We start from the raw sequence: 57,671 nt of genomic DNA on the forward strand, positions 1-57,671 counted from the left end.
GAAAGAGAAATAAAGAATCTACTAAGGATGAGTGGGGAAATAAGTGAGAAGATAACCACTTTCTTAAATGGGATAAAAAATAAGAATGGTTTTAATTACGTTGAAGGGATTTAAGGCAGGAATCATTGTCTTGGCTATAGGATTTAGCGTTCAGGCAAATGCAGATGAAACAAAGGGATATTATATTAAGGCTGCTATTGATCAGTCATTCAAGCCGCTCATGCAACAATATGATGTATTGGGAATGGCAGTCGGGGTGATTTATCAGGGAAAAAATCATGAATACTATTATGGCCTGCAATCTCATATCGACCATAAAGCTGTAAATCGGTAAACAATTTTTGAATTAGGTTCTGTAAGTAAAATCTTTACGGGCATTGCAGGGGGCTATGCCAAGAGTCAGGGCAAGCTTTCTTTTAATGATCATCCAGCTAAATATTGGCCTGATTTAAAGAATTCAGAAATCAACAAAGTCAGTTTGCTGGAATTAGCGACTTATACGAGTGGAAACTTACCTTTGCAATTTCCGGATCAGGTTAAGACTGATCAGCAAGTTTTAGAGTATTTTCAAGATTGGCAGATTAAACATCCGCCTGGCCAATATCGGCAATATTCAAATCCCAGTATTGGCTTGTTTGGTGAGTTAAGTGCAAGATCAATGAATGTTCCTTTTAGCGTATTGCTTGAACAGATGATTTTTCCAAAACTCAATTTAAAGAATACCTATATCAATGTTCCGAAAGCACATAGGGTTCATTATGCTTTTGGTTATGATCAGAACAATCATCCGGTGCGGGTAAACCCGGGAGCTTTAGATGCCCAGGCTTATGGTGTGAAATCTACACTTCCCGATATGCTGAAATTATTAGATGCCAATCTGAATCTGAAAAAGAATAAGCCTGATATTAAACAAGCGCTTCTGGAAACTCATCATGGATATTTTAAGCTTGGAAAAATGACCCAAGCACTCGGTTGGGAGACTTTTTCATATCCGACGACGCTCGATATTTTGCTGGAAAGTAATTCTGAAAAAGTCGTGATGCAAGCAAATCCAATAGTCAAAAATACTATTCAGGAAAAATCACAAGTCTTTCATAAAACCGGTTCAACCAATGGCTTTGGCACCTATGTGCTGTTTGTTCCGGAAGAAAATTTTGGACTGGTGATGATGATGAATAAAAAAATTCCCAATGCAGAGCGAATCAAGGCAGCCTATCAAGTCTTTCAGTCCATAAAAAACAGTTAAGTTTATTAAGCCTGAATAGAAGGAAATGTCTCATGATTTTTGAGCTAGGATGTTTCCTTCTTTTGAAAAGAGGTTGAGTCTTAAACTCTAACTGAAGTAAAAGCCTCCTAATTTCGGAGATTTTTATTTTGTATCGGTAAGAGTGGTAGATTTTATTGGTTGAGAAAAATTCATTCTATAAATTTTAAAATGAAATTTAATAATATTAAAGTTCAAAATAGGGTAAGCTTATTTAATTAAGATTGAATCAGATTAGATAGGTTTCAGGGCATTCATGTTAGAACTTCGTCATTTAAAAACCTTAGTCGCGTTACGAGAACATGGCTCACTGGTTGCAGCAGCAGGAGATCTTTGTCTCACGCCTTCAGCTTTGTCCCATCAGCTTCGTGAATTGGATCAATGGTTCGGAGTCGAAATCGTCAATCGCCGTAGTCGCCCGGTCAGTTTTTCCAATGTCGGGCAGCGCTTGCTGAAGCTGGCAGATGATATTTTGCCTCAAGTCCATGTTGCACAGAGTGATATCATTCGCATTGTGCATGGGCAGACAGGACGGATCATTTTTTCTTCCGAATGCCATAGCTGTTTCGACTGGTTGATGCCTTTACTGAATCAATATCGTATTCAATATCCAGATGTAGATTTGGATTTCGCTTCTGGCTTTGAGGCCAATCCGCATGAACTGTTACAAACAGGGGAATTCGATCTGCTTATTACCGCCGATCCGATTGAACTGAAGGGTATAGAGTATTTCCCGATTTTTGAGTATGAGTCGCGTTTGGTGCTATCGAATACTCATCCTTTAGTGCGTTCCCAAAGTATTAGCGTCCAGGAATTGGCGGAAGAAACACTGATTACTTATCCAGTGGACAAGCACCGTCTGGACATCATGTCACACCTGTTTATTCCAGCGAATATTTTACCTAAACAAATTCGGACCACCGACTTGACTCAAATGCTGATTCAACTGGTTGCCAGTGGTCGGGGAATTGCAGCCTTGCCAGATTGGGTAGTGAATGAATATGAGCAAAAAGGCTGGGTGACTTCACGCCGTTTGAATTGTATAGCCCCGAATGGACTGCGCCGGACTTTATATGCAGGTTATCGAACTGAAGAAAAGCAGAAAGATTATTTCGAGGGATTTTTAAAGCAGCTTGATCGATTCTCAAAAAAGAGAATCACATATTATGATTAAGTGGTGATAAAGGTTTCCTCTCGACTCTTTAAAACTATTCTTTTTGATGACGCTTTCAGTCAATTAGATCAATAAATATACAATTCTAAAACAGGCTTATCTTAATTTTGGGTGAAAGATGGGAAGAGTAGGACTCAACTAGTAGATGAGATATTGAAGAGTTCTTAGGTAGTTTAAAACCTATTCTGAAAGAAGAGGTGAGATCATGAATATTGCAAAGAATACCATCTGTCTTTGGTACGATCATGATGCTGAAGAAGCTGCACGATTTTATGCAGAAACTTTTCCAAATTCATCTATAGGTGCTATCGTTCTTGCACCTGGAGATTATCCCTCTGGTAAAGCAGGTGATGTCATCACAGTAGACTTTACCGTACTGGGTATTCCATGTATTGGTTTAAACGGAGGACCTGTATTTCAGCATAATGAATCTTTCTCATTTCAAGTCGCCACAGAGGATCAGGAAGAAACTGACCGCTATTGGAATGCGATCGTCAATAATGGCGGTCAGGAAAGCGAATGCGGATGGTGTAAGGATAAATGGGGGGTATCTTGGCAAATCATCCCTAAAGCTTTGCTTGAAGCATCATACAGTTCAGACCGTGGTGTTGCTAAAAGAGCTTTTGATGCCATGATGACCATGAAGAAAATTGATGTCGCTGCAATTGAAGCTGCCATCCGAGGCTAAGGCATGGTCTTGATATCAGTGATTAATGCCATGTATTTAGTTTAAGCGTTTGGCCTTATTACTTATATAAAGTGAGAGGTCATTGTTAATAATCAGAAGTTCATCCTTTAAGGTATAGCCAGTGAGTTGCTTATGGCGGCCGCTGGCTAAAATCTATTTAAGCCTTCACAATAAATAATTTTTCTTTTTTAAAATAAGTAGATGAAACTCGAAGATATCTCTGAAGGTGAAGATTCATATTTGAAATATTTGGCTTAATGTAAGATGATAAAATAGTAAGTGACTAAAATTTAAAATCTTATTTCATCTGCTAGAAGAACGAGAAAGACATGCCTCATTCCCATCATCATGAAAAACACTATATACAACGTTCTGGCTGGTTGCGTGCCGCAGTGCTTGGTGCCAATGATGGAATTATTTCCGTGACCAGTCTGGTTGTCGGGATGGCAGCCAGTGGTGCTTCGTCACAAACACTTTTGATTGCTTGTGTTGCTGGCCTGATTTCTGGTGCAGCCTCGATGGCAGCTGGGGAATATATCTCGGTCAAATCGCAACAGGATATTGAAAAAAATGATCTCGCCATGGAAGAGCGGGAATTAAATCTGCATCCCGTACATGAATTAAGAGAACTAAAAAATATTTATATCAAGCGAGGTTTAGAAGCTGATCTGGCCGAAGAAGTGGCAAAACAGCTTACTGCACATAATGCCTTGGATGCGCATGCGCGTGATGAAATTGGAATTCTGGAACAGACAGCTGCCCGGCCCTTTACGGCGGCATTTTCTTCAGCATCAGCATTTACGGTAGGTTCTTTATTTCCATTGGTATCCATTTTGGTTTTGCCTTCACATTTGCTAGATCAGGGCGTTATGCTGGTGGGAGTGCTTAGTCTGGGAATGATGGGAGCATTAGCCAGTTATGCAGGCGGTGGCAGTATGTGGAAAGGCGCACTGCGTGTCATGATTTGGGGCATCGTTGCCATGCTATTCAGTTTCTGGATTGGCTCTCTATTTAATGTTACTACCATGTAATTATTTAAAAAATATGGAATAAATTTATATTGTTCTCTATATGTCCAAAATTCAAGTGAAGTACATAATCTTGAATTAAAATTTTCCTCATTGAATTGTATTAGACACATCTAGATTTTTAAGTAACTAACTCATTTAAAAAAATTAAATTTTAACTACAAGTTTTTCTTTAATTAAAAATACCTAATTTGATTATATGCTTCCTTGCACTAAAGCTGTGCCAAAAGGCGCAGTGAAGTGGCAATTTTAAAATCTGGATATGAATATTCTCAGGAAAATAAGAAAGAGCTTGGTTCTCAGTCACTATAATTTAGAAAAAATATAAAAGTACCTCTAGATAATTAATATAAATACAAATACTTATTCGTATAACTATTTTATTGGCACGCTTTGTGCTTATTAGAATTTGAGTCAAAGACGACTCTAAAGAAATTTGTAAGACGGCCAATGACGTCCGTTCTGAGCGCATCTGGTGTGCAGCGATTCGCATAGCAGATAAGCCTATACGTTCAGTTCTGGAAGGAGATGGTGATGTCTTCAAATTTATATGAAAAGAAAGCAACAAAAATAAGTCTTTTGAATTTCAGCAGCGCAGCAATGAGAGCCTTCCATATGAGTTGGCTCGCGTTTTTTGTCTGCTTCTTTGCCTGGTTCGCCTGTGCACCGCTGATGCCTGTAATCGCAGGTGAATTCAGCTTAACCAAAGATCAAATCGCCAATATCAATATTGCAGCAGTCGCAATCACTATTCTGGTTCGACTGATTGTCGGTCCGCTATGTGACAAATATGGTCCACGCAAAACCTATACAGCCTTACTCGTACTCGGCAGTATCCCGGTCTTTGGTGTGGCCTCTGCGAATAGCTATGAATCCTTTCTGTTTTTCCGCTTACTGATTGGCGCCATTGGTGCCAGTTTCGTCATTACCCAATATCACACCAGCATCATGTTTGCGCCGAATGTGGTCGGTACAGCCAATGCAGCAAGTGCAGGTTGGGGAAATGCCGGTGGTGGTGCAACTCAAGCCTTGATGCCTTTACTTCTAGCTGCGTTGGTGATGTTCGGTGTTGAACAGGCGATGGGCTGGAGAATTGCACTGATCGTTCCAGGCCTAATGATGGTGATCGTCGGTGCATTGTACTGGAAATTCACTCAGGACTGTCCACAAGGCAACTTTAAAGAACTGCGTGCAGCAGGAATTCAGGTTGGTAGCGAGAAAAAAGGTGGCATGGCAATTCTGATGCATGCTGCACGTAACTACCGTGTCTGGATTCTATTTGGCGCTTATGCGGCCTGTTTCGGTATCGAAATCTTCATTCATAACATCGTAGCCATGTACTACGTAGAAAACTTCAGCTTTGGTTTAAAAGAAGCAGGTATGACGGCCGGGATCTTCGGTCTGCTAGCCCTGTTTGCCCGTGCACTGGGTGGCATCGTTTCAGACAAAGTTGCCATCAAAAAAAGCCTGGACGGACGTACCAAAGTGCTGTTTGCCATGATCTTGATGGAAGGCTTATTCCTGATTTTATTCTCGCAAATGAACAGTGCCATGCTGGCCATTATCACAATGACTGTCTTTGCATTATTTACCCATATGGCATGTGGTGCAACATATGCGCTGGTGCCATTTATTGACCGTGATGCTTTAGGCGGTGTGGCCGGCATTATCGGTGCAGGCGGTAACGTGGGTGCGGTCGCAGCAGGATTCTTACTCAAAGGCATGCTGGATATTCAAACCTGTCTGATGGCACTTGGCGGCCTGGTCGTGATTGCAGCAAGTTTTGTTCTGATGATTCGCTTCTCGGTTGAGCATAAGGCCAAAGAGCAAAAGCTATATGAAGAAGCTGTTCTTGAACGAAACAACCTGGCTTAAAACACAAGATACAAGATTTAGAAAATTTCGGAGAAGGAATATGAAACTGGTAATGATTGGCCATGGCATGGTAGGACACAAATTTATTGAATCTGTGCTTGAGCATGCGGGTGATGACGTTGAAATCACGATTCTGGCAGAAGAGCCGCGTCTGGCTTATGACCGCGTCCATTTGACTGAATATTTCAGCGGCAAATCTGCAAAAGATTTAACTTTATGTCGATCTGACTTTGCGGATGCGTATGGTATTGATCTGCGTTTAGGCACTAAAGCGGTTTCTATCAATCAGGTAACACGTACAGTAACCACCCAGCATGGTGAGGAACTGACCTATGACAAGCTGATTCTGGCAACGGGTTCTTATGCATTCGTTCCACCAATTCCGGGTAATGATCGTGAAAATTGCTTTGTTTACCGTACTATTGAAGATCTGGATGCCATTCGTGCAGCGAGCTTGAATGCCAAAAACGGTGTCGTGATTGGTGGTGGTTTGCTGGGGCTGGAAGCGGCAAAAGCGCTGCGTGACCTGAATCTGGAAACGCATGTGGTCGAATTCGCACCACGCTTAATGGCAGTACAGATTGATGATCTTGGCGGTAAAGTATTACGCAGCAAAATCGAAGATCTGGGCGTTAAAGTCCATACCCAAAAAGCAACTTCGTCTATTGAAGACGGCGTAAATGCTAAACATGTGATGAAGTTTGGTGATGGTGCCGAGCTGGAAACTGACATCATTCTGTTCTCTGCAGGGATCCGTCCACGTGATGAACTGGCACGTCAAAGTGGGCTGGCGATTGGTGAGCGCGGTGGTATCGTGATCAATGATTACTGCCAGACATCAAATCCGGACATTTACGCAATTGGTGAATGTGCGCTGTGGAATAACAAGATTTTTGGTCTGGTTGCGCCCGGCTATGACATGGCACGTATTGCTGCGAAACATGTACTTCAAGAAGAATGTGCCTCATTTACTGGCGCAGACATGAGCACCAAGTTGAAACTGATGGGTGTGGATGTTGCATCAGTTGGCGATGCACATGCCATGACACCAGGTTCACTGAGCTACTTCTATGCAGATGAAGCAGCGCAGATCTACAAAAAAATCGTAGTTAATGCTGAAAAAACCAAACTGCTCGGTGCAGTGCTGGTCGGTTGTGCCAAAGAATATAACGACCTGCTGCAAATGATGCTAAATGGTCTGGAAATCCCGGAAAATCCGGAAAGCCTGATCATGCCGGGCTTTGATCAAGCGACTGCAAAAGCAGGCGGTAGCGGTGTAGACCTGCTCCCAGACAGCGCAACGATCTGTTCATGTAATAACGTATCTAAAGCGGATATCTGTTCAGCGATTGCCGATGGTTCAACTTCACTAGGCGCTCTGAAAAAATGCACCAAAGCTGCTACAGCTTGTGGTGGCTGTGCACCGCTGGTGACGCAAGTTCTGAAATCTGAGTTACAACGTCAAGGCGTAACAGTAAATAACCATCTCTGCGAACACTTTGCTTATTCACGCCAGGAACTGTATCACCTGGTTCGTGTGAATGAAATCAAGACCTTTGATGACCTGATCCAGCAACATGGTCATGGTCTGGGCTGTGATATCTGTAAGCCAACAGTGGCAAACATCCTGGCATCTTGCTGGAACGACTTTGTCCTGAAACCAAGCCATGCCGGCCTGCAAGACAGTAACGACTACTACCTCGGTAACATTCAAAAAGATGGTACTTACTCTGTCGTTCCTCGTATGGCAGGTGGTGAAGTCACTCCAGATGGTCTGATCGTAATTGGTCAAATTGCTAAAGAATATGGTCTGTACACCAAATTGACTGGCGGCCAGCGTGTCGATATGTTTGGTGCGCAACTGCATCAATTACCAGAAATCTGGGAAAAACTGATCAATGCCGGTTTTGAATCAGGTCATGCCTACGGTAAATCGCTGCGTACCGTGAAATCTTGTGTCGGCAGCACCTGGTGCCGTTATGGTGTAGATGATTCTGTGGGCTTGGCGATCTATCTGGAAAACCGCTATAAGGGCTTACGTTCTCCACACAAACTGAAAATGGCGGTGTCTGGCTGTACCCGTGAATGTGCCGAAGCACAAAGCAAAGACGTTGGTGTGATTGCTACTGAAAAAGGCTGGAACCTGTATGTCTGCGGTAACGGCGGTATGAAACCACGCCACGCGGAACTGCTGGCATCAGATCTGGATACACAAACTTTAGTCCGCTATATCGACCGTTTCTTCATGTTCTATATCCAGACGGCTGATCGTCTGCAACGTACTTCAGTATGGCGCGACAACCTCGAAGGCGGCTTAGATTATCTGAAAGATGTCATCGTCAATGACTCACTGGGTCTGGCAACAGAACTCGAGCGTCGTATGGAGCATGTGGTGGGCACTTATCAGGATGAATGGCGTACTGCAGTTGAAGATCCAGAAGTCCGTAAACGTTTCAAAACCTTTATTAATGCCAAGGCTGAACAGCAAAACGATCCGCACGTTCAATTTACTGAAGTGCGCGGTCAGATCCGTCCAAAAACTGAAGCTGAACGCAATGCCAGCCGTATTCCGGTAGTTGAAGCCTGATTCAAAGAATAAAGGAGCAAGAATATGACAATGTTTAAAGATATGAATGAACTGAATTGGGTTGAAGTGTGTGCACTGGATGACATCACGCCTAATACTGGCGTTGCAGCTTTGGTGGAAGATCAGCAAATTGCGATCTTTCGTGTAGGTTCAGAAAAACGTGTTTATGCACTCAGTAACCAGGATCCATTTAGTAAAGCGTTTGTGATGTCACGCGGCATCATTGGTGATCTGCAAGGTGAACGTGTAGTCGCTTCACCAATTTACAAGCAGCATTTTAGTTTGGCGACTGGCCGCTGCCTGGAAGATAAAGATCAAAAACTGCTGGTTTTTCCAAACAAAATTGAAAATGGCAAGGTGTTCATTAGCCCCGTGCCACAAAAAACCTATATCACCAACAACGGTGTTTCACCGGAAAAAATGAAACTGGTACTGGTCGGTAATGGTCTGGCAGGCATGCGTTGTCTGGAAGACCTGCTGGATATGGCACCAGACCGTTATGAAATTACTGTGATTGGTGAAGAGCCGTGGGGTAACTACAACCGCATCATGCTGTCGCCAGTGCTTTCTGGCGAGAAAACCATTGATGACATCATGCTACATCCGCATGCATGGTATGCCGACAAAGGTATCCGTCTGGTTGCAGGTGATCCAGCGGTTCGTATCGATCGTCTGCGTAAGCAGGTTTATACCGAAAAAGGCGAAGTGATCAGTTATGACCGTTTAATTCTGGCGACGGGTTCCAAACCATTCGTTCCGCCAATTCCAGGTAGCGACTTAAAAGGTGTACTCAGCTTCCGCGACATCTATGATGTAAATACCATGCTGGACTACTGCAAAACCAAGAAAAATGCGGTGGTGATTGGTGGTGGTCTACTGGGTCTGGAAGCAGCTTACGGTCTGAAACAGCAAGGCATGAATGTCACAGTATTGCATCTGATGGATCGTATCATGGATCGTCAGCTGGACAGCAAAGCCAGTCAGATGCTGAAAACAGCGATTGAGCAGAAAGGTATCACCATCCTGACTGAAGCCAATACCGAATGCTTAATTGGTGAAGAAGGTCATGTGACCCAAGTGAAACTAAAAGATGGCACCGTGCTGGCTGCTGATTTGGTGGTCTTCGCAGTTGGTATTCGTCCAAATATCGCATTGGCGCAAAGTGCCGGTCTGCGTTGCAACCATGGTGTGCTAGTGAATGACACCATGCAGACTTTTGACCCAAGTATTTATGCGATGGGTGAATGTATCGAGCACCGTGGTCAAACCTTTGGTCTGGTTGAACCACTTTGGGGCCAGGCGTTCATTTGTGCATCACATCTGGCCGAGCATGGCAGCCTGACCTTTAAATCGCCAACGGTTCCGACTCAGCTGAAAGTGAGTGGTTGTGATGTGTTCTCTGCAGGTGACTTCGAACCAAAAGATGATTTTGAAGATATCGTACTGAATGACGAGAAACGTCAGATCTATAAACGCATTATTATTCAAAAGGATAAAGTCATTGGTGCGGTGCTGTTTGGTGATACGGAAGACGGTGCCTGGTATGCCGAACTGATTGCAGATCAAACCCCAATTGCAACGATTCGTAACAAGCTGCTTTTTGGTCGGGATTTTGCATTAAAGAAAGCAGGGTAAAAAATCAATTTGTCATGGTGAAACCAAGATCCGCGGAAACGTCATCCGCAACTGTTTGAGCCAAGACAAAATATGAAAATGAATGTTTCTGCGACCTTTTTGATACATGCCGGATGAGGGCGAGTTTTGCGGATCTTACGCCACAGTGTGGCTCAGGTTTTGCCTACTTTTCCCGAAAGAAAAGTAGGTCGAACCGAAGGTTGATCCAAATAAATGAGTTGCATTGAAAAGACACCGTTGTAATGAACCTTTTTTGAAAAGAATTAAATTGTGTTTCAACTCCTAAGGAGCATCCATGAACAGTATTCCCGTTGTGGAAATTGAAAGCTCCACAGAATTAAAAACTAAAACCACACAGACCACGTGCCCATATTGCGGCGTGGGTTGTGGTGTGACTGCACATGTAACGCCGACCACATCAGGTCCGAAAGTGACTGTTGAAGGCGATGCCAATCATCCTTCCAATTTCGGCAAGTTATGCATCAAAGGCAGTAATCTCGCAGATACTTTAGGTCTGGAAACCCGCTTACTGCAGCCAATGTTGGGTCGTAAAGATCAGCGTGAAGTTACCAGTTGGGATACTGCAGTTTCGACCATTGCCAATAAATTCCAGCAATGCATTGATCAATATGGCCGAGACAGTATCGCGTTTTATGTCTCAGGTCAGCTGCTGACCGAAGATTATTATGTGGTAAACAAATTCGTCAAAGGCTATCTCGGTACTGCAAACATCGATACCAATTCACGTTTATGCATGTCTTCGGCTGTTGCAGCACATAAACGAGCTTTTGGCGAAGATCTGGTTCCAGCCAGCTACGAAGATTTCGAACATACCGATATGGTGGTACTGGTCGGTTCCAATACCGCTTGGTGCCATCCAGTATTGTACCAACGCATCATGAAAGCCAAGGAACAGCGCGACCTGTTTGTGGTTGTAGTAGATCCGCGTTTTACCAGTACCTGTGAAGCAGCAGATCTACACCTACCAATTCTGCCAGGTCAGGATGTGGCGCTGTTTAATGGCTTATTGCAGTACCTCTGGAAAAATGGTCACGCAGACCAAGAATTTATTGCTCAACATACACAAGGCTTGGAGCAAGCCTTAGTACAAAGTGAAGCTGAGTCTCCGATTCAAGAAGTTGCTCAACGTACCGGTATTGCAGTCGAGAAACTGCAAACTTTTTATCAGAAATTCGCCAAAACTGAAAAAGTTATGACCCTGTTTTCAATGGGGGTCAATCAGTCTTCGCAAGGGGTGAATAAAGCCAACAGTATTATTAACTGTCATTTGCTCACCGGTAAAATCGGCAAACTCGGTGCAGCGCCATTTTCCATGACCGGTCAGCCAAATGCGATGGGCGGGCGTGAAGTCGGTGGTCTAGCCAATATGCTGGCTGCACATCTGGATTTAGAAAATCCGGGACATCAGCAGCTGGTACAAAATTTCTGGCAAAGCCCGTATATTGCTAAACAAGCAGGACTGAAAGCAGTCGATTTATTCCAGGCCGTTGAAAGCGGCAAGATCAAGGCGATCTGGATTATGGCCACCAATCCGGTGGTCAGCTTGCCAGATGCAGATCAGGTCAAACGCGCCCTGGACAAATGTGAATTCGTGGTAGTGTCTGATATCTGTCAGGATACGGATACCACACAATATGCTGATGTCTTGTTACCTGCTTTAGGTTGGGGGGAAAAAGATGGCACCGTGACCAATTCAGAACGTCGTATTTCCAGACAGCGTGCTTTTTTAGATGCACCGATGCAAGCCAAAGCTGACTGGTGGGCGATCAGTCAAGTGGCTCAGAAGATGGGTTTCACAGGTTTTGATTTTAATAATAGCCATGACATTTTTCTGGAGCATGCCCAATTATCTGCTGAGCAAAACTCTGATTTAAGTCAGCGATCTGAAACGCCATATTTCCGCTATTTTAATTTAAAAGGCCTAACCGATTTAAGCCTAGCTGAATATGATGAACTGAAACCGGTACAGTGGCCAGTATGGAGAAAAGATCAGGCAGAAGATTCAGTAGCTCGACTCTATAGCGAAGGCCAGTATAGCCATGCAGATGGCAAAGCCAAGTTTATTGCTACCACGGCAATTGATCCGGTGAATCAGATTTCCAGTGAATATCCTTTAATTTTGAATACCGGCCGGATCCGCGATCAGTGGCATACCATGAGCCGTACTGGTCTCTCTGCCAATTTAAGTACCCATCGTGCTGAGCCGTATTGTGAAATTCATCCACATGATGCCTTAAAATACGGCATTAAAGATAGCGAGCTGGTAGAAGTCAAATCGCAATGGGGCAATTGTGTCTTGCGTGCGACTGTCAGTGACAATATCCGCCGTGGACAGGTCTTTGCCCCGATTCACTGGAATGATCAGGTCGCATCCGATGCCCGGATCGGCAAGGTAGTAAATCCGGTAGTGGATGCCATTTCGGGTGAACCTGAGTTCAAGCATACTCCGGTCATCATCCATCCATTTTATAGTCAGTGGCAAGGCGTATTTTATGTGCGTCAAGGCTTTGAAAAAATCGTACAGCCGTCGATTGAAGCTACCGTGTGGTGGACTAAAATCACTACCAGCAAGGCAATACGTTATGAACTGGCAGACCGGAAGAAATTTAGCTATACCACTGAGCATTTAAAAGAATTATTGCCATTTCAGGATGAAAGTTTTGAATGGCTGAATCTTGAAGATCAGACCGCCCACATCAGTCATAGCGTGATACTTCAGGGTGGTCATGTGATTGCCAGCCTATATATTGCACCGAAGGCCTTATTGCCGGACCGCGACTGGGTGGCAAGTCTGTTTAAACGTGAACGTTTAAGTGCTATGCACCGTAAGGCTCTACTTGCCGGACAGCCGATGTCGATGGCAAATAATGAAGGTCCACTGGTCTGTAGCTGTTTTAAAGTCGGTAAAAACCGCATTATTGAAACCATTAAAACTAAAAATATTACGGATGAAAAACAGGTGACCGCATGTTTAAAAGCCGGAGGGAATTGTGGTTCGTGTTTACCTGAAATCCGTGGCCTGATTAAAACATGTCAATTGGAGACGGTAGAATGAAAAAAGGAGCCGAGAGAGAAAATAATAAAACAGCTTATCCGCGTACTGATCTGGTGATCCTGGCGGGTGGACAGGCAAGACGCATGAATGGCATCAACAAACTGTTGCAGAAATTCGATGACCAGATTCAGCTGATCAAGATTCACCAACAGCTGAAATCGAATGTTGCACAGGTCTGGATTAACAGCCATCGCGACTATTCCATTTACCAGAAACTCATTCCCAGTGTTCATTATTATCAAGATGATGAGCCAGGCTTTCAGGGGCCGTTAATGGGCATCAAAAGTGCCTGGTCGCATGTGCAGTCGGATTGCGTGCTGTTTGTCCCTTGTGACGTAACTTATATTCCTTCCAAAGTATTGCTCAAGTTGCATCAGGCTCTAGCCAAAAACAGTCTGGCTCAAGTGGCTTATGTGGAAATTAACGGCAAGCCACTTTATCCATTTTGTCTGGTCAAACGCAGCAGTCTGGCAACCCTGAACTTACATCTTGAACAGGAACAGCGCAGCCTCAAACACTGTTTTGCTGATTTGCACGCACAAGTGGCACGTTTTAAAAATCGTGCGCTATTTTTTCACAGTATTAACTCGCTGGATGAACTGCAACAGTATCAACAGCTCAAATTTCTGCACTAAAAACTGAATATTTTACTTTTGGCACAAAGTTGGAACACTTATTGCAGATCTTATTATTACAAGATTGGGCGTTTTGAGTTTCGCGCACTACATATGTGCAACAACCCGCCCAATGCCTGAAGATGGATGTTCAACATGAATATGATGACACAGCTTAAAAATGATGCCTTGTTTGTCGATCAATTCGGTCGTGGCAAGCGCAAGCTAAGGATTTCAGTGACCGATCGCTGCAATTTCAAATGTGTTTATTGTATGCCTGAACATCCTGAATGGATGAAAAAACACGATCTGCTCAGTTTTGAAGAGCTGTATCAATTTTGCGATTTTATGGTGCGTCATGGCATCCAGTATATCCGCATTACTGGTGGTGAGCCGTTAATGCGTCAGGGCGTAGTGCATTTTGTTGAACAACTGCAAGCGCTGAAAAAGCTGGGACTACAACGCATTTCCATGACTACGAATGCGCATTACTTAAAACAATATGCACAGGCCTTAAAGCAGGCGGGACTGGATGACCTGAATATTAGTTTGGACAGTCTGGATGCTGATCAGTTTAAACAGCTGACTCAAAAAGATTTGGCACCTGTGCTGGAAGGAATTCAGGCAGCACAAGTCGCTGGATTAGCGATTAAGATCAATACCGTATTGATGCAGGGTATCAATGATGATCAGATCCTGCCATTGGCGCGCTGGTCAGTTCAGCAAAACATTGTCCTGCGCTTTATCGAATTTATGCCACTTGATGGTGATCACAATTGGTCTACTGAGCATGTAGTCAGTGAACAATACATTTTAGAAACTTTGGCGACTGAATTTACGCTCACTCAAAAAACTAATAATTCTGCCCAATCAGCTTCGGAACCCGCACGCCAGTATCTGATTGATGGCCATCCAATTGGAATTATTTCAACCATTACCAATTCATTTTGTGGCAGCTGCGACCGCTTGCGATTGACTGCACAAGGTGAATTTTATAACTGCCTGTTTGCACCTCAAGGTTTGAATCTTAGAAAGGAAATCAAATCACTAAATGCATCTGTAGCTCTAAGTGAGTTGAATTTGTATGGTGCTTTATCCCGATATATCTGGAACAAAGAACAGGGCTTTCATGCCATAGAGCAGCGTTTAAAAAATCAAAGTATGAATCAAAACAGCCGCAAAATTAGTATGCACATGATAGGAGGCTAAGATGTCACAGATCAGAATCAGAATTGAAGCCTTCGGTGCGGTAGAGCGACAGTTACCGCAAGATCTCGAAATTATCTGCAAATCTCAAAGTACCGTATCTGAAGTTTTGAATCAGGTGGGACAAGATTATCCTGATGCATTTGGCATGATTGAACGCTGTGCCTGTGCCATCGGTGAAGATATCATTTCACGTCAGACACCTCTTCATGCTGACAGTACTTTGGTGCTGTTGTCACCTGTCGCAGGAGGCTGAAATGAGCAAATTCAAACAGATTTCCCGGATCCAAGATACTGCTTTAGATCTGGAAAGTTTTGATCCGATCCAGTCTTTTCCTGAATGTGGTGGAGTCGGCGTATTTATCGGAACGGTACGTAATCACCATGAAGGTAAAGCAGTCAAGGCACTGAAATATACGGCCTATACACCTGTTGCAGAAAAAATGATTCGCCAGATTGAACAAGAAATCCAGGCCAAATACGGCGTGTCCTATGTGCGGGTGATTCATCGAATTGGGGCACTAGATATTGGTGAAAAAGCCATTATTGCAATTGCTTATGCTGCACATCGACGTGAAGCTTTTGCTGCTTGTGAGGAAGCAGTAGAGCGGGTCAAACATGAGGTGCCAGTCTGGAAAGAAGAGTTTTATATGGATGGCAGCAGTCAATATGTTGAGGGGTGTTGTATCCGTAAAGATGTAGAAATTACTCATACGCATCGTCATTCAGAACATTCAGATGAGACGCATCAACATTGTCATCATGCCAAAGAGAATACACCATTCATCTATCAATGGCCGATATAAGTCAGAACAGACATACGTTTAAAGAAGAAATAAACTATAGGAACATGCAATGAAAAATGTCGGGATGAAAGCAGAAAGTTATCGGACTGCAGTAGCTACAGGGATTCTGCATGCACCGCCACATTGCATTGAGTTATTACGAAATGGCAATACGGAAAAGGGTGATGCACTAAAGACAGCTCGCATCGCCGGGATTTTAGGGGCTAAACGAACCGATGAACTGATTCCGCTGTGTCATCCTTTACCAATTTATCGTGCAGATGTGGAATATGAACTGTTTGATGCGCATGTCAAAATTATTGCCACAGTAGAGACTATTGGTCCAACCGGTGTGGAAATGGAAGCCTTGACTGCCGTTAGTCTGGCTGGATTAACCCTCTATGACATGCTCAAACCACATTGTGAACCGGAAGATCTATGTCTGGATCAATGTAAATTGCAAAAGAAAAAAGGCGGTAAATCGCATTTTACCCGTGTCTTAAAAGAAGCCTTGCCAGCATCCATCATTGTGCTTTCAGATACAGTCGCTGCCGGTAAAAAACCGGATACAGCAGGGCAAAATGTCCTGGAAATATTACAAGAAGCCAATTTTGAAAATATTGCCTATCAGGTAATTCCAGATGATCCTGAACAGTTATTGGCATTGGTTCATCAACAGAAAAATGACTATCCATTGATCCTGACTGTAGGTGGAACAGGCTTAGGTCCTAAAGATCTAACAGTTGAAACTTTACAGCCTTTACTGAAACGGGAAATTCATGGACTCATGGAAGCTTCACGCAGTTTCGGCCAGAAACGAACGCCGTATGCGGCTTTAAGTCGTGGCGTTGCTGGCTATATTGATAACAGTTTGGTAATGACTTTACCGGGCAGCCGACAAGGTGCCAAAGAATCTTTAATTGCCGTACTACCAGCGTTGGTACATTTATTTGATGTGCAAAAAAATATTCCACATCAAGGCGGTTATCAATAATGTCTGGATGCGGAGCAGACCATGGTCTGATTACAGTAGATCAGGCTTTAGAATTGATTTTGCAGCATACTCAAGTGTTAGCAACTGAACGACTGAAGTTGAATCAGGCCCTGAATCGTTATCTGGCAGAAGATATTTATTCTGGGATTAATTTACCGTTATTTTCGCAAAGTGCCGTAGATGGTTATGCACTGTGTACCCAAGCTGCAATTGAGCCAGAAAGTGAGTTTCAGCTTATCGGTGAAATTCGGGCAGGGCAACAGGATGAGCTGCAACTTCAGGATGGTCAGGCAGTCAGGATTTTTACCGGTGCTAAAATTCCGCTTGGGACTACTACGGTCGCACGTCAGGAAATTGTTCAAGTGATTGATTCATCCAAAATCAAAATTATGGAACAGCTCAGCGCTCATGCCGATATTCGCGATGTGGGCGAAGAAATTTCAGTCGAGCAATTATTGGCCAATAAAGGTCAACAGCTGTCAGTCGGTGCAATTGCCTCTTTAAGCATGGCGGGAATCAATACTGTTGAGGTTTTTCAATATTCTAAAGTGGCTGTGGTCATTACAGGTGATGAAGTTGCTGAAAGTATAGAAGACTTTGTAGCGGGTAAAATCTTTGATGCCAACGGTCCCTTGATTGAAGCCTGGTTTCAGCAAGCCGGGCAGCAGGTTGAAATTTTTCATGTTGCAGATACTGAGGCGGCAGTACGGAATCTCATTCAAGAATTATCAGCAAGCTATGACCTGATTTTAACCACAGGCGGTGTATCTGTCGGAGATTATGATTTCATTCGGCCTGTAGCACTAGATTTAGGCTTTGAACAGATATTCTGGAAAGTAAAACAGAAGCCGGGCAAGCCGATGTTCTTTGCCCAGCTACAGCGAAATGATAGTTCACATTGTTATCTGCTGGGTTTGCCGGGAAATCCCGCAGCAGTGTATGTCGGCATGCAGATCTACACCGCAACTTTATTAAATGCCTTACAAGGACACAAATCTCAGCCGAACTGGTTTAATGCTGTACTCACCCATGATCTGAAAATGGATACCAGAGAGCGCTTTTTAAGAATGTCTGCCAGCTTTGAGCAGTCGGTTTTACGAGTTAAAAGTCTGTCTAAGCAGCAATCACATATGCTGAGCAATCTTATGCAGGCTAATTGTCTGGTTCGCATTCCGGCAGGAAAAAGCCTGAAAGAAGGGGATCTTGTTCAAGGCTTATTTATTCACTGATAAGGGTAGATGCACATGAAAAAATCTCTGTTTTTATCCATGTGCATTGCCATGATGTTTTCCTCAGTCCATGCAGGAACAGTGAAGGTTTACGCCGCAGCGAGTCTAAATAATGCTGTGACCGAAATTTCCAGGATTTACCAAGCCCAACATCCACAAACTAAGATTATTTCTGTATTTGGTGCATCTTCTGCTTTAGCCAAACAGATCGAAGCAGGAGCTAGTAGTGATCTATACTTTTCAGCTGATCAGGATTGGATGAATTATCTGGTACACAAGAAACTTATAAATTCCAGTTCAGTTCATCCCATCCTGTTAAATCAGTTAGTGGCGATCAGCCCGAAACATCTGAATATTCATTTTAAACCCCAGTCCAGTTTTAATTTTGCCCAGTCCTTTAAAGGTTATGTATGTACCGGGCAAATGGAATCAGTGCCTGCCGGAAAATATGCCAAGCAAAGTCTGACCAAACTGAACTGGTTAAATGGCTTGAAAGGACGAATTGTTGGAACGGATGATATACGCTCGGCTTTGGCTTTCGTCGAACGCGGTGAATGTGAAGTGGGGATTGTCTATAAAACTGATGCCTTGATCAGCCGAAAAGTAAAAATCATCGGTACTTTCCCAGCAAATTTACATAGTCCGATTGTTTATCCTTTAGCTTTGACACGGCAAGGTGTGCAGAATAAAGAAGCAGTGCAATTTGAACAATTTATACAAAAAAGTGCGCAGGCTAAAGCCATCTTTCAAAAATATGGATTTAGGCTGAACCCCTAGACAATGGCTGGAGAAATAACTGCAAGATGTTAAGTCCAGAAGAACTCAGTGCGCTCTACCTGTCTGCCAAGGTGGCCAGCTTTGCGACCTTATTCTGTTTACCTTTTGCAGTAGCATTGGCTTGGGTTTTGGCCAGATATGAATTTCGGCTTAAGTTTCTGGTCGAAGCATGTTTGCAATTGCCGATGGTGCTGCCACCTGTGGTTTTGGGTTATCTGCTTCTGATACTGTTTGGTAATCAAGGCATGATTGGCCAATATCTCAATACACTCGGATTGCAACTGGCATTTAACTGGAAAGGGGCGGTATTGGCCTCGATGATTGTGGCATTTCCGCTGATGGTGCAACCGATCCGTTTGTCATTTCAGCTCATGAATCAGCAACTCGAACATATCGCAGGTTCATTGGGCGCAGCACCGTGGAAAGTGTTTTGGAGTATCAATTTACCTCTGGCGATTCCCGGTATGCTGATTGGTAGCATCTTATGTTTTAGCCGCAGTCTGGGTGAGTTTGGTGCCACCATTACTTTTGTGGGCAATATTCCGGATGAAACCCGCACTATTCCCATCGCAATTTATTCCTTACTGCAACAACCAAATGGTGAAGAAATGGCGATGCGTCTGGTGACATTGTCTATTTTCTTGGCATTTACTGCCTTAATTGCCAATTATTTTATTTTGCAAAACTATCAACGGAAATTAGGAGGCTGAAATGTTGAAGTGTGATTTTCAATATCAACAAGCCGATTTCGAGTTGAATATTAAACTGGAAATATCGCAGCAACTATTGGGGATCGTCGGTGCATCTGGAAGTGGGAAAAGCACATTACTCAAAAATATTGTCGGGTTATTGAAACCTGATCAAGGATATATTCAGTTTAATCAGCAGGATTTAACCAATATAGAAAAGCAAATAAATATTCCAATGCATCAGCGCAAAATTGCATTAGTTTTCCAGAATGCTTTGCTGTTTCCACATATGAATGTGCAGCAGAACCTATGTTATGCAGAAAAACTGATATCTAAAGCAGATCGAAAATTCCAGTTTGAAGACATCGTGGAATTATTAGAATTAAAGCCTCTAATTTATCGCAAAGCCCATCAGCTATCAGGTGGAGAAGCGCAGCGCGTTTCTATTGGCCGAGCATTACTGTCTTCACCGAATCTTTTATTGCTGGATGAACCTTTAACGGGCCTAGATCAGCAGTTAAAACAGCAGATTTTACCCTTCCTAAAACGGATCAAAGACGAGCTAAATCTACCGATGATTTATGTGACTCATCATTTAGAAGAATTAGCTTACTTAGAAGCCGAAACTGTACAGCTCAAAAAGGGCATATTAATCAGGAACTGATTAACTCCAGCTGATTGAGTCGGGCAGGTTTTGCATAGTAAAAACCTTGCAGATAATCACAATGATGTGATTTTAAACACTCAGCCTGTTCAGGATTCTCAATTCCTTCCGCAACGACTTCCAGATCCAGCTTATGCGCTAGGGTAATCATGGCTTCAATAATGGCCTCATCTCGTGGATTGCCAGGTAAATGCTGAACAAAGCTACGATCCAATTTGATTTCATCGATCGGAAGACTACGTAAATAACTTAAACTCGAATAACCAGTGCCAAAGTCATCTACCGAAACTTTAATGCCCAAAGCTCGGACATTTTTTAAGATCTCAATGGACTTATCACCGCTGGCAATCAGCATGCTTTCAGTCACTTCGAGTTTTAGTAACTCATGCGGGAATTCAATTTCCGCTAATAATTGCTGGAGATCACTCAGGAATCCACTTCTTTTAAACTGTAAAGGAGATAGATTGACGGCAACCGAAATTTGAGTCTCATGCTGCATATTCCAGGCTTTAACTTCCTCACAAGCCTGTCTAAGTACCCATTCGCCAATTGAGACGATTTGCCCGGTCCTTTCTGCAAAAGGAATGAAATCGGCAGGAGAAATAAAGCCTTTTTCTGGATGTTGCCAGCGGATCAAAGCTTCCAGACATTTGACCTTGCCCGTTTCACTGTCCAGAATCGGCTGATAAAACAGTTTAAACTGCTGTTCATGCAGAGCGACCATCAGTTCATGACGAAGCTGTACATAATCTACCTTCGGTAAAGGCTCTTTCGTGAAATTATACCAGTGCCAAGTATTACCCCCTTCGGCATTAGCATCACGCATGGCATCCTTGGCTGCATTGATAAACTGCTTAACGCATTTGATGTCGGGATCAGCATCAGCGACACCGATACTTGCACTCAGGTGAATATCATAGCCATCCACATGGAAAGGCTGAGATAATCCGGCGATGATTTCTTCGGCACGTACAGCAACTTGCTTGAGATCATTCATTTGAGTTAATAAAATTGCAAACTCATCTCCTGAAAATCTGGAAATTACATCTTCCGGCTCCAGGTTTTGGCTCAGACGATTGCCCACTAGTTTTAAAATTTTATCGCCAATATCATGACCGAGGCTTTGATTCAAAGGTTCAAAATCATCCAGATCCAGATATAAAAGCACTAGATTTGCAGAACCACTCTGCGCTAGATGCAGTTTTTCCTGAACCACTTCTTCAAACAGCTTATTGTTGATAAAGCCGGTTAAATGGTCATGTGATTCCTGATAAGCGATTAGTTCTTGCTGGGCAACATGCTGACTCACATCCTGTTGAATGGCAATGAAATGAGTGCACTTATGATTTTCATCAAAGACTGGACCTAGGTTTAGCTTGTTCCAGAACCAGTGTCCATCCTTACGATAATTTTTCAGGACAATCTTGATTTCAGATTTATTCTGAATGGCTTCGCTGATTTGCTGGACGCTTTCCGCGGAAGTATCAGGTCCCTGCAAGATGCGGCAATTTTTTCCTTTGAGTTCTTCCAGGCTATAACCGGTAATCTGCTCAAAGGCCGGATTAACATATTCAATAGGCTGGTCATTTTCTGCCGAGGTTAAAATAATGCCATGCGGATTTGCATCGACACTACGTTTCATTAAGCGCAGCATTTCATTGTTTTGATAACGTTCAGTAATGTCGCGTGCCACGCTAAAAATACCGACAATTTCCTCATTCACTTTAATTGGCAAAAAAGTTAAATCGAGCCAGTATTTCTGTCCTGCCGAGTTATGTGCCTGAACTTCAAGATGTCCAGTCAAGCCATGCTTGGCCTGCTCAAAGGCTTCTAAGGCAAGAGGGCGATGTTCAGGTTCAATAAAATGATCAATTTTAGTTCCGATATGCGATTTAACACCAACTTCGTTAAAAAATTTGGTGGCCAGATTGGCATCTACAATATTGCCATCCAGATTGTGCTCAAAAATTGCATCGGGATGAAAAGAGAAAAATGACTGATATTTATCTTTGAGCTGATTTCGTTTTTTGCGTTCTTCATACAGCTCAAAGGTTAAGGCGATCAGCGAAGCTGCATATTGCAGCAGGTCAATTTCATTGGGAGTAGGAGACTTGATCGAACGATAATAAGTACCAAAAGAGCCAAAAAGTTTGCCACTCCCGTTGGCAATTGGTACCGACCAGCAGGCTCTTAAACCATTTTGTTTAACCAGATCTTTATATGCGACCCAGTTCGGATCATTGAGTAAATCCTCACAGACCACTAAACGACGATGATATGCAGCTGCACCACAAGCGCCAACATTCGGGCCGATTTTTAGATCTTTTGAAGCTTCTACATATTCTCTGGAAAAATAGGCTGGTTCTTTTATTAAATTAAGCGTTTGTTCCTGTTCCGAATACAACATGACAGATACCAGTGCATCCGGGATTTTGTCCCCTAACCATGCGGTAATCGCATCTATGATATCCTCTAAGGCAGCAGCTTGACCAATCAGATTAAAAATCTCTTGGCTGGTGCCTCCATTATAAAAAGAAGTCATATTGTATCCTTAAGTATAAACCTCTATATAAACCTAGAAGTATTAGAGAAATTATACTGTTTTTTTGAATAAAAGATCTAAACCCCATAACACAATAACAAAATAATATATTTAAATTATCTACTTAATAACTGTATAAAAATATTATAACTGAGCACTTTTTTCACCTGTCACCACACGATTTCTCCCTAAATGTTTGGCTTGATATAAATTCGTATCTGCTTGTTTTAAAACTTCTTTGATATCAGACGAAGTTAAAGGCCAGTGTGCAATACCGAGTGAAGCAGTGACTATTCCTACTTCAAGTAAATAAGTCGATGCCAGTTTATGTCTTAATCTTTCAGCGATTTTAGTTGCATGTGAAATCTCTTTGACTGGCGCAAGAATAATAAATTCTTCACCACCAACGCGACAGCAAATATCCTGTTCACGAAAACTTTCCCGAATAAATCCGGCAACTTTGGTTAATACCACATCACCCATATCATGCCCATGACGATCATTAATTTTCTTGAAATAGTCAATATCCAAAACCACCACAGCAAAATAAGTTTTATTGCTAATTAAATCATTTAAAAATAGTTCAAAGCCACGACGATTATAAAAGCCGGTTAAAGGATCGGTTAAAGTATCCTGTTTAAGTTCTTCAATCTCCTGATTAAAAACGTTTACACTAGATAATAGGGATCTCTTGAATTTAAAAACTTCAAAATACCAAGGCGTAATATGATTAATCTTTTCAGTGATACCTGGATCATTCAAATGACTTGCCATTTTGGCAAGATCATTTAATGGAGAGGTAATAGATTTTGAAATACGCCAGATGATTAAAAAGATAATAATATAGATAACAAAAATTGTGCCAATTACTTTGTAGGCAAGAAGACGGGCTTGGGCGAATAAATCTTCTGTAGGCTGCTGAAACACCACGGTCCAGTTAGTCGTAGGAATTTTTGCAAAACTTGCTAGTTCGCTAACTCCCATATCGTTGTTTAATTTTATTTTACCTGAGCTATGAGACTCCATATAAGCTAAACCGGTATTGTGTTGGAATGTTTTTCCAATTCTCTCTCTTTCTGGATGATAAATAATTTTATGTTCTTTATCAAAAACATATAAGTAGCTATTTTTATAACCATAATTTTCGCTTAAAAGTGTCTTTAATAAGGATTCTTCATGTAAATAGATAAACCCTGCAATAAAGCCTTGGTATTTATTATTCTGATCAAAGATGGGAAAACTAACCAGGACGACCAGATTACCTTTTAATGAATAATAGGGTGAGGAAATATAAGGCTTCTTTGATTCGAGTGATTTGCTAAAGCCCAAAGACCGGATAATCGCAACTTTATCTAATTTCAAGATTTCAGGCGCATATTCGATGACATGACCATCTGCATCGCTGATCAAAACACTGCTAAAAGAATTAGATTGTTGAATCAATCTGTTTAATTCAGTTTTTAATAACTGCTCATTATGAAAGCCATTCTTAATAATATTGGCACTGAGGCTTAAATCATTAAATATATTTTTAAAATATAAATCAGAAATAGAAGCAACTTTAGCTGCATACTCATAATTAGTTGCAAGAGAATTATTAATCAGTTGCTGTCGGTGAATTACATTGCTCACAATCAATGTAATTGAAAAAAGAATCACCAGACTCACAAGTAAAAGGATTAAAATCAATTTACGTAAATTAAGTTTGAGTGAAATGAGCAGCTTTTGAACACTCATAACTTAATCCCCTGAATCTTTCAGAAATACAAAATGTATACAATATATTTCAATAATTATATTATGTGATGTGGTTCTCTATTTTAGATGAATAATATTCAGTTTGTAAGCATTTTTGAAGCTTAATCTGTTGCTTATTTTGTAAGCAGAAATGGTTTGGTCCATTTGTTCAATATATTTAAAAGATATGGAAAAAGACTGAGATCAAAAAAAGTGATTAAATGCTGATTTAGTAAAAATTATATTTTTATAATATAAGAAATTTTTATTTAAAAGCCAAATTCCCTATCTAAGCTAATATAATTAAATAGATAATAAATAAAGATTTATTGATTAAAAAATAATTTCTTAAAAGGTAAATATTTATTTTTCAAAGCCTTCACTATAGGGTGGAAGGTGAGATAAATAAGTGCTCAAAAGGATATGACTTAAATTTGAGCACTTATTTGTTCTAGAAAAAGCTAATTTTCTGATTTTACAGTTATTTTCTCAATGAGAAAAGTTAATTACTCTAAAGTACTTCTTAACATCCAGGCTGTTTTTTCATGCACATCAAGACGTTGCGTGATTAAATCTGCAGTCGGTTGATCGTTGACTTCATCAACAACTTCAAAAAGATTGCGTGCGGTACGAGCTACCGTTTCATGAGCATTTACCAATAAACGCAACATTTCTTGGGCATCTGGTACACCTTCTACTTCTTTAATAGCAGTCAGCTTAACAAATTGCTGGTAAGTGCCGGGTGCGGCAAAGCCTAAGGCCCGGATACGTTCTGCAATCAGATCAAGAGCATTCCACTGTTCGGTATATTGGGTCATAAACATGCTGTGCAGACTATTGAACTGTGGTCCGGTGACATTCCAGTGAAAGTTGTGGGTCATTAAATAGAGGGTATAGCTGTCTGCCAATAATTTAGATAGACCTTCGACGATTTTGGCACGGTCTTCGTAAGAAATACCAATATCAATTTTCATAGCTTTAGCATTTTTTTCTGAAGAGCCCATGTTTTACTCCTTAACAATTTTGTAGAGAGATATCTTTTAAAATAGAAGTTTGCCAGTCATGGCTGAAAAGATAGGAAATCTTGGCAGCATGACCTTTTATATGAAATAGATTTTTGCCACTATTTATATGTGGAAATAATTTTAAGTACTTCTGAGTTATATAGTTTATAGGACGGGCAAAGATATAAGTATAGGCGTTCTGTATAGCCTGGTGACAGGATTGTAACTGTATAAAGAAATTAATTTTGCCTTATAAAACTCAAATGTCTGGATCAGTTTTTTAAAAACTTGTTTTCATTTTTAGATGATTAAGCCTTTATTTCATGATTTTATCTTTTAGTAAAAACTATCAGCTTTAAATTTTTCGAACTTTGTGATCGTTACTCGGCAAGAAAACTGTGTGGTTAAGAAAAATAACAGAACTGTGCCTTTATTAAACAAGCCACTACAAAGACTCAGCAATGTATTCGTCAAATCTCGTTATGTTAGGGATACAGACGAAATCAATAAAAAGATTTTCATACTCAGCAACAGCTCACCGCATGCAGATAAAAGTGGAACTTTATTTTTCTGTAAAAACGCCAAGATGTTGAATAAAACTCAAGCGAATTTGAGATAGGCAAAAAAAGACTTCACTAAACTCAAGATCAGCAAGGAAAATGTCATGAAAATTAAGGCGAACAGTCCAGCCGCAGGTAAAAATGGTTTAGATAAGCAGAATACCAATAAAAAAAGTGAGCAGCTTGATGCATATCGTAGTGACTCCACCGAACAGACACTGACTACTAACCAAGGTGTCAAAATTTCGGATAACCAGAACAGTCTAAAAGCGGGTGTTCGTGGGGCAACTTTAATGGAGGATTTTATTCTCCGTGAAAAGATTACCCATTTTGATCATGAGCGTATTCCAGAGCGAATTGTGCATGCACGTGGTGTTGGGGCACATGGTTTTTTTGAAGCTTATCCAGGCAATGAAAAATGGACTAAAGCCGGGTTTCTAACCAATACCGGTGCCCAGACTCCAGTCTTTGTTCGATTCTCTACAGTACAAGGTCCTCGCGGTTCAGCAGATACGGTACGTGATATTCGTGGTTTTGCGACTAAGTTTTATACGGATGAAGGTAACTTTGACCTGGTGGCCAACGATGCGCCAGTATTCTTTATTCAGGATGGCATCAAGTTCCCTGATTTTGTCCATGCGCTGAAACCTGAACCACAAACCGAGATTCCATCAGGTGCGTCAGCACATGATACTTTCTGGGACTTTGTCTCTCTTGTACCTGAATCTGCACATGCGGTGATGTGGGCAATGTCGGATCGTGCTATTCCACGTAATTTACGCTCGATTCAAGGTTTTGGGGTGCATACCTTCCGTTTCATCAATGCCGAAAATAAAGCTGTCTTTGTGAAGTTCCACTGGACGCCTAAACAAGGTTTGACACAGCTGGTATGGGATGAAGCGCAAAAACTGGCAGGTAAGGATCCGGATTTCCATCGTCGTGACCTGTATGAAGCGATTGCTTCCGGTAATTACCCGGAATGGGAATTAGGCGTACAGATCGTTCCTGAAGAAGATGAGATGAAATTTGATTTTGACTTGCTGGATGCAACCAAAATCATTCCGGAAGAACTGGTTCCAGTGACTCCAATTGGCCGTATGGTGTTGAACCGTAATGTTGATTATTTCTTCGGTGAAACTGAGCAGGTTGCTTTCTGTCCAGGTCACGTGGTTCCTGGTATTGACTTTACCAACGACCCGCTACTACAGGCCCGACTGTTCTCTTATACTGATACTCAGCTGAGCCGCTTGGGTGGTCCAAACTTCCATCAGATTCCAATTAATAAGCCGGTGTGCCCATTCCATAACAATCAGCGTGATGGTCTGCATCAACGTCTTATTCACACCGGACAGGCCAACTACGAACCAAACTCGATTGATGATAACTGGCCAGCTGAAGCGCCAGGTGCGACTCAGGCAGGTGGTTTTGAAAGCTATCAGGAGCGTATTGACGGTCATAAAATCCGCCAGCGTAGTGAGTCCTTTAACGATCACTTCACTCATGCTCGTTTATTCTATCAAAGCCAGGCACCGCATGAGCAGAAGCATATTATTGATGCCTATGTCTTCGAACTGAGTAAAGTGCAACGCCAAAATATCCGTGAACGTGAAGTTCTCGAAGTGCTGTGCAATATTGACTTGACGCTGGCTCAACAGGTCGCGGATCAATTAGGTATTGAAATCCCAGCTGAGAAAAAAGCCGCAAAACTGCCTGATGTTCTGATTTCTAAGCGCCTGTCTTTTGAAGCGTTTAAACCTGCCGATATTAAGGCACGTAAAATCGCAATTCTGGCACATGACAAAGCCAATGAAGCCAGTATTAAAGCTGTACAGGCTTGGGCTGAATCAGAGAGTGCTGTGGCTGATGTGTTAACACCTCGTCCAGGACCAGTTCTGAGCCAGCAAGGTACAGTGATCCCATCTGATGGTATGCAGAAAGCTGAACCGTCAATTGCCTATGATGCTGTGGTTATTGTCGATGGCGATAACTATGACATGGTGCTGAAAGATGGTATCGCGACTCACTATCTGCTTGAGGCTTATAAGCATCTGAAACCGATTGTCTTCTTGGGAGATAAAGGTCAGCTGATTGAAGATCTAAAACTGATTAGTGATGAAGGTACTTTAGCAAATTCTCAATTCGATACTGTGCAAGATAGCTTCAAGACCTTGATCATGAATCACCGTGTTTGGGCGCGTGAATTGATTGCAGAAACTATTCCTGCATAAATACCATGAGAATAGAAGCTTCGGCTTCTATTCTCTATTTCAAGGGATAAAACTTTTATGGCGAGACCAGATCCTAAAAAATTACTGGCACAGATGCAAAATGCGCAATGGAGCAGGGAGCAGGATATTTATCTGATCGAACATAACCATCTACCTATGAGTCAACTCAGAGAAGAGTTGCCTTTTAGTGAAGAAGAAATTATGGCGCGCCGTAAGGTACTAGGACTAATGACCCGTTTAAAACAGATGAAAAGACTTTTTCCTTAGCTGGCTTTCATCAAATGACCACAATATCGATATTTTTGAGGAAGCACTTTTATGGACCTCAGTTCAATATTAGAAAGATTTAAAAATTCATCATTAGAACCTAAAGAAAATATTCAAATGACTTTGAAGGAACTGGTGCAACTTTCGGATCAGGTTCCTTTTCCTGCATCAGGGGAAACTTTAAAACGCTGGCAAATTTTAAGCCAGATCTCGGCAACCAATTTAAGTCTGGGTAAAATATTTGAGTCGCATCTGGATGCACTCGCAATTCTGCATGAATTAAATATTCCGGCAAATCCTCATCAGCTCTGGGCAGTCTGGGCAGCAGAAGGTGGGCCTCAGCCATTGCAGCTGGATGAAGGCAAGCTGACTGGCATCAAGACCTGGTGTTCCGCTTCTAGCTGGGTAGAGTCAGGCTTACTGACGTATCGGGATGAAAAAAATCGCTCTCAGTTATTAATTGTAGATATGCGGCAGCCCGGTATTCAGCATGACCATACTGTCTGGCAAGCTGTGGGAATGCAGCATACGTCCACGGCTCAGCTTGAATTTAATCAGGTCCCTGTCAAAAAAGTTGCCGATCCACATGCTTATCTGGATCGGGTAGGATTCTGGCATGGAGCAGCAGGCGTTGCCACTTGCTGGTATGGTGCGACAGTAGCTCTTGCTGAATATCTGCAGCAAGAACAGTTAAGAAAACCACATATGTATAAAGCTATGTATCTGGGTGAAATCAGCCGTGATCTTTTAGCTACCCAGGCTTTGTTCTATCGGGTTGCAGAATTGATAGACCAGCAACCTAAATTTCCTCATCAACTTCAGATTCAGGCTTTGCGCGCGCAGGTTGAAGCTACTGCATTAAATGTACTCAACCAGGTTGGAAAAGCGCTTGGCGCAGCGCCTTATTGTACCAATTCTTATTTTGCCCAGCTCGCAGCAGATCTGCCGGTATTTATCCGTCAAAGCCATGCTGCTTTTGATCTTGAGCGTATTGGAGAACTAAGCGCACAGGAGGAAGAACTATGGGCACTTTAAAACATGAGGTTGTCGAAGATCGTGTGATCCATGGGGAGGGGACACGGGTGGAAGAATGGCGTAACTGCGAAATACTGCAACAGATGTCAGAATTTGATATTTCCAGTGTAATTCCTGCAGATGCCAGAGTCTGTATTGTGGCACCGCATCCGGATGATGAAATTCTGGGATGTGGCGGACTGATGCAACGTCTGGATAAACTCGGCTATAAGATTGTACTGTTTGCAGTGACTAATGGAACGGCCAGCCATCCCGGTTCGAGTCTGTATACGCCAGAAGAACTGAACCAGATTCGTCCAGCAGAAACGCGTCAGGCTCTCGAAGAATTGTCCTTAGAACAGCCAGTTCTTCGGATTGCTTTGGATATTCAGGATGGAAAAGTGGCTGAGCAGCGAGACTTGCTCAAACAGCAATTGTATTCATATTTACAGCCTAATGATGTATTGGTCACGACTTTTGTTCATGATGGACATCCAGATCATGAAATAACTGGGCAGGTCGTCCAGCAACTCGCCACTGAGCTACAGTTACCATATATTCAAGTTTTAATCTGGGCGTGGCACTGGGCCACACCAGGAGATACCCGAATTCCTTGGACGGTTGCGCACAAACTCAGGCTGACAGATGAAGAATTAAAATGTAAAGCCCGAGCTGCACGATGTTTCAAAAGTCAGATTGAGAATGATCCGACGACAGAACAGGCACCGATTGTCCCTGAGCATGCATTAGAGCGTGTTTTACAGCCATGGGAGGTTTATCTGTATGAACAGTAAATCAACTTATGATCATGCCTATTTTGATGCTTTATATGCGTTGAATCAGGGAGATCCATGGCATTATGAACAGCGCTGGTATGAACAGCGTAAACGTCAAATTTGTAAAGCACTCTTGCCCAAACTGCATTTTGAATCTGCCATAGAAATCGGTTGTAGTAATGGCATGTTAAGTCAGGAACTAGCTCCTCATACCGGAGAACTCATCTGTCTGGATGCCAATACGACAGCGATCCGGCTGGCGCAACAACGTCTGCAAGATTATTCTCATGTCAGTTTTGTCCAAGGCGTTGTTCCGGAAGACTTGCCAGAGCGTAAGTTCCAGCTAATTGTACTGAGTGAGGTTTTATATTATCTGGATCAGGCCGCTTTAGAGAAATTGACCCACTGGCTGCAGCACGCCCTTGATGCAGAAGGCTGTATTCTGGCTTGTCACTGGCGGGCATCAATTTCAGGTTTTAGCTTTACTGGTGATGATATTCATGACCATCTAAATGCACACTTACCTTATAGAAAGTGTTCACAACTACAGGAACCTGATTTTCTGATTGATGTCTGGATGAATAGCCCACAGTCTGTGGCAGAGCAAGAGGGCCTTAAATGAATAAAATTGGCGTGGTTATTCCTGCCTGTAATGAAGAAGCCTATATAGAACGCTGCCTGCTGGCCTTAAAAAAAGCACAATTTGAATTTTATCAATACCTTGGTTCATCAGAAAATATTCCCGAGATTAAGATTTTAGTTGTCTTAGACAGTTGTACCGATCAAACCGCGATCAAAGCGGTGCAACTGGGCATAGAAGTCATTAGTTGTAATTTTCGTTCGGTGGGTAAGACCCGTCATTTAGGAATTCAAAAAGTAATTGAACAAGGATGCGACTGGATCTGTTGTACTGATGCGGATTCAAGTGTACAGGAAGACTGGTTCAAAGCCATGTGGAAGCACCAACCCACTGACGCAATTTGTGGGGTCGTTGAAGTGGACGAATGGAAAAATTTAAGCTTGGAAGCCCGACTAAAATATTTAGGCCACTATCAGGACAAAATGGATCATCGGCATATTCATGGTGCAAATTTATGTTTTAAAACAAGTGTATATAATAATTCTAACGGATTTAGCCAGCTAGATTGTCATGAAGATGTCGACTTTGTTCGCCGTTTACAACAGGCAGGAGTCAACATTACCTGGTCCAATCAATTAAGGGTAACAACCAGTAGCCGTCTACGGTCAAAAGTTGCTGAAGGTTTCGCCTGTTTTTTACAAAAGCTTGAGTTACAGGAAGCAATGAAAAAACCGATCAGCGTATACAAATAAAACTATAAAATTATAAATTTTATACAATCAATTACTTGTAAAAAATTTAAAAATTCATCTCTAGAAGCTATTTCATTTAGAAAAATTCTGTTTATAATTCACACAAATTAAGCCCTGCTACTTATATTTTTCAGCTATAAGTCCGCGGGGTTTTTCTATGGATGATCGGTAATGGATGCCTGAGCTCTTTCTTTTGGAATGACAATGTTAAATTCACAGTTAATTTCTCGTCTTCAGTCTCCATCACCGTATCTCTGGCAGAAAATCGCCACTGCACTGTGTTTTTTTAGTCTAGGTTTTAGTACAGCTGCCTGGGCGCCATTAATTCCTTATGCGCAGCAGCGCTTATTACTGAATCATGCTGACTTTGGTTTGCTTTTGCTATGTGCCGGAGTTGGCTCAATGCTGGCAATGCCATTGGCAGGTCGTATGGCAAGTAAGTTTGGTTGCCGTACAGTACTGGCTGTTATTCTGGCTGCATTTCTGTTCATCTTGCCAGCGCTAGCGATTAGTCCTACCAGCTTGATGATGGCAATTACCTTGTTTTTCTTTGGTGCCAGTGCTGGTGCCTTGGGGGTAACCGTAAATATTCAGGCTGCCCAGATTGAAAAACTCATGGATAAAAGCTTGATGTCTGGTTTCCATGGCGTATGTAGCTTGGGTGGTCTGGTCGGTGTATTGGGCATGACCACGTTAATGGGATTTGGTCTGGCACCTTTAACTGGCACACTGGTCGTAAGTGTGATGTTGCTTGCGATTGCGATGCTGGCAATTCCATTCTGCTTAGGTGGTCAGTCATCAACTACAGAAGAAACTAATACAGCTACAGCAAAACCTGCGAAAAAAGCGCTACCAACATTCGCAATTTTAGGTATTGGCCTGATCTGTTTTGTATCTTTCCTGTCTGAAGGTGCAGCAATGGACTGGAGCGGTATTTATCTGGCAACCCAGTTTAATGTACCTGCAGCGCATACCGGTTTGGCTTATAGTTTCTTTGCTGGCTTAATGGTTCTTGGACGTTTTAGCGGTCATCTCATCATTCAAAGCTTGGGTGAAAAAATCACTATTTTACTAAGTGCTTTACTGGCTGCAGCAGGCTTATTCATGGTGATCTTTGCACCAGTATGGCAAGTCGTTTTAACCGGTTATGCGATCTTGGGTCTAGGTAGTGCTAACATTGTTCCATTGATGTTCTCTCGTGCAGGCCGTCAAAAAACTATGGCTTCTCATGTAGCATTATCTTATGTATCGGTATTTGCTTATACCGGTTCATTGATCGGACCAGCGCTGGTAGGTTTCGGTAGTGAAATTATTGGCTTGCGTTTAGTATTTACGGTCATCGCAGTTGCTTTAATGAGCATTGTAATCCTGAACCATCTGACTGCCGGTCACAAAGAATCAGAAAAAGCAGAAGGTCTTATTGCCGGCCTAGACCATAAAACACCAGCATAAAGCTATTGTTTTTTATGGGCTTTTCAGACTTATGCATGCATATTGAACTGGGTCGAGATGCCTTTGGCCACTGGTCGATAAATTCGCAAGCTTTGTGATTTTTTCAGGTCCGACAGGAACTGATCACGCCAGCGAATGATATCGAAATTCTTTAAGCCTTGCTGTAAATAGCGGTAACGTTCCAAACGTTCTGACTTAGGCATACGCAAGGCTCTTTTCAAGGCTTTGGCCATACTGTCCTGATCATAAGGATCGACCAGTAAGGCTTCCTTCATTTGCTCGGCAGCCCCGGCATATTTAGACAGAATCAATACGCCTGGATCTAATGGATCTTGCGCAGCAATATATTCTTTGGCGACCAGATTCATCCCGTCACGGATTGAATTCACCCAGCAAATATCCGCCTTACGATAGAGCTGCATCAGGGCTTCATGACCCAAAGTGTCATAGCTACAGTCAAAAGGCAGCCAGTCTGCATTGCCATGCTGATGGTTTAAATTCTGCACCGCAGCCTGGAACTGTTCATAAAGTTTTTTATAGCTGTTCACATCTAGTCGACATGGGCAGGCAATCTGTAATTGCTGGAACTGATTTTTAAATTCAGGCTGTTCATCCAGCAACTCCTGGAATGCATGAATTTTCTCCAGCAGCCCTTTACTGTAATCAATCCGGTCAACCGAAATAATGGTCTTATGGGCATGTGCTTTATCCAGATCAAAGGGCAGGTCAGTGACTTGGCTTTCAGCAGCCTGCTTCTGAATCTGCGCCGGGTGTACACCGATTGGATAAGCTTTCACATAAATCCGTTTAGACTGATAACTCAGGATTTCATCATTGCAATGCTGGATATTTAATACCTGTTCCAGGAAATCAATACAGTTGGCCTGATCGCGTGGAGTTTGCAGACCGATGACATCAAAATCTCCCAGATGTCGGGCCAGTTCCTGATAAGGAGGCAGCGTTTGCCAAAGTTTTAGTTCGGGGAAAGGAATATGCAGGAAGAACCCAATCCGGTTGCGCATACCTAATTTACGACAGTAATGCGCAACACTCAGAAAATGATAATCATGAATCCAGATGATGTCATGTGGTGAAGCCACCTGTTTCAGGTGTTTGGCAAAACGCAAATTGACATCTTTATAGGTTTTAAAATCCTGCGGCTGATATTCAACACGTTGATGCTGGTCATGCATTAACGGCCATAAGGCATTATTAGAAAAACCACAATAATAACCCTGGTACTGGGCTTCGCTCAGTGCACTGGTATGATATTCCACATTCTGATGTTTCAGAATCTGAAATTTCTGTTCCTTGTTCTGGTCAACTCTGGAGCCATTCCATCCAACCCAGATACCGCCTATATCTAGCAATGCATCCTGCAATGCAACAGCCAATCCACCAGCCTTCATACTTTCTGGGTTAGGTAGATTCACACGGTTTGATAACACAATGAGTTTAGACATGTGATTTCTCCAATCGTTGTTGTTCTTGTACTTCAATTACCTTTAAAAATTCTTTCAGGAAGGCCTGAACTTGAGAGACGTTTTCCAGTCTGTACCGTGCTAGGGTCTGGCCAGGGCCTACTTTGATTGAGCAGCCGTGAAGGGCATTGATGACTTTGAATCCGGCTTCATCGGTCAGGTCATCACCAATAAACATGGGATAATGATCATTGAGATGGTATTGCTGAATAATCTGTTGAATCGCTGAACCTTTATTGGCGCCTTTGGGCACCAGTTCAAAAACATACTTGCCAGCTTTTAACTCAAAGTCGGAAAACTGGTTGAGACATTCCAGCGCAAAAGCATGTACGCGATCTTCTAGTTGAGGATGTTCACGAAAATGTAGTGCAACAGAATAATCTTTAACCTCGATCCGCAAATCAGGGATTTGAACTGCCTGTTCCTGAATATATTGTTTTAGGGCTTGTAGCTGCGACTTATTTAAAGAGATTAATGTCTTTAAATTAGCTTGATAGATTAATTCCAGACCATGTGATCCAGCGATATTCCATTGCAGAGGGTGAATAAGTTTTTGTGCTTGTAAAATAGAACGACCAGTAACTAATATCAGCTGAATATATTGTTGTAAATTTTCCAATATATTTATAATTTCAGGTTGAATTATACTTTTATCTGGATCTGGGTGAAATTCAGAGATTGTTCCGTCAATATCAAGAAATAAAACAACCTGGTCTGAGTCCATATTCAGGTTGCAATCATTTAAAATCATCTTTGGCGATATATAAAAAGATGAGCTAGATGAATCTTCTAAATCTTGTTCCCTATATATGCCTGACATAAATCCACCTAAGTACTTGATATAAAATAGATTAAAATTTAGAGTTAAACTGTGTGATTTTTAATCTAATTAGTTTTATAACATATTCTATTTTTCAAAATGGCTTTAGGCGCAGAAAAGAAACACTTTTGACATGTAAAGTTACTTTGTAAAATTTGGAAATATTCAGCAGAAAAAGTTGATATTCTTTGTATATTTGTAAAATAATTTTTCAGTGATTTTTAATATATTAATAATGATATTTAAGGTATTGCATATTAAGTGATTGAGTAAGTTTGAGTGCTATAAATAAGATTCTTTTGATTATTTAATGTAAAAAATGGTTTTGATTTATATTTCTAAAAATTAATTCATTGGCTTTCTATTAAATAATAGGTATTAAATTGGAAATATTAAAAAACACATTTAATATAAAATAAGAATATAGTGCAGCCTATTAATTTTTTATTAAAGCCAGTTTTGAAAGGAAGGATAAATTATAAAATCTTGGTGCTACAAAGAAGAGTTAGGGTTATATCATTGAAGAGACTAGGTAGACATAACCCCATAAAGAGGAGAGCAGAGTGCTTATAGCTCTCTCCAGACATCGTTCTCATCTTTCAATGGAATAGTAAAGTTAAAGTCATCATCATTACTGACTAAAAGACTGGTAGGGGTTTGCATCAAAACTTTTAAAACAGTACCAGCTTCAAAAATAATCGGGTGACAGTTTTCCTTTTCCAAGGTCACTGGCTTAAGTAATTCAATCACAGAACTTTCCATATTTTTATTCCCAAATATTGATACTTCGCTGTTTTTTAATCTTAACATGATTTTTGCACATTTAACTAATTTTTGAAAAACCGAGACATAAGTCAACAAGTCGGTCAATTTTTCTTAAAAAGCGCTTAAGTCAGTAAATTAAAGGGATAGAGATTAAGATTTAATTTTCAAACGATTTGTGTTTCTTAAACTCGAATATTTTCAGTTTATTTACCGACGAAAAGAAGAGAAAAAGACAAACGGTACCAAATAGTCAATCTAGCGCAAAATCTGCTTGTCACTTTTTGACAGGCCAGTCATGATCTCCTCCATTATATTGCGTATGTTATGCGCTAGTATTAAAGCAAGAATCATATAATCTGATATTAATTTGGCTTTAGCGATTTTGTGTTTGTATGTAATTTTTTACATTGAATTGCAAATTTATGCTGCAGTTCGTTGAAAGTCTGAAAATAAGAATAAACTGTGCGTCATTTGGATGACCCCTACATCTATAAGGAGAATTAAGCCCCAATGTTTAAGTCATTTTTTCCACAACCAGTGTGGTTTTTTAGTAGTCTGGTACTGTGGTTTCTGATCAATCTTGGCCTTTGGCATAGTGGTGGATCAGGCTGGGGTGTCTATTTAGGTATGACTGAAGGTTATCATGATCTTAAAATGCCGATAGGAATCAGCCGTTTCTGGGCGCCAAAATTTCTCTGGTTCTATCTCTGGTTTTTTGTGAGTACCGCGATATTTGCTACCTTCTGGTATTTTAAAGCGAAACATCCCTGGCAGCGCTGGTCCGTGTGGGGCTCGGCCTTTATCCTGTTCAATATCTGGTTTGGGGTGCAGGTTAATGTGGTCTTAAATGAATGGTATAGTCCGTTCTATGACCAGATCCAGAATATGCTCACCCAAGGGGGCGGAGATGTCAGCCTACTATATCAAGGTGCATTGACCTTTATTTATATTGCCATGGTCTATGTCACGCTGGCAGTGTTTAACCTGTTCTTTGTCAGTCATTATGTATTCCGCTGGCGGACGGCAATGAATGACTATTATACGGCACATTGGGAAAAGTTACGTCATATTGAAGGGGCGTCACAGCGTATTCAGGAAGATACCATGCGTTTTGCCAAAACTACGGAACAGCTGAGTGTCTCACTCATTGAATCTCTGATGCTATTAATGGCTTTCCTGCCAATCCTGTATGAGTTATCGAGTCATGTAAAAGTACTGCCCATTGTCGGTGAAATACCGCATGCATTAATGTGGGCGTCGATCGGATGGGCAGTTCTGGGAACTGTGATTTTAATGATTGTCGGAATGAAACTCCCTGGACTGGAATTCAATAATCAGAAAGTTGAAGCGGCTTATCGTAAAGAGCTGGTTTATGGTGAAGATTATGCTGATCGTGCTCACCCGCTTACCTTGCAAGAACTGTTTAGTCGGGTACGTACGAATTATTTCCGTTTGTATTTCCACTATGCCTATTTCAATATGGTGCGCATCTGGTATCTGCAATTGGACAATATTTACGGATTATTTATTTTGTTTCCAAGTATTGCCGCGGGTGCGATTACACTCGGTTTGATGATGCAGATCCTGAATGTTTTCGGTAAGGTTCGTGAATCTTTCCAGTATCTTATTCTATCTTGGCCTACGATTATTGAATTGCTCTCCATCTATAAACGTTTGAAAGCATTTGAATCCCATCTCGATTAATTTTTTTCTTCTATTCCTAGACAATTTTAAAAGCCAGATCATTATAGGTCTGGCTTTTTTATTGATTAATTTTTATTCAAAATCCAATTGAAAATTACGATCTGGAGAGGTGCTAAAAAATTAGGATGAATGGTACCCAAACATCCCAATATTAGGGTATTCAAGCTATTTTTTCTTGGCTAGAATTTTAAGGGCCAGCCAGGGTGCTGTTTAATTTCCAATAATATGGCGTATAAAAACAATTAGTGTACGTAAAGGAAATTATTCAAATTATAATCTCATTCAGACAGCGATAGAGAGCATAATTGCCGTTATTGTCCATGATAATAATATCTCTAATTTTTGTTGAATGAGTAACCGGAGAACTGATCTGTTTCTTCTGTTTTTTTATATCTTTTTTCTACTGCTTCATCTTTCAATTGATGAGTAATCCAGCGTATTTGTTGACTTGAAGAATGTTAATTTGATCAATTTATCTGGATTAAAGCCGGATGAATTAGGCATTTTATTCCTCATTTTTAGTGATAGGTCTCGCTATATTTTTATATTTATCAATCTGTTGAGATTGTTGTTTTGGCACATTTGCTATATGTTATAGAGGCCTGGGGGAGATAAGCAGTGAAGCTAAAATTAATAATTCCAACAATATGTGTAGCAAGCCTGGCTGGATGTAACAGTATTCAGCAAATGAAATCAGATATGCAGCATCCTTATGTAAGTCCTCAAGAACTGATTGTTAAAAGAAACTTGAATCAGGCTGACGGTTCGGCAAAAGAATATGTTTATTCATGGGAAAAATCCAAGCAGCATCTGGAGCCACAATCCCTCTATCCACGAACCACCTTAAGCCAGTATTGTCATGAACGGGGCGGCAAGTTTTCTCTACTGTATAAGAGCCAATTGGCTTCAGTAAAAGATTCTGCCCAGAAGAACCGTTTAAGCAAAAACCGTTATGTCACTCAGGGTATTGGTGCCTATCAATGTACGATGCCTCAAGGACAAAACTGGATTGTTTCTATTGAGCCGATTTCTGAACATCAGCCAGATAAGAATAATACTACGCGTGTAGTCCGGATCTTGAGCAAACTTCAAAGCCCAGCTGAAGCACGTCATTTCTATCAGGGCCATAAGACTACGACTAAGTCTAATAAAATTGCCGAGAAGAATGCAGCCAAAACCTCAGTCAAAGATGAGAAAAAGGAATTAGATAAAAAAGAAGCTGATAAGAAAGAAATAAAAATACCTGCTATTGAACCGACAGAGGTTGCTGTCCCTGCTGCTCGTACAACTAGTATCGAAACGCCACAACAGCAACAGATGAAATTGTATGTAGCTGCACGTCGTGATATCAATAGCGGCAAGAACCTGAACAATGCCTGCAATAATGCCCAGCGTGCCTATAACTATGGCAAATTACAGGGTACAGAAGGAACACGTGTCTATACCGAATCCGGCATGCTAGTGGCACGCTGTTTAAGCAGTATTCCAGCCTATGCCAACCGTATTCCAAATTCCAAGGTTCAAGCCAAACGAGTACTGCAGAATCTGGCCACCAACTATAACCATACTGGGGCAAAGAATCAGTTGAGACAGTTAAAATAAGTCTATTATTTTCACATTCAGTTTGATCATTTATTTGGCAAAGTAGATGCACATGAAAAGTCATCTACTTTAAATATTGGTGATATTTAAAAAAGTATTTCTTAAGCATAGCAGAACTTAAAAACAATATTTTTCTTTTGAAGATCAATGATAAAAGATAAATAGTTATTCTGTTGATAGGAATAAAAATTAATTATTATTGGGTCGCAAATCGAACCTCATTTCAGAGTAAATTTCCCGCCGCCATCTCAGATTTTCTCCTCTATCTCTCTTGTTAAATACAAGCCCATTCAACGGCATATTCTAAAAATTATTGGTATATCTCTTGCTTAAAAATTATCAGTTTTGTGCTTATGGACAGAGCAAGAAAAACTAATTGATTTTTAACATACACAATAATGAGATTTATCGCTTGAGAAAACATATTTTAAGTCATTTGATTCTTGTGGGTGCATTTCTACATTCACCTGTGAGTTATGCAGTGAGTACAACTTTATTAAAATCGGCAATTGATCTGAATGCGATTGATCGGACGGTTGATCCAAAGCAGGATTTTTATCAATTCGTGAATGGAAACTGGCTGAAAACCGCAAAGATTCCAGAAGATCAGGCATTGTCGGGTGCATTTGCTGAAGTGAGTATGAGATCAACCCAGCAGTTATTTGGCATTTTTAATGAGCTGGCCAAAAAACAGCATCCGCAAGGTAGCAATGAACAAAAGGTCGCGGATCTTTATGCCAGTTATATGGATACCGATCGGCTAGAACAGCTCGGACTTGAGGCATTGCAACAAGACCTGCAGCGGATTGAAAGTATCAAGACCAAAAAAGATCTGGCAGAATTTTTTGCCTATGCGGAAAAAATCAATCTGAATTTGCCATTCTCTACCCGTTTTTATCAGGACCGTAAAGCTTCTTCCAAGGCGATGATGTATGTAGGGCAAGGTGGTTTGGGAATGCCTGATCGTGATTTTTACCTGAGTGAGCAGCCTCGACAACAGGAAATTCGCAATACTTATATGCTTTATATCGCCAATACCCTGAATTTTGCCGGTCAGCCTAAGCCGATTGAAGATGCTCGCACTATCCTGGCTTTGGAAAAGGCACTGGCAAAAATTAGCTGGTCCGCTGTGGAGCTGCGCAATGATGAGGTGAGAACCTATCTCGTTGAAACTAAAAATATTATTAACTATATGCCTTCTTTTGACTGGATGAATTATTTCTCAGAACTGGGCTTAAAAGGAGCAAGAAAAGAGGTTGCGATCTCGCAGATTAATTATTTGCGTCAGCTGGATCAGTTATGGAAGGTTGTTCCAATTGAAACCTGGCAAACCTATTTGAAATTCAATCTGATCAATAGTTATTCGCCATTTTTAACAGAAGTTTTTCAAAATCATCATTTTGAATTTTATGACAAAACACTAGAGGGTGTACAAGCACGTTCTCCACGGAATGAGTCTGCCTTGAAGCTAACTAACGGTATTTTAGGCAATGTGCTTGGCAAGCTCTATGTAGAAAAGCACTTTAATGAAAGCCAGCGCCCAGCGATACTGGAAATGGTGGAAAACGTCCGTAAAGCCTTTCATCTGAAACTGGACCAAGCTGACTGGATGGGTTCGGACACTAAAAAACAAGTATGGCATAAGCTAGATAGCATCAATATCAAAATCGGCTATCCGAAAGCATGGCGGGATTATTCAGCCCTAGAGATTCGTAAGGATGATCTGATTGGGAATATCCAGCGGACCCGGCTATTCAATTACCAGCGTGAACTGGACAAGGTGGGAGAACCGATCGATCCAGAAGCCTGGCACATGTCGCCACAAACAGCCAATGCTTACTATAATGTCAAGCTGAATGAAATCGTATTACCTGCGGCCATCTGGCAGGCACCATTTTATTATGATGATAGTCATGATCCTGCAGTGAATTATGGTGCCATAGGGGCTGTTATCGCACATGAAATTAGCCACGGTTTTGACGATAGAGGAAGCCGCTTTGATGCCAAAGGCAAGGGTGAAGAAACCTGGAACGAGCGCGACCGTAAGAAGTTCAACGAACGCACCAAAGCTTTAGTCGAGCAATATAAACAATACGAAGCTCTGCCAGGGCATAAGGTGAATGCGGAATTAAATAAAAGTGAAAATATCTCTGACAACCTGGGCTTAGGGATCGCTCATATGGCTTACAAGTTATCGCTCAAGGGTCAGCCAGCACCTGTCATTGATGGCTTTAGTGGAGATCAGCGTTTTTATATAGGCTGGGCACAAGTCTGGCGTAGCAAAAGTAATCCTGAATATTTGTTAAATAGCCTAAATATTGCCAGCCACGCGCCAGGTCATGTACGTGGCAATGGCGCCGTCCGCAATCAGCAAAGTTTCTATGAAGCTTTTGGGATTAAAGAAGGGGACAAGATGTATTTATCACCTGAAAAACGAATCTCCATCTGGTAACAGGATTTAAAAAAACAGGTCTGTTCATCTGAAAAGAAACTGGCCTATTTTTTTATCTAAATGACCAGCATGCAGAGTCAAGAACAGTTTAAAAATTGGCATATATGCTGCTTATAAAGATTTAAGTGTTTGATTATCAGGTCAACACGCATTGATAAATTCAACTGCGCAATGAAGCGCGAGGATAGCAAGCTTTGAAAATTTTTCTAAAAACCGCATTGGTAAGTGCTTTATTAGCCGTTTCCTCTGCAAATTATGCTTCAGATCAAACCGCTATTGCAGCACTTGGCTCGGGGATTCATCTTCAACATTTTGATAAAAAAATCGCACCACAACAGGACTTCTATCAGCATGTAAATGGGCACTGGTTAGAGCATGAGGAAATCCCGGCTGATATGCCAAACTGGGGCGCATTCACGATTTTGCGTGAAAACTCGACCCAGCAATTACATGACATTGTAGAAGAGCTGGCGAAAACCAAATCGGATTATGGCAGCAATGAGCAGAAAGTGGGGAGCTTATATGCCAGCTTTATGGACACGGAAACTTTAAATGCAAAAGGTATCCAGCCGCTAAAAGCAGATATCGCCAAAATTGATGCCATGAAAAGCAAAAAAGATTTCACTTTGTTGCTTGCAGACTATGCAAAAAACCGTGTCAGTACACCTTTTGAATTTGGCGTGATTCCTGACTTGAAAAAGTCTGATCAAATGGCGGTGTTTTTGGGTCAAAGTGGTTTAGGTTTACCGGATCGTGACTACTATTTAAAAGACGATGAAAAACTGAAAAGTGCCCGTGAAACTTATGTTAAACATATTGCTAAGCTGTTGACGCTATCGGGTGAAACAGAAGCAGATGCGGCTGCACATGCACAATCTATCCTGAACTTAGAAACTGAAATTGCCAAAATTCAGTGGGATAATGTGCAGAACCGTAATCTCGAAAAAATGTATAACGTCTATACATTAAAAGACGTCAAAAGCCTGGTGCCAGAATTTGACTGGAAAACCTATTTTAAAGCGACGGGTTTAGATAAAAAAACCAAAACCGTGATTGTGGCGCAAAAAAGTTATTTTGAAGATTTAAACAAGATTTTAAGCAGCACACCCCTCGATGTATGGCAAACCTATTTCAAATTCCATCTGATTGATGGCGCTGCACCTTACTTAAGCCAGGAATTTGCTGATGCAAACTTTGAAATGTACAGCAAAACCTTACGCGGTGTGACCGAGCAACGGGCACGCTGGAAACGTGGGGTTGATATGACTAATGCCGTACTCGGTGAAAGTCTGGCACAAGTCTATGTCGCAAAACATTTCCAGCCTGAACAGAAACAGCGTATGGAAAAACTGGTAGAAAACCTGTTGCTGGCATTTGAACAGAATCTAGAAAAACTGGACTGGATGGGTGCAGAAACCAAAGCACAGGCACACCGTAAGCTGAAAAGCTTTAGAGTAAAAATTGGCTATCCAAATAAATGGCTTGACTATAGCAAGCTGGAAATTAAAGATGGCGACCTGATTGGTAATCTGCGTCGTACCAACAGTTTCAATTATGACATTGCGCTGGATAAGTTGGGGAAACCGGTTGATCGTGAAGAATGGCATATGCTGCCGCAAACGGTAAATGCTTACTACAACCCAATGGGCAATGAAATTGTTTTCCCTGCTGCTATTTTACAGCCGCCATTCTTCGATATGAATGCTGATGATGCCGTGAACTATGGCGCAATCGGGGCAGTGATCGGGCATGAAATCAGTCATGGTTTTGATGATCAGGGTAGCCGCTTTGATGCAGATGGCAACATGAAAAACTGGTGGACCGAAGAAGACGATAAAAAGTTCAAGGAAAAAACCAAAGCTCTGGTCGAGCAATATAATGCTTATGAAGCGATACCGGGCTATCACGTCAACGGTGAGCTGACCTTAGGTGAAAATATTGCCGATAACTCAGGTCTGGCGATTGCCTATGAAGCTTATAAATTGTCACTAAATGGCAAGCCTGCTCCGGTGATTGATGGATATACCGGAGATCAGCGTTTCTATATTGGCTGGACGCAGGCATGGCGTGCCAAAGTTCGTCCAGAACTGGCATTACAGCTGTTAAAAACAGATCCGCATTCACCAGCAGCCATTCGTGGTCGTGCGACCTTACTTAACCAGAAACCTTTCTATGAAGCCTTTAGCGTCAAGCAAGAAGATCCAATGTATCTGGAAGAAGATAAACGGGTAAAAATCTGGTAAGTCTGATTTCCTCATTCGATTCCAAAAGTCCTGACTGATGTCGGGACTTTTTTTTATCTCTCAGGTTACAGAGTTCTACAGGTTTTCTAATCTTTTACATGCTACAAAGAAACTGCATTGTTCAAGCAGTTTGAACGGGTGAAAAAGGAAAGGAATATGGGATTCAAAGCTTTATCGGGTCTTCGGGCAGTCTTTATGACTACAGCATTGCTGGGTGCAACTCAGATTGCGACAGCCGGTCCAACAGTTGATCAGCTTAGTGACTGTTTAATGAAATCCACGACGGCCACTGATAAAACCACAGTCTTGCAATGGACCTTTGTGGCATTGGGTAATCATCCCGATCTGAAAGCTTTTAGCAATGTAACTGCAACTCAAAAGGAAACACTCGACAGAAATTTAGTGACGGTTTTACAGCGGATTCTGGTTGAGCAATGTCCAACCCAAACCAAAGCGGTGATTCAGGCTGAAGGAGTACAAGCAGTGGGCGAAAGTTTCCAGGAGCTTGGGCAGGTCACAGGTCAGGAAATACTGAAAAATCCGGAAATTAAAAGTCAGCTAAGTGGCGTACTTAAATATATCGATATGAGCAAACTGGTTACAACTTTTTTGACCCCTGAGGTGTGGAATAAATTAGGCATCACCCGTTAATGAATTGCAGATGCAGTAAACTTAAACCGCAAAAATGTAGTTTAAGTTTTATAGAGCTTGCCTGGAAACAGGCGGTCTCGAATTTCATTCCAGTTGGTCGATAGCCAGCAAATAAATGAACCTAAGGTGACCATCATCGTACCGATCCAAAAGGTATGCGATAGACTGGTATTCAGTACCCACATCGAAATGATAGACGAAAAGATCGGGCTAAAATAAGATAACGCGACCAGCATTGCGATATTACCCTGATTAATCCCGATATTCCAAGCTGCATAGCCCAATCCAGTTACGACCGAAACCAGCAACATATACAGCATAATATTCAAGTCAATATTAAGAAGTTGCGGCAGTTGTTCGTGATCTAACAGCAGCGTCTTGCTCCAGAGAACCACACTTACCATCGCGAAAAAGAACACGATTGGGTTATGTCCTTGGCTGTATTTTTTGGTAAATACACAATATAACGACCATAAACTCGCCCCAATGAATGCCAATATGTAACTGGTTGGATTGGCCTGCATGTTGTGAATGACGGTTGCTAAATGAATATCGCCGTTGCCCGTCTGGATATAAAAAATACCTGCCAGACTAATACTGAGCCCTACCACCACCAAGCTGTGAAATTTTAGTTCATGAAATAGAATGAACATGGCGATGGTCATACTGGGCCACAGATAATTCACCAGACTAATTTCAATGGCTTGCTGTGCAGTTTGTGCGAGTGCTACGGCATAGGCAAAGCAGATTTCATATACCAGAAATAATGCAGCTGCACTGAGCAGATAAAATTTGGGTATGGTTTTGAGTTTGGGAACGCCAAAAACAGCCAGTAAGAGCAGGGTGCTTAAGCTATACATCATAAGTACAGCCAGATCAGGTCCAATACTAAAACTGATTTTTTTGAGTAATCCCACGATAGATGACCACTGTAAAATGGCACTTAAGCCAATCAGCGTAGCGAGGTTTTTCGACATGGTAAGGGCGGGATGGGAGAATGTGCAGATTGTATTCCTGTTGAGTGATTTTCAATATGGGACAGACACGATTTTATGATCAAATTCAAAAAAATCGTTAACAACCGCTTTATGATTTGAATATCCCGATCATGAGTTTAATGATCCAGAAAATGGGCGTGAAAATTAGCTCGATACCATCGGAAAGGTTGGCAATTTTGCTTTGTCTGGCTGTGAGTGTACGTGGTTTGATAGATTTACGTCTTCTTGACTGATATGCGCCAATGATGAACACAAGAATGATCAGGATAATGCTGAGTAAGATAATGTGATTTGACATGTTTTTATTTTTCTTCGGTTTGTTTTTGATTTTATAGCAGAAATTTGACTTTTCTCTAATCCTCACTTGTACTTCGTTTTAGAAATACCTCTCCCTAACCCTCTCCTAAAAGGAGAGGGAACTTCCAATATTAAATTTATAGCGGCTTTTAATTAGGAATGATTTCTCCCTCTCTCTATGGGATGAGAAGCACTGCTTCGCAAGGGGGTGAGGGAGAAAGAATTACAACAAATCAGGATAAAACCTCTCAAACTCCGGATTTACAGCTTCACCCCTCAGCAAATAACCTTTTGGCTGAATATAACTATAAATTTCCCGAGCAGGTTGTTCATGCCAACCAATATTAAAAGCACACAATTTTGGGAAAAATTGCAGATGGCTATAGTTCAGATTGTTATGAATCCAATAGGCAAGTTGTTGCCAGTTGGATTGGTCTTTTTCATACAGTTCTAGAAATGAAGGAATGACTATACACGCTGTTGCGCCGTGACCTTTTTCGTCGGGATAGTCCCAAATATGGCTGGCAAAGTTTTTTTCATTGCTAGCACAGTTATGTCCTTTTTCGTTGCCAAGTTGATTCACTTGTGGCGAACGATAAGCGGATCGAATGGTGATGCGTCCAAATTTGTCTTGGAGAGGTTCAAGTAGTTCTTCGCAGAGTCGTGTGCCTGTGTAGATGGCTTTTTCAGGATGGTCGGGGAAGTTTGGCACACCATACCAATTGGAGATTTCGCTATACAGGAAATCACGCATAAAAAAGGACTTTGACAGCTGGACGCGCCCTAAGTCTTCGAGTTTGGTGAGGGAGGATACTTTTTTGATAGTCATGTTGTTTTAGATATGAAGTGTTTGGATTGATTCTATAAATAAAGTTATGAAAATAAATTAATAATTCTTTCTTAAAAGGAGAGAGAACATTTAATCTATTTTTAGAATTTGAAGTTGTATTTTGCTAACGAACTCGCTGATATTTGTAATAAGGGTATCGATATCTTCTTTTGAGATTCGTATTTTCTTCTGTTCTTTAGTATACCCAGCTCTATGAGCACAATCATGTCTTTTCTCAACGGCTGGCACTAGCCAAGTAGTTTTGGGAATATCACAGTTTAATGTTGTCTTAAACATAGGAATAACAGTTTGAACATTATGGAATGATTTTGTTTTAAGAGAGTCTTCTACTTTTTTTCTAAGAGTATCTTTCCAATTATTTAATTCTTGAATTTTGAATGTTAAATCTTTGGTTGAGCCATCGTTTAAAGCTTGCTTGAGGATAAAGCTATCTGATGAAAGTACAGTTGTAATGAACGTTGTTTCAAGATAATTCTCTAATGTAGCAATAAGAAAACCATGTAGCATTATATTAATATCTTCTTCTAAATCAGCAGGATAATTATGGTTAAGAATTTGCTTAGCTTTCAATATATTTTTTTCAAAAATATCTATAGATTTGGTTTTTTCATATAACCATTGAAACTCTTGTTGAGTAGTAAAACACATCGTCCTTTTAAAGGATTTAATAAAAAAGTTTTCAGTTAGAATCTGATGCTGTAAGTTATTTTTAACAATATCTCTAATTTTTTCGTAAAAGGAACTAAGTAAAGTTAAGTCCTCCGAGAAATAATTTTCTAGATCGAAATAAAAGTGTTCGTATTCTGGCAAAGAAAATAAATTATTTGGTAGTGTGTTTAGAAAGCGTTGTGGGATAGGTAAATCAAAATAGTATTTAAAATATTCTGTTTCAAAAATACTATTTGTTGGTGATTGCGCAAGTTGACCAATTTTAATTATACCAAAACTTTTCTTTATACAAGGGTTCTTAGAATAGTCACAAATATGGATATTAAACGTTGTTTTGTATCCAAAATCATCCCAATTAGAGGGAGAGAGTAAAATGAGATAACCTGAAAAGTTTTCTAATAGCGGGGGTGCACTAGTTTTATTAAAGTAAATTTTAATTTCCATACTTTCTCCCATAAAAAAACCCCGCATTAAGCGAGGTTTTTATAACATGAAATCAAATAATTAGCGAATAGATCAACCAATCAATTTCTTCATCAATTCATTCACTTGAGCAGGGTTGGCTTTACCACGTGATGCTTTCATCACCTGACCAACCAGACCGTTGAAAGCTTTCTCTTTACCAGATTTATACTCTTCAACCATCTTCTCGTTGGCAGCAAGTACATCCTTAATAATCGCTTCAATCGCGCCTGTATCAGTTTCCTGTTTCAAGCCTTTCTCAGCAATAATCTCGTCCGCAGTTTTGCCTTCTTCCCACATAAAGCCAAACACCTGTTTCGCGATCTTACCGCTAATGGTGTTATCGACAATACGCGCGATCATACCGCCCAATTTCTCACTCGACACAGGAGAGTCAGCAAGGTCTAGGCCAGCTTTGTTTAAAGCACCTGAGAATTCACCCATTACCCAGTTTGCCGCAATCTTACCTTGTGCAGCACCGCCAGCAGCTTTCACCACATCTTCGTAAAACTCTGACATTTCACGAGTCAGTGTCAGTACGTGAGCATCGTATTCAGTCACACCGAAGTCAGCCACGAAACGCGCACGACGAGCAGCAGGAAGCTCAGGCATTTGCGCTTTAATCGCTTCGATTTGCGCATCTGGAATCACCACAGGCAACAAGTCAGGATCAGGGAAGTAGCGGTAATCGTTCGCTTCTTCCTTAGAACGCATTGAACGGGTTTCCATCTTCACAGGGTCGAACAGACGAGTTTCCTGATCAATGGTGCCGTCCCATTCCAGAATTTCCATTTGACGTTCAATTTCAACATTGATCGCTTGTTCAATGAAACGGAATGAGTTCAGGTTTTTCAATTCACAACGTGTACCGAACGGTTGACCCGGACGGCGTAAAGACACGTTACAGTCGGCACGGAACGAACCTTCTGCCATGTTACCGTCAGAAATACCTAACCAGCGAACCAGCGTGTGAATCGCTTTAATGTAGGCAACCGCTTCCTCAACCGAACGCATATCTGGTTCAGATACAATCTCAAGTAAAGGTGTACCTGCACGATTTAAGTCGATACCTGACATACCTTCAAACTGGTCATGAATCGATTTACCAGCATCTTCCTCAAGGTGTGCACGAGTCACGCCAATGCGTTTAGTGGTGCCATCTTCAAGCTGGATGTCGATATGACCCAAGCCCACAATCGGGTTGTCCATCTGGCTGATCTGGTAGCCTTTTGGAGAATCCGGATAGAAATAGTTTTTACGTGCAAACACAGACGCCTGGTCGATGTACGCGTCGATACCCAAACCAAAGCGAATCGCTAAATCCACCACTTCTTTGTTCAGTACTGGCAATACGCCCGGCATGGCCAAATCAACCAGACTTGCCTGAGTGTTTGGATCATTACCAAACTCGGTTGATGAACCCGAGAAGATCTTAGATTTCGTCGCCAGCTGAGTATGAATCTCGATACCAATGACAACTTCCCAACCATCAATCAGGTTAGATTTTGGTTTAGCGTTGTTCTTCGCCATTATGCATTCTCCTCAGCAATTGCAGCGCGTTTTGTATGCCAATCCGTTGCTTGTTGATACTGATGTACCACAGACAACAATTGCGATTCTGACCAGTAGTTACCAATCAGCTGTAAGCCAACTGGCAGGTTGTCTTTGTCAAAACCAACAGGCGCGTTAATCGCAGGAAGACCTGCAAGGTTTACCGCGATGGTGTAGATGTCACCTAGGTACATTTCAACTGGGCTTAAGTTTGCACCGATCCGGTATGCAGTGGTTGGTGCAGAAGGCGCAGCAATCACATCTACAGATTCGAATGCTTTTAGGAAGTCTTGTTGAATTAAACGACGTACTTTTTGTGCTTTCACATAGTAGGCATCGTAATAACCGGCAGAAAGGGCATAAGTACCAATCAGAATACGGCGTTGCACTTCAGCACCGAAACCTTCTGAACGGGAACGCTTGTACAGGTCCATCAAGTCCACTGGGTTTTCACAGCGGTAGCCATAACGCACGCCGTCATAACGTGACAGGTTTGAAGATGCTTCAGCAGGGGCAATCAGGTAATAGGTCGGCACGTAGCTTTCTGTCATGTTGAGATCAATCTCAACCAGAATAGCGCCCATTTCTTCCAGTTTTTTTAAGGATTCTTCAACGCGTGCTTTTACATCAGCGGCAAGACCCTCAACATTGAAGTACTGTTTTGGAATACCAATACGTAGGCCTTTCACAGATGTGCCGTTCAGGTTTGCCACATAATCATCCACTTCTTTTTCCATTGAAGTAGAGTCTTTAGCATCGTGGCCTGCCATGACATTCATCAGGTAAGCACAGTCTTCAGCTGAACGTGCCATTGGACCACCTTGGTCCAATGATGATGCGTACGCGATCATACCGAAACGCGATACACGGCCATAAGTCGGTTTTAGACCAGTCAGACCACAAAAAGATGCTGGTTGACGGATTGAACCACCGGTATCCGTACCGGTTGCAAAAGGTGCTAGATCAGCAGCCACAACCGCAGCAGAACCACCTGAAGAACCGCCTGGAACGTGATCTAGTGCCCAAGGGTTTTTGGTCGCGCCAAAATAAGAAGACTCGGAAGTTGAACCCATGGCAAATTCATCCATGTTCACTTTACCAAGTGTGACTAAGCCCGCAGCTTTACCTTTCGCTACAACGGTCGCGTCGTAAGGAGAGATAAAATTGTCCAGCATTTTAGAACCGGCTGTGGTTTTAATGCCTTGGGTACAGAAAATATCTTTATGTGCAATGGGCACACCAGTCAGGGCGGTGGCGTTGCCTGCTTTGATTGCAGCATCGGCAGCATCAGCTTGAGCCAATGCCTGTTCAGCAGTCACGGTCACATAAGCCTTGACCTGTGCATCAATTTTTTCGATGCGTTTTAAATAGTGTTGAGTCAATTCGCGGGATGAAAATTGAGCATTTGCCAAACCTTCAGTCAGTTCACGAATGGATAAGCGGTGTAAATCTGTCATGAGAAATAATTCTTTACGTTTAATTTAATAAAAAGAATGAACTGGGTAGTAATTACTCAATCACGCGTGGGACGAGATACAAACCGTCCTGTACAGCAGGTGCAACTGCTTGGTATTCCTCACGATGATTGCTTTCCGACACGACATCTTCACGTAAAGGCTGTGGGTGGTCGAAAGGGCTTTTCAGTGGTTCAACACCGTCAGTATCGATGCCTTTCAGGGTTTCCATCATGCCTAAAATTTTATTTAAACTTTGAGCATATTCAGCAGATTGCGTATCATTAAGAGATAACCTTGCGAGGTTGGCAATAGCTGAAACTGTTTCTGCATTTAAATCTGCAGAAGACTGTGCATCCGATGTAGACATAATATTACCTAATCAGTATTAAAAAAATTCAAATTATCATGCGTTATGATAAGCGATTGACTTGTCCAAATCATCACATTTAGTTAAAGTGGCCACCTTGCGTCCATATAAAGTTTAACTGAGAACGTCCCCGTGATTCTAAAACGACTAATAGGCTTGTTTTCGCCAGATCTCGCTATTGATTTAGGTACTGCAAATACACTTATTTATGCGCCAGGACGAGGCATTATATTAAATGAACCGACGGTTGTAGCCATCCGTCACAGTGGTTCACATAAAATTGTTGCTGCCGTAGGTCTTGACGCGAAACAAATGCTTGGTCGTACCCCAGCAAATATTTCTGCAATCCGTCCGATGAAAGACGGCGTGATTGCGGATTTCGAAGTGACCGAAACCATGTTAAATCAGTTCATTGGTAAGGTACACGAAAAACGTTTATTCCCGCCAGCGCCACGCGTGGTGGTTTGCGTGCCATGTAAATCGACACTGGTTGAACGCCGTGCGATCCGTGAAGCAGTTTATAATGCGGGTGCGCGTGAAGTACGTCTGATTGAAGAGCCGATGGCAGCTGCAATTGGTGCAGGCATGCCGGTTGAGCAGGCGTGTGGTTCGATGGTTGTTGATGTGGGCGGCGGTACAACTGAGATTGCAGTCATTTCATTGCAGGGCTGTGTATATGCAGACTCGCTGCGTATTGGCGGTGATGTATTTGACGAACAGATCATCAACTACGTGCGTAAGGCACATGGTTGCGTGATCGGTGAAACCACAGCTGAAGTGATCAAAAAAGAAGTTGGCATGGCACTTCCAGATGAAGGTGCAAAACCGCTGGAAATTGAAGTTCGTGGCCGTAACTTGGCTGAAGGTGTGCCTCGCGCGATTGTGGTGAACTCGGATGAAGTCACTCAAGCGATTTCTGATCCACTACAAAACATCGTGTCTGCGGTGAAATCTGCATTGGAACAAACACCTCCTGAACTGTCTTCTGACATCGCTGAACGCGGGATCGTGTTGACCGGTGGTGGTGCATTGCTGCGTAACCTGGACAAGCTTCTTGCAAAAGAAACAGGTCTGCCTGTTGTGGTTGCTGAAGATCCACTGTCTTGCGTGACTCGTGGTGGCGGTAAGGTACTCGAATTCTTCGACAATCCAAATCATGACATGTTATTTGTAGGCTAAGACAAGGATTCGGCGGGTGCAAGCACATCTGTTTTCTCGACAACCGCCATCTTTTCGCTCTTTTATCATTGCACTGATAACATGTCTGGTGGTGCTGTTCTTTGACTGGCGCATGCCACATGTTGTTCAACCTGCAAGGGATGTCTTGTACGCGGCCTATAACCCCATTTATGCCGTGGCCAGCTATCCGGTACTGTCGCGAGAATGGCTGAATCAACAAACCAAATCTGAAGCGCAACTGCGTCGTGAAAATACAGCGATGCAGGCTGAGCTATTGCAGGCGCAAGTTCGCCTACAAAAAATTGCAGAACTTTCTGCAGAAAATACTCGTTTACGCGGTCTTTTAGATACCCCTCTGATTCTTGATGGACGTATGGAAATTGCTGAGGTCATTGGTACCGATGCTGATCCGTTGCGCCATATCATCGTGATCAACCGTGGTTCCAATAACAAGCTGAAAGTCGGTCAGACCGTACTGGATGACATGGGGATTATGGGACAGATTATTGATGTCTATCCGCATAGTAGCCGGGTCATGCTGCTCTCTGATAAAGAACACTCCTTGTCGGTGCGTCTGGAACATACTGGCATGCGTGCCATTGTCTCGGGAACCGGGGATCTGGGACGCCTGAAAATGGAATATGTACCGACCAGCGCCAATATCAAAGTTGGTGAAAAAGTTTACAGTTCAGGTCTGGGACAGCATTTTCCGGCAGGTTATCTGGTGGGAACGGTATCTAACGTAAAACGGCATAATTCAGGGGAATTTGCTCAGATTGATGTCACTCCAGCAGCACAGTTGGCCGGTGGTCATCATGTCGTCGTGCTGTTCTCTGACTCATTAGCGATGGAGCAACCGCATGTCAATCGCTAAGATGCGACCTAAAACACATCGTGATCCTTTATTTGCCATTGTTATTTCAGTGATTGTGGCTTCTGTTCTCTCAGTCTATCCACTGTCTTACGAGACCTCGGGATGGCGTCCATTATTTATGTTAATGGTCATGCTGTTCTGGGTATTGTGTCAGCCGACCTGGTGTGGAATCTGGTTTGCATTTGCTACCGGGATCTTCATTGATTTACTGCTTGATGCGCCTTTAGGTCTCAATGCACTTAGCTTTATCATCATTGCTTTTGTGGCACGTTTCCTGACCCGTGAGCGCCGTATTCTGACCTTTGCTAATTTATGGGTCATTACGGCAATTGCGATTCTGGCACATTTGATGATTATCTTCTTTGCCCAGATTTCGACCGGCGTACAATTCTCATTTGCACGACATTGGATTCCCATGCTGACTAGTGTCATCATATGGCCAGTGCTTTATTACTTTTTGAGAAAATGGCGCATTTAATCCTCGCTTCCAGCTCACCCCGACGCCGTGAACTTTTGCAGCAACTCGGGCTGAACTTTGAGATCTGTAGCCCAGATGTAGACGAATCTGTACTGGAAAATGAGTCCATTGCAGCCTATGTCGAACGTCTGGCGCAAGTCAAAGCGGAAGCGGTGGCCAAGCTGTTTCCGGATGCCATTATTATTGCTGCGGATACCAGTTTAGGTGTGAATAATGAGATTTTGGGGAAACCTGAATCCAAACAGCATGCCTTTGAAATGTGGGAAAAAATTTCAGGGAGATGGCATGATGTGTATACTGGAGTGTGCGTCCGCACAAAAGAAGAAAAATACAGTATAGTAGTTCGTACACAGGTTGAATTTCAGCCACTAAATAGCCATGATATGGAAAGTTACTGGGCAACAGGTGAGCCGCTTGGGAAAGCAGGCGCCTATGCAATACAGGGAATTGCAGCGCGTTATATTCCAAGAATAGAAGGTAGTTATTCGAATGTAGTGGGGTTGCCACTATATGAAACAGTACAGTTATTGCAGACGGTTAAGGCACTAAATTAACTGCTGAAAAAGAATTCTTATAATGTTTTGAGTGTTGTTATGTCTGACGAGTTGTTGATTAACGTCACACCGATGGAATGTCGGGTGGCGTTGATTGAAAACGGCACGGTGAATGAACTGTTTGTCGAGCGTACGGCCAAGCGCGGATTGGTCGGGAATATCTATAAAGGAAAAGTGGTCCGGGTCTTGCCGGGCATGCAGGCCGCTTTTGTTGATATTGGCCTGTCCAGAACGGCATTTTTGCATATCAATGACATGGTCTGGCCACGTAACCAGCCAACGCCGAATGTATTCGAACTGCTGCAGCCGGGTCTGATTCTTACCGTTCAGGTGATGAAAGACATGCTCGGTACCAAGGGCGCACGCCTATCTACTGATCTTTCTATTCCTTCACGTTATTTGGTCCTGATGCCATATGGCAATCATATTGGCGTATCGCAGCGGATTGAATCCGAAGATGAACGCAATCGTTTACGCTCGATCATTGAGCGTATTCAGGCAGAACACAAGTTGCCAGGCTCCGTGATTGTCCGTACTGCTGCGGATGGCATTGAAGAAGAGGCGATTGCACAGGATATGGCTTACTTAGCCAAACTGTGGGAATACATCCAGCGCAAACAAAAAGTAATCGCAGTGCCTTCATTGATCTTTGAAGAACTGCCTTTGCCACAGCGTGTCATTCGTGACCTGGCTAATGAAGAAACCGAAAAGATCTATATCGATTCACGCGAAATCCATGGCAAGCTGAAAGAGTTTGTGGATGAGTTCGTGCCGAACATGAAAGACCGTTTGCTACATTATCCGGGCGAGCGACCAATTTTCGATTTGTACAATGTCGAAGAAGATCTGCAAAAGGCTTTACAAACCCGTGTCGCACTGAAGTCCGGCGGTTATCTGATGATTGACCAGACTGAAGCCATGACCACCATTGATGTTAATACCGGTTCTTATGTGGGCGGTCGCTCGCTGGAAGATACGGTGTTTAAAACCAATATGGAAGCCACACAGGTGATTGCACGTCAGCTGCGTCTGCGTAATCTGGGCGGTATTATCATCATTGACTTTATTGACATGCAGGAAGCCCAGCACCGTGAAGAGGTGATGAACCAGTTTGTGAAAATGCTGGAACGTGATCATGCCAAAACCAAGATCACCCAGGTGTCTGAACTGGGGTTGGTGGAGATGACGCGTAAGCGTACCCGTGAGTCTTTGGAACACTTGTTATGCGAGTCCTGTCCGACCTGTCAGGGACGTGGATATGTGAAAACAGCAGAATCAGTGTGTTACGAAATTTTTCGGGAAATCCTGCGCTATGCTCGCGCTTATGAATCACAAAGTGGCTTTACTGTTGTTGCCCATCCGGCAGTGATTGATCGGCTGTTGACTGCAGAAGCCCCAGCTGTAGCGGATCTGGAACACTTTATTAATCGTGTAATTAAATTCCAGGTCGAAAATTTATACACGCAAGAGCAATACGATATCATTCTCAGCTGAAATTGTAACAGAATATCGTTAAACACTTGTTACATCTGAAATTTTACAACTCTACTGATATTTACAATACTAGAAACATCAAATTAGCCAAAGCCTTTCTCCCAGTTCTAGGCTTAGCAAAAGGAGTCTATGATGAGTATGAGTAAAGTTGTAATCAATAAAAGCTTGAAACACGTATTAGAACCAAAGGCTGTGCATGCAGGATATATTGTGGATGAACGCGGGAATGAAGTTCAGATTACAGCTTCTATGATTCGCTCTGTCTGCCATCAGTTATTGAAACAATGTCGTACTATTAAAAGTTAATTAAACCAAAATAGATTGCGGTTGTATGAATTTCATTCAAACTGTAAAAAGAATAAAATAAAGGGGCTTAAATTGCCCCTTTATTTTTTACTAAATGATTGGCAAAAGTGCTCACACACTTTTTAGCAGTCCATTGCCAGATTTTATTCGTCCGCGGCTAACTGACCGCTTTCAACTTTGGGACGGGTTCACCATCCACAATCCGTTCGAAGCGTTGAATTTCTTCTTCAAGATGAGTCAATAGATTCTGCATTTTGGGTAGAGCATTACGGCAAGCAGTAAGACCTACTTCAAGCTTGTCCATATAACTGGTCATGGTGATATTCAGTGCCTGTCCATCCAGTACAATCGAAGCCGGATATAAGGCTTCCAAACGTGCGCCATTCCAGTACAGAGGTTCCTGAGGACCAGGGACATTGGAAATGATCACGTTAAATGCCTGACGTTTTGGCATTAAGCCAGATGCAATATTGAATCCTGCAAGACCGTAGACAAAAGCACTATAGTTCAGAATCTGATTGGCATTCATGCGCTTAAAGCGTTCTTTAGCACTGAGTACACTGCGACGTACCGTTTTAAGACGCTCCAAAGGATCATCCTTATGCGTGCCCAGATTCGCCAGAATCATGGTAATACGGTTGGAAACATCGGAGTCATCGCTACGTACAGAAGCGGGCACCATTGCAATTAATGGTTTTTTCGGCAAGGCATTTTGTGTGAGTAAATATTCGCGTAAGGCACCTGAACAGATCGCTAACACGATATCATTAATCGTTACACCTAAAGCTTTAGAAATATGACGTAAACGTGAGAATTCAAAAGATTGGGCTGCGAAACGACGTGAAGCACTGACGCGCTGATTTAAAATAGAACTTGGTGCTTGAAAGCTGGACACATAATCCGGATTACGCCCCATATCTTTCAGTACGGTTTGTGATAATTCATAAGCCACTCGTGGCGTACATTCCAGCTGGCCTTTAATCGCCTGTAATACATTCTTCATGCGGCTGACTTTCGGCGCTTTCAGACGTTTTGCTCGTGGACCTTCTACACACCAAGGTGGCACAATACTTTTCGCATGTGGATCATGGGAAAGTGATTTTTCTACCAGACGCATGCCTGCAATACCATCTACCATCGCATGGTGAATCTTGAAGTACATGGCAAAACGGTTGCCTTCAATGCCTTCAATAATATGACAGGTCCATAAAGGTTTAGCG

The 57,671-nt window shown here is 42.0% G+C and carries 48 protein-coding genes and 1 pseudogene (1 of these 49 only partly in view); 35 read left to right on the forward strand and 14 right to left on the reverse strand.

From position 1 onward, the window contains the following. Positions 1 to 85: 85 nt before the first annotated feature. The 17 genes and pseudogenes from ampC to FTV13_RS06645 all read left to right on the forward strand — a co-directional run bounded on the left by ampC (position 86) and on the right by FTV13_RS06645 (position 20,285). Positions 86 to 1,246, forward strand: a pseudogene (gene ampC, locus FTV13_RS06565) (class C beta-lactamase). 274 nt (positions 1,247 to 1,520) lie between these two features. After that, a complete protein-coding gene (locus FTV13_RS06570; protein ID WP_180011420.1) occupies positions 1,521 to 2,438 on the forward strand; it encodes a LysR family transcriptional regulator in 918 nt (305 codons plus the stop codon). A 205-nt stretch (positions 2,439 to 2,643) separates the two neighbouring features. Then, complete coding sequence (locus tag FTV13_RS06575; RefSeq protein WP_180011422.1) at positions 2,644 to 3,126, forward strand: VOC family protein; 483 nt, start codon at positions 2,644 to 2,646, stop codon at positions 3,124 to 3,126. Between the two features lie 329 nt (positions 3,127 to 3,455). Continuing rightward, on the forward strand, positions 3,456 to 4,157 hold the full coding sequence (locus FTV13_RS06580) for a VIT family protein (protein WP_180002442.1): 702 nt from the start codon (positions 3,456 to 3,458) through the stop codon (positions 4,155 to 4,157). 531 nt (positions 4,158 to 4,688) lie between these two features. After that, the gene (locus FTV13_RS06585) at positions 4,689 to 6,029 is read left to right on the forward strand and encodes an MFS transporter (protein ID WP_180011424.1); all 1,341 of its coding nucleotides are present in this window, start codon (positions 4,689 to 4,691) and stop codon (positions 6,027 to 6,029) included. A gap of 40 nt (positions 6,030 to 6,069) precedes the next feature. Continuing rightward, positions 6,070 to 8,616: a nitrite reductase large subunit NirB gene (gene nirB / locus FTV13_RS06590; protein WP_218945564.1), complete on the forward strand. Its 2,547-nt coding sequence runs from the start codon at positions 6,070 to 6,072 to the stop codon at positions 8,614 to 8,616. Between the two features lie 24 nt (positions 8,617 to 8,640). Then, positions 8,641 to 10,251, forward strand: a complete 1,611-nt coding sequence (nirD, locus tag FTV13_RS06595) for a nitrite reductase small subunit NirD (RefSeq protein ID WP_180011426.1) — start codon at positions 8,641 to 8,643, stop codon at positions 10,249 to 10,251. A 295-nt stretch (positions 10,252 to 10,546) separates the two neighbouring features. Further along, entirely contained in the window at positions 10,547 to 13,327 is a 2,781-nt protein-coding gene (locus FTV13_RS06600) for a nitrate reductase (RefSeq protein WP_180011428.1), read from the forward strand. Next, positions 13,324 to 13,962 (forward strand): molybdenum cofactor guanylyltransferase, encoded by a 639-nt coding sequence (locus tag FTV13_RS06605; protein WP_180011431.1) that lies wholly within the window; start codon positions 13,324 to 13,326, stop codon positions 13,960 to 13,962. The genes FTV13_RS06600 and FTV13_RS06605 overlap by 4 nt, the downstream gene beginning before the upstream one ends. Before the next feature lie 135 nt (positions 13,963 to 14,097). Next, positions 14,098 to 15,150 carry a GTP 3',8-cyclase MoaA gene (gene moaA, locus FTV13_RS06610; RefSeq protein WP_180011433.1) on the forward strand — a complete coding sequence of 351 codons (1,053 nt, stop codon included), beginning with the start codon at positions 14,098 to 14,100 and terminating at the stop codon, positions 15,148 to 15,150. A gap of 1 nt (position 15,151) precedes the next feature. Next, positions 15,152 to 15,403 carry a MoaD/ThiS family protein gene (locus FTV13_RS06615; protein ID WP_034170381.1) on the forward strand — a complete coding sequence of 84 codons (252 nt, stop codon included), beginning with the start codon at positions 15,152 to 15,154 and terminating at the stop codon, positions 15,401 to 15,403. A 1-nt stretch (position 15,404) separates the two neighbouring features. Further along, entirely contained in the window at positions 15,405 to 15,953 is a 549-nt protein-coding gene (locus FTV13_RS06620; protein WP_125279282.1) for a molybdenum cofactor biosynthesis protein MoaE, read from the forward strand. Between the two features lie 49 nt (positions 15,954 to 16,002). Further along, complete coding sequence (gene moaCB, locus FTV13_RS06625) at positions 16,003 to 16,926, forward strand: bifunctional molybdenum cofactor biosynthesis protein MoaC/MoaB (protein WP_180011435.1); 924 nt, start codon at positions 16,003 to 16,005, stop codon at positions 16,924 to 16,926. After that, positions 16,926 to 18,155 (forward strand): molybdopterin molybdotransferase MoeA, encoded by a 1,230-nt coding sequence (locus FTV13_RS06630; RefSeq protein WP_180011437.1) that lies wholly within the window; start codon positions 16,926 to 16,928, stop codon positions 18,153 to 18,155. Before moaCB ends, FTV13_RS06630 begins: the two co-directional genes overlap by 1 nt. Positions 18,156 to 18,170: 15 nt before the next feature. Further along, positions 18,171 to 18,932 carry a molybdate ABC transporter substrate-binding protein gene (gene modA, locus FTV13_RS06635; protein WP_180011439.1) on the forward strand — a complete coding sequence of 254 codons (762 nt, stop codon included), beginning with the start codon at positions 18,171 to 18,173 and terminating at the stop codon, positions 18,930 to 18,932. A gap of 26 nt (positions 18,933 to 18,958) precedes the next feature. Then, on the forward strand, positions 18,959 to 19,642 hold the full coding sequence (gene modB / locus FTV13_RS06640; RefSeq protein WP_180002452.1) for a molybdate ABC transporter permease subunit: 684 nt from the start codon (positions 18,959 to 18,961) through the stop codon (positions 19,640 to 19,642). 1 nt (position 19,643) lies between these two features. Beyond that, positions 19,644 to 20,285 (forward strand): ATP-binding cassette domain-containing protein, encoded by a 642-nt coding sequence (locus FTV13_RS06645; protein ID WP_180011441.1) that lies wholly within the window; start codon positions 19,644 to 19,646, stop codon positions 20,283 to 20,285. Here the strand turns inward: FTV13_RS06645 and FTV13_RS06650 are convergent. The 3 genes from FTV13_RS06650 to FTV13_RS06660 all read right to left on the reverse strand — a co-directional run bounded on the left by FTV13_RS06650 (position 20,275) and on the right by FTV13_RS06660 (position 25,568). Next, the gene (locus FTV13_RS06650) at positions 20,275 to 22,827 is read right to left on the reverse strand and encodes an EAL domain-containing protein (RefSeq protein WP_180011443.1); all 2,553 of its coding nucleotides are present in this window, start codon (positions 22,825 to 22,827) and stop codon (positions 20,275 to 20,277) included. The two genes, FTV13_RS06645 and FTV13_RS06650, sit on opposite strands and share 11 nt — an antisense overlap. 144 nt (positions 22,828 to 22,971) lie before the next feature. Further along, on the reverse strand, positions 22,972 to 24,564 hold the full coding sequence (locus tag FTV13_RS06655) for a sensor domain-containing diguanylate cyclase (protein ID WP_179993162.1): 1,593 nt from the start codon (positions 24,562 to 24,564) through the stop codon (positions 22,972 to 22,974). A 506-nt stretch (positions 24,565 to 25,070) separates the two neighbouring features. Continuing rightward, positions 25,071 to 25,568 carry a Dps family protein gene (locus FTV13_RS06660; protein WP_004783133.1) on the reverse strand — a complete coding sequence of 166 codons (498 nt, stop codon included), beginning with the start codon at positions 25,566 to 25,568 and terminating at the stop codon, positions 25,071 to 25,073. A gap of 664 nt (positions 25,569 to 26,232) precedes the next feature. Here FTV13_RS06660 and katE point away from each other — a divergent pair. The 7 genes from katE (at position 26,233) to FTV13_RS06695 (ending at position 33,197) form a co-directional block, all read left to right on the forward strand. Beyond that, the gene (katE, locus tag FTV13_RS06665; RefSeq protein ID WP_180011445.1) at positions 26,233 to 28,356 is read left to right on the forward strand and encodes a catalase HPII; all 2,124 of its coding nucleotides are present in this window, start codon (positions 26,233 to 26,235) and stop codon (positions 28,354 to 28,356) included. Between the two features lie 57 nt (positions 28,357 to 28,413). Then, positions 28,414 to 28,623, forward strand: a complete 210-nt coding sequence (locus FTV13_RS06670) for a hypothetical protein (RefSeq protein ID WP_166135421.1) — start codon at positions 28,414 to 28,416, stop codon at positions 28,621 to 28,623. Between the two features lie 51 nt (positions 28,624 to 28,674). Further along, positions 28,675 to 29,658 carry an acyl-CoA dehydrogenase gene (locus tag FTV13_RS06675; protein ID WP_180011447.1) on the forward strand — a complete coding sequence of 328 codons (984 nt, stop codon included), beginning with the start codon at positions 28,675 to 28,677 and terminating at the stop codon, positions 29,656 to 29,658. Then, positions 29,646 to 30,431 (forward strand): PIG-L deacetylase family protein, encoded by a 786-nt coding sequence (locus FTV13_RS06680; RefSeq protein ID WP_179993165.1) that lies wholly within the window; start codon positions 29,646 to 29,648, stop codon positions 30,429 to 30,431. Before FTV13_RS06675 ends, FTV13_RS06680 begins: the two co-directional genes overlap by 13 nt. After that, positions 30,421 to 31,035, forward strand: coding sequence for a class I SAM-dependent methyltransferase (locus tag FTV13_RS06685; protein ID WP_179993166.1), 615 nt, complete (start codon positions 30,421 to 30,423; stop codon positions 31,033 to 31,035). The genes FTV13_RS06680 and FTV13_RS06685 overlap by 11 nt, the downstream gene beginning before the upstream one ends. Beyond that, positions 31,032 to 31,745 (forward strand): glycosyltransferase family 2 protein, encoded by a 714-nt coding sequence (locus tag FTV13_RS06690; protein WP_179993167.1) that lies wholly within the window; start codon positions 31,032 to 31,034, stop codon positions 31,743 to 31,745. The genes FTV13_RS06685 and FTV13_RS06690 overlap by 4 nt, the downstream gene beginning before the upstream one ends. Before the next feature lie 204 nt (positions 31,746 to 31,949). After that, on the forward strand, positions 31,950 to 33,197 hold the full coding sequence (locus FTV13_RS06695) for an MFS transporter (protein WP_179993168.1): 1,248 nt from the start codon (positions 31,950 to 31,952) through the stop codon (positions 33,195 to 33,197). Positions 33,198 to 33,226: 29 nt separating this feature from the next. On the opposite strand, the gene FTV13_RS06700 is transcribed toward FTV13_RS06695, so the two are convergent. The 3 genes from FTV13_RS06700 to FTV13_RS06710 all read right to left on the reverse strand — a co-directional run bounded on the left by FTV13_RS06700 (position 33,227) and on the right by FTV13_RS06710 (position 36,260). Continuing rightward, on the reverse strand, positions 33,227 to 34,660 hold the full coding sequence (locus FTV13_RS06700; RefSeq protein WP_179993169.1) for a trehalose-6-phosphate synthase: 1,434 nt from the start codon (positions 34,658 to 34,660) through the stop codon (positions 33,227 to 33,229). After that, entirely contained in the window at positions 34,653 to 35,498 is an 846-nt protein-coding gene (otsB, locus tag FTV13_RS06705) for a trehalose-phosphatase (protein WP_179993170.1), read from the reverse strand. Before otsB ends, FTV13_RS06700 begins: the two co-directional genes overlap by 8 nt. 567 nt (positions 35,499 to 36,065) lie before the next feature. Continuing rightward, positions 36,066 to 36,260: a hypothetical protein gene (locus FTV13_RS06710; RefSeq protein WP_125279298.1), complete on the reverse strand. Its 195-nt coding sequence runs from the start codon at positions 36,258 to 36,260 to the stop codon at positions 36,066 to 36,068. Positions 36,261 to 36,773: 513 nt separating this feature from the next. On the opposite strand from FTV13_RS06710, the gene sbmA reads away from it, so the two are divergent. The 5 genes from sbmA to FTV13_RS06735 all read left to right on the forward strand — a co-directional run bounded on the left by sbmA (position 36,774) and on the right by FTV13_RS06735 (position 44,915). After that, positions 36,774 to 37,967 (forward strand): peptide antibiotic transporter SbmA, encoded by a 1,194-nt coding sequence (sbmA, locus tag FTV13_RS06715; RefSeq protein WP_179993171.1) that lies wholly within the window; start codon positions 36,774 to 36,776, stop codon positions 37,965 to 37,967. Between the two features lie 618 nt (positions 37,968 to 38,585). Further along, entirely contained in the window at positions 38,586 to 39,569 is a 984-nt protein-coding gene (locus tag FTV13_RS06720) for a hypothetical protein (RefSeq protein WP_179993172.1), read from the forward strand. A 412-nt stretch (positions 39,570 to 39,981) separates the two neighbouring features. Further along, on the forward strand, positions 39,982 to 42,021 hold the full coding sequence (locus tag FTV13_RS06725) for a M13 family metallopeptidase (RefSeq protein WP_180011449.1): 2,040 nt from the start codon (positions 39,982 to 39,984) through the stop codon (positions 42,019 to 42,021). A gap of 194 nt (positions 42,022 to 42,215) precedes the next feature. Continuing rightward, positions 42,216 to 44,264, forward strand: coding sequence for a M13 family metallopeptidase (locus FTV13_RS06730; protein WP_180011451.1), 2,049 nt, complete (start codon positions 42,216 to 42,218; stop codon positions 44,262 to 44,264). Positions 44,265 to 44,420: 156 nt separating this feature from the next. Then, a complete protein-coding gene (locus FTV13_RS06735; protein WP_179993175.1) occupies positions 44,421 to 44,915 on the forward strand; it encodes a hypothetical protein in 495 nt (164 codons plus the stop codon). Positions 44,916 to 44,956: 41 nt separating this feature from the next. On the opposite strand, the gene yddG is transcribed toward FTV13_RS06735, so the two are convergent. The 7 genes from yddG to gatC form a co-directional block, all read right to left on the reverse strand. Further along, positions 44,957 to 45,892, reverse strand: coding sequence for an aromatic amino acid DMT transporter YddG (gene yddG, locus FTV13_RS06740; protein ID WP_179993176.1), 936 nt, complete (start codon positions 45,890 to 45,892; stop codon positions 44,957 to 44,959). A gap of 109 nt (positions 45,893 to 46,001) precedes the next feature. Then, complete coding sequence (locus FTV13_RS06745; protein ID WP_179993177.1) at positions 46,002 to 46,211, reverse strand: hypothetical protein; 210 nt, start codon at positions 46,209 to 46,211, stop codon at positions 46,002 to 46,004. A gap of 222 nt (positions 46,212 to 46,433) precedes the next feature. After that, on the reverse strand, positions 46,434 to 47,039 hold the full coding sequence (locus FTV13_RS06750) for a hypothetical protein (RefSeq protein WP_180011453.1): 606 nt from the start codon (positions 47,037 to 47,039) through the stop codon (positions 46,434 to 46,436). 90 nt (positions 47,040 to 47,129) lie between these two features. After that, positions 47,130 to 48,173 (reverse strand): hypothetical protein, encoded by a 1,044-nt coding sequence (locus FTV13_RS06755; RefSeq protein WP_179993408.1) that lies wholly within the window; start codon positions 48,171 to 48,173, stop codon positions 47,130 to 47,132. A 72-nt stretch (positions 48,174 to 48,245) separates the two neighbouring features. After that, positions 48,246 to 49,721 (reverse strand): Asp-tRNA(Asn)/Glu-tRNA(Gln) amidotransferase subunit GatB, encoded by a 1,476-nt coding sequence (gene gatB, locus FTV13_RS06760; protein ID WP_179993409.1) that lies wholly within the window; start codon positions 49,719 to 49,721, stop codon positions 48,246 to 48,248. Next, on the reverse strand, positions 49,721 to 51,199 hold the full coding sequence (gatA, locus tag FTV13_RS06765; RefSeq protein WP_179993410.1) for an Asp-tRNA(Asn)/Glu-tRNA(Gln) amidotransferase subunit GatA: 1,479 nt from the start codon (positions 51,197 to 51,199) through the stop codon (positions 49,721 to 49,723). The genes gatB and gatA overlap by 1 nt, the downstream gene beginning before the upstream one ends. A 52-nt stretch (positions 51,200 to 51,251) precedes the next feature. Continuing rightward, positions 51,252 to 51,566 (reverse strand): Asp-tRNA(Asn)/Glu-tRNA(Gln) amidotransferase subunit GatC, encoded by a 315-nt coding sequence (gene gatC / locus FTV13_RS06770; RefSeq protein ID WP_005234479.1) that lies wholly within the window; start codon positions 51,564 to 51,566, stop codon positions 51,252 to 51,254. A gap of 132 nt (positions 51,567 to 51,698) precedes the next feature. Between gatC and FTV13_RS06775 the strand changes: the two genes are divergently transcribed. The 6 genes from FTV13_RS06775 to FTV13_RS06800 all read left to right on the forward strand — a co-directional run bounded on the left by FTV13_RS06775 (position 51,699) and on the right by FTV13_RS06800 (position 56,451). Beyond that, positions 51,699 to 52,745 carry a rod shape-determining protein gene (locus FTV13_RS06775; protein WP_005234480.1) on the forward strand — a complete coding sequence of 349 codons (1,047 nt, stop codon included), beginning with the start codon at positions 51,699 to 51,701 and terminating at the stop codon, positions 52,743 to 52,745. Between the two features lie 16 nt (positions 52,746 to 52,761). Continuing rightward, on the forward strand, positions 52,762 to 53,619 hold the full coding sequence (gene mreC, locus FTV13_RS06780) for a rod shape-determining protein MreC (RefSeq protein ID WP_166139623.1): 858 nt from the start codon (positions 52,762 to 52,764) through the stop codon (positions 53,617 to 53,619). Then, on the forward strand, positions 53,606 to 54,097 hold the full coding sequence (gene mreD / locus FTV13_RS06785) for a rod shape-determining protein MreD (protein WP_166139624.1): 492 nt from the start codon (positions 53,606 to 53,608) through the stop codon (positions 54,095 to 54,097). Before mreC ends, mreD begins: the two co-directional genes overlap by 14 nt. Further along, positions 54,085 to 54,651, forward strand: a complete 567-nt coding sequence (locus FTV13_RS06790; RefSeq protein WP_179993411.1) for a Maf-like protein — start codon at positions 54,085 to 54,087, stop codon at positions 54,649 to 54,651. Before mreD ends, FTV13_RS06790 begins: the two co-directional genes overlap by 13 nt. A 39-nt stretch (positions 54,652 to 54,690) precedes the next feature. Further along, positions 54,691 to 56,145 carry a ribonuclease G gene (rng, locus tag FTV13_RS06795; protein WP_005234484.1) on the forward strand — a complete coding sequence of 485 codons (1,455 nt, stop codon included), beginning with the start codon at positions 54,691 to 54,693 and terminating at the stop codon, positions 56,143 to 56,145. Positions 56,146 to 56,277: 132 nt separating this feature from the next. Continuing rightward, entirely contained in the window at positions 56,278 to 56,451 is a 174-nt protein-coding gene (locus tag FTV13_RS06800; protein WP_004783090.1) for a PA1571 family protein, read from the forward strand. Positions 56,452 to 56,608: 157 nt separating this feature from the next. Here FTV13_RS06800 and FTV13_RS06805 read toward each other — a convergent pair whose 3' ends face one another. Then, a protein-coding gene (locus tag FTV13_RS06805; RefSeq protein WP_004783088.1) for a wax ester/triacylglycerol synthase family O-acyltransferase crosses the window boundary here: on the reverse strand, positions 56,609 to 57,671 show its 3' portion. 320 nt of this gene lie beyond the right edge of the window; 1,063 of the gene's 1,383 nt are visible here — the last part of the coding sequence; the start codon falls outside the window, past its right edge — the gene reads right to left on this strand; its stop codon occupies positions 56,609 to 56,611.

The sequence above is a fragment of the Acinetobacter sp. YH12235 genome, assembly GCF_013417705.1.
Taxonomy (GTDB): Bacteria; Pseudomonadota; Gammaproteobacteria; order Pseudomonadales; family Moraxellaceae; genus Acinetobacter.

Coding starts and splice junctions, on each gene's coding strand:
- FTV13_RS06570 (WP_180011420.1), top strand. CDS start 1,521: ATGTTAGAACTTCGTCATTTAAAAACCTTAGTCGCGTTACGAGAACAT.
- FTV13_RS06575 (WP_180011422.1), top strand. CDS start 2,644: ATGAATATTGCAAAGAATACCATCTGTCTTTGGTACGATCATGATGCT.
- FTV13_RS06580 (WP_180002442.1), top strand. CDS start 3,456: ATGCCTCATTCCCATCATCATGAAAAACACTATATACAACGTTCTGGC.
- FTV13_RS06585 (WP_180011424.1), top strand. CDS start 4,689: ATGTCTTCAAATTTATATGAAAAGAAAGCAACAAAAATAAGTCTTTTG.
- nirB (WP_218945564.1), top strand. CDS start 6,070: ATGAAACTGGTAATGATTGGCCATGGCATGGTAGGACACAAATTTATT.
- nirD (WP_180011426.1), top strand. CDS start 8,641: ATGACAATGTTTAAAGATATGAATGAACTGAATTGGGTTGAAGTGTGT.
- FTV13_RS06600 (WP_180011428.1), top strand. CDS start 10,547: ATGAACAGTATTCCCGTTGTGGAAATTGAAAGCTCCACAGAATTAAAA.
- FTV13_RS06605 (WP_180011431.1), top strand. CDS start 13,324: ATGAAAAAAGGAGCCGAGAGAGAAAATAATAAAACAGCTTATCCGCGT.
- moaA (WP_180011433.1), top strand. CDS start 14,098: ATGAATATGATGACACAGCTTAAAAATGATGCCTTGTTTGTCGATCAA.
- FTV13_RS06615 (WP_034170381.1), top strand. CDS start 15,152: ATGTCACAGATCAGAATCAGAATTGAAGCCTTCGGTGCGGTAGAGCGA.
- FTV13_RS06620 (WP_125279282.1), top strand. CDS start 15,405: ATGAGCAAATTCAAACAGATTTCCCGGATCCAAGATACTGCTTTAGAT.
- moaCB (WP_180011435.1), top strand. CDS start 16,003: ATGAAAAATGTCGGGATGAAAGCAGAAAGTTATCGGACTGCAGTAGCT.
- FTV13_RS06630 (WP_180011437.1), top strand. CDS start 16,926: ATGTCTGGATGCGGAGCAGACCATGGTCTGATTACAGTAGATCAGGCT.
- modA (WP_180011439.1), top strand. CDS start 18,171: ATGAAAAAATCTCTGTTTTTATCCATGTGCATTGCCATGATGTTTTCC.
- modB (WP_180002452.1), top strand. CDS start 18,959: ATGTTAAGTCCAGAAGAACTCAGTGCGCTCTACCTGTCTGCCAAGGTG.
- FTV13_RS06645 (WP_180011441.1), top strand. CDS start 19,644: ATGTTGAAGTGTGATTTTCAATATCAACAAGCCGATTTCGAGTTGAAT.
- FTV13_RS06650 (WP_180011443.1), bottom strand. CDS start 22,827: ATGACTTCTTTTTATAATGGAGGCACCAGCCAAGAGATTTTTAATCTG.
- FTV13_RS06655 (WP_179993162.1), bottom strand. CDS start 24,564: ATGAGTGTTCAAAAGCTGCTCATTTCACTCAAACTTAATTTACGTAAA.
- FTV13_RS06660 (WP_004783133.1), bottom strand. CDS start 25,568: ATGGGCTCTTCAGAAAAAAATGCTAAAGCTATGAAAATTGATATTGGT.
- katE (WP_180011445.1), top strand. CDS start 26,233: ATGAAAATTAAGGCGAACAGTCCAGCCGCAGGTAAAAATGGTTTAGAT.
- FTV13_RS06670 (WP_166135421.1), top strand. CDS start 28,414: ATGGCGAGACCAGATCCTAAAAAATTACTGGCACAGATGCAAAATGCG.
- FTV13_RS06675 (WP_180011447.1), top strand. CDS start 28,675: ATGGACCTCAGTTCAATATTAGAAAGATTTAAAAATTCATCATTAGAA.
- FTV13_RS06680 (WP_179993165.1), top strand. CDS start 29,646: ATGGGCACTTTAAAACATGAGGTTGTCGAAGATCGTGTGATCCATGGG.
- FTV13_RS06685 (WP_179993166.1), top strand. CDS start 30,421: ATGAACAGTAAATCAACTTATGATCATGCCTATTTTGATGCTTTATAT.
- FTV13_RS06690 (WP_179993167.1), top strand. CDS start 31,032: ATGAATAAAATTGGCGTGGTTATTCCTGCCTGTAATGAAGAAGCCTAT.
- FTV13_RS06695 (WP_179993168.1), top strand. CDS start 31,950: ATGTTAAATTCACAGTTAATTTCTCGTCTTCAGTCTCCATCACCGTAT.
- FTV13_RS06700 (WP_179993169.1), bottom strand. CDS start 34,660: ATGTCTAAACTCATTGTGTTATCAAACCGTGTGAATCTACCTAACCCA.
- otsB (WP_179993170.1), bottom strand. CDS start 35,498: ATGTCAGGCATATATAGGGAACAAGATTTAGAAGATTCATCTAGCTCA.
- FTV13_RS06710 (WP_125279298.1), bottom strand. CDS start 36,260: ATGGAAAGTTCTGTGATTGAATTACTTAAGCCAGTGACCTTGGAAAAG.
- sbmA (WP_179993171.1), top strand. CDS start 36,774: ATGTTTAAGTCATTTTTTCCACAACCAGTGTGGTTTTTTAGTAGTCTG.
- FTV13_RS06735 (WP_179993175.1), top strand. CDS start 44,421: ATGGGATTCAAAGCTTTATCGGGTCTTCGGGCAGTCTTTATGACTACA.
- yddG (WP_179993176.1), bottom strand. CDS start 45,892: ATGTCGAAAAACCTCGCTACGCTGATTGGCTTAAGTGCCATTTTACAG.
- FTV13_RS06745 (WP_179993177.1), bottom strand. CDS start 46,211: ATGTCAAATCACATTATCTTACTCAGCATTATCCTGATCATTCTTGTG.
- FTV13_RS06750 (WP_180011453.1), bottom strand. CDS start 47,039: ATGACTATCAAAAAAGTATCCTCCCTCACCAAACTCGAAGACTTAGGG.
- FTV13_RS06755 (WP_179993408.1), bottom strand. CDS start 48,173: ATGGAAATTAAAATTTACTTTAATAAAACTAGTGCACCCCCGCTATTA.
- gatB (WP_179993409.1), bottom strand. CDS start 49,721: ATGGCGAAGAACAACGCTAAACCAAAATCTAACCTGATTGATGGTTGG.
- gatA (WP_179993410.1), bottom strand. CDS start 51,199: ATGACAGATTTACACCGCTTATCCATTCGTGAACTGACTGAAGGTTTG.
- gatC (WP_005234479.1), bottom strand. CDS start 51,566: ATGTCTACATCGGATGCACAGTCTTCTGCAGATTTAAATGCAGAAACA.
- mreD (WP_166139624.1), top strand. CDS start 53,606: ATGTCAATCGCTAAGATGCGACCTAAAACACATCGTGATCCTTTATTT.
- FTV13_RS06790 (WP_179993411.1), top strand. CDS start 54,085: ATGGCGCATTTAATCCTCGCTTCCAGCTCACCCCGACGCCGTGAACTT.
- rng (WP_005234484.1), top strand. CDS start 54,691: ATGTCTGACGAGTTGTTGATTAACGTCACACCGATGGAATGTCGGGTG.
- FTV13_RS06800 (WP_004783090.1), top strand. CDS start 56,278: ATGAGTATGAGTAAAGTTGTAATCAATAAAAGCTTGAAACACGTATTA.